The sequence below is a fragment of the Pseudomonas sp. W2Aug9 genome (assembly GCF_023127755.1).
Taxonomy (GTDB): Bacteria; Pseudomonadota; Gammaproteobacteria; order Pseudomonadales; family Pseudomonadaceae; genus Aquipseudomonas; species Aquipseudomonas synxantha_A.
Genome location: NZ_SPKL01000039.1, coordinates 1 through 57,671, shown reverse-complemented (window position 1 = coordinate 57,671; position 57,671 = coordinate 1). Strand labels below are relative to the sequence as shown.

The window sequence follows — 57,671 nt, the reverse complement described above, 5'->3', positions numbered from 1 at the left end:
ATCCTGTATCAGGTGCTGCTCGGCAGTTGGCCGCTGGAGCACAACCCGGACTTTGAGGCTTACCAGCAACGGCTCTGGCAATGGCAACAGAAAGCCCTGCGCGAAGCCAAGTTACAAAGCAGCTGGAGCGCGCCCAACGAAGCCTATGAGCAGGGTGTCGAGCGCTTCCTCAAGCGTCTACTGCTCAGCGAAGCCGGCCAAGCGCTGCGCGATGCGCTCGACAGCGCCGCTCAAGCCATCGCCCCCTCCGGCGCTCTGAACAGCCTGGCGCAAACTTTGCTTCACCTCACCGTGCCGGGTGTACCGGATGTGTACCAGGGCGACGAGTTCTGGGACTTCAGCCTTGTGGATCCGGACAACCGACGCCCGGTGGATTTCGATGCGCGCCAGCGTGCCCTGGATACCCCACCCGACATCGGTGAGCTGTTGTTCAACTGGCGCGATGGGCGTATCAAACAAGCGTTGATCGCCCAGGTGCTGAACGCGCGCAGAGCCTGTCCCGAGCTGTTTCGCAAAGGCAGCTATACGCCGCTCGAAGTGGTGGGTCGGCACGCGGAGCGCGTGGTTGCGTTTTACCGTGAGCACCAGGGCCAACAGCTGTTGGTGGTGGTGCCGCGCTGGCCTTATCCGTTGCTGGAAAACGGTGTATTTCCCCACATCAATGCGCAGGTGTGGGGCGATACCCGGGTGAAATTACCGTTCGCCACCACAACACAAAACTGGAAGGGACTTTTTCAAACAGGCGCAGTCACACCCAACAAGGAGCTGTTGATCAGCGCTGCCCTGGGGGATCTCCCGGTCAATGTCTTTATCAATCCTGATAATCAAGAAAGCTGAACATTTTCTGTGAGGAGTTTGTGATGAGTAAAGAAGACAAACGTATTCGCGAACTGGCGCATCAGATCTGGGAGTCTGAAGGCAAGCCGGACGGTGCGCACGATCGCCACTGGGAGATGGCGCGCAAACTGGCCGAAGCCGAGGCGCTGACGCCCAGCAAGCCCAAGCCTGCCGCCAAGCCGAAAACCGCGCCCAAGGCGGCCGCCAAACCCAATCCGGTAGCCGCCAAGCCCGCGGCGAAAAAACCGACCGCCCCGAAGAAGCCAAAACCACCCGCCCCATGATTTCTCGGGCCTGCAGCCGTTATCCCAGGCTGCAGGCCCTTTTTCGTCCATGTCCTTTGCTGAAACACCGTCAGCACGGCCGCGTTCGGCCCGAGAAAAGACCCCTTGCAGGAGCAACACCATGAGCAGACCCGAGAACACCACAGCGACGCCGGATCATGAACCGTCGCGGATTCGTGAAGGTTTGCCCTTCCCGCTCGGCGCCACCTGGGATGGCCTGGGCGTCAACTTTGCACTGTTTTCGGCCAACGCCACCAAAGTGGAGTTGTGCCTGTTCGATGACACCGGCGAAGTCGAGCTGGAGCGCATCGAACTGCCCGAATACACCGACGAGATCTTCCACGGTTACCTGCCCGACGCCCACCCCGGGCTGATCTACGGCTACCGCGTGTACGGCGCGTACGACCCGGCCAATGGTCATCGCTTCAACCACAACAAGCTGCTGATCGACCCCTACGCCAAGCAACTGGTGGGCGAACTCAAATGGTCGGAGGCGCTGTTCGGCTACACCATCGGCCACCCGGATGACGACCTCAGCTTCGATGAGCGCGACAGCGCACCCTTCGTGCCCAAGTGCAAGGTTATCGACCCGGCACACACCTGGGGCAACGATCAACCCGTACGGGTGCCTTGGGACCGCACGATCATCTATGAAACCCATCTGCGCGGCATCAGCATGCGCCACCCTTCGGTGGGCGAGTCCGTGCGCGGCACCTGCGCCGGCTTGATGGAAGACGACGTGCTCAAACATATCCGCCAGTTGGGCGTCTCTTCGGTCGAGCTGCTGCCGGTGCACGCCTTCGTCAACGACCAGCACTTGCTGGAAAAAGGCATGACCAACTACTGGGGCTACAACAGCATTGCCTTCTTCGCCCCCGACCCGCGCTACCTGGCCAGCGGCAAGATCGCCGAGTTCAAGGAAATGGTCGCGCACCTGCATGAGCAGAAGCTGGAAGTGATTCTGGACGTGGTCTACAACCACACCGCCGAAGGCAACGAGCGCGGCCCGACCCTGTCCATGCGCGGCATCGACAACGCCTCTTACTACCGCCTGATGCCCGACGACAAGCGCTTCTACATCAACGACTCCGGTACCGGCAACACCCTGGACCTGAGCCACCCTTGCGTGCTGCAAATGGTCACCGACTCCCTGCGTTACTGGGCCACCGAGATGCATGTGGACGGTTTCCGCTTCGACTTGGCAACCATTCTGGGCCGCTACCGCGACGGGTTCGACGAACGCCACAGCTTCCTGGTCGCCTGCCGCCAGGATCCAGTGCTGCGCCAGTTGAAAATGATTGCCGAACCCTGGGACTGCGGCCCCGGCGGCTACCAGGTGGGCAACTTCCCGCCAGGCTGGGTGGAATGGAACGACCGCTTCCGCGACACCGTGCGTGCGTTCTGGAAAGGCGACGACGGCCAACTGGCGGATTTTGCCGGGCGCATGACCGCCTCGGGCGAGATGTTCAACCATCGTGGGCGCCGGCCTTACAGCTCGGTGAACTTCATCACCGCTCACGACGGTTTTACCTTGCACGACCTGGTCTCGTACAACGACAAGCACAACGAGGCCAACGACGAAAACAACCAGGACGGCAGCAATAACAACCTGTCGTGGAACCACGGTGTCGAAGGCCCGACCGACGACCCTGAGATCAACGCACTGCGCCTGCGCCAGATGCGCAACTTCTTCGCCACCCTGCTGCTGGCCCAGGGCACTCCGATGATCGTCGCCGGTGACGAGTTCGCCCGCACCCAGCACGGCAACAACAATGCCTACTGCCAGGACAGCGAAATCGGTTGGGTCAACTGGGACCTGGACGATGACGGCAAGGCCCTGCTCAAGTTCGTCAAGCGCTTGATCAAGCTGCGCCTGGCCTACCCGATTCTGCGTCGTGGACGCTTCCTGGTCGGCGACTACAACGAAGACATCGGCGTAAAAGACGTCACCTGGCTGGCGCCCGATGGCAACGAAATGAACACCGAGCAATGGGAAGACAGCCAGGGTCGCTGCCTGGGCATGTTGATGGATGGCCGCGCCCAGGAAACCGGGATCCGCCGGGCGGGTGCCGATGCTACGCTGTTGCTGGTGGTCAATGCCCACCATGACATGGTCAATTTCCGCCTGCCGCCGGTACCGGAGGGTGAGTTCTGGACGTGCATGCTCGATACCAATGAGCCGGCGATACGCGGCCAGGAGCGTTTTGACTTTGAGCATGAGTACGCCGTGACCGGCCGCTCACTGCTGTTGTTTGAACTGCAGCGTGAAGACGAGGTGTGAAATGGCGTTGCACAGTTTCCTTCAGGGCTACCGGGGCTACGCGGATACGTACGCCCTGGGTACGGCACTGAAGGCACTTCAGGAAGAAGGCCTCGATCAACTGCCGCTGCCGGGCAGCGGCGAAACCCTTGCCCGCTTCAGTCGGCTGGCCCAGGTGGCCGGCCATGACTTGCGCCTGTGCAAGTTGTTCGAAGGTCATACCGACGCGCTGGCGATCATGGCCGAACTCGACAGCCCCGCGCCGCCGCTTGGCAGTACGTGGGGCATGTGGGCGGCCGAACCACCCGCAGCCAAGGTGCGCGTACGGCGCGACGGTCAGTGGCTGATCGTCGATGGACGCAAAGCCTGGTGTTCCGGCGCGGCGGTGGTCAGCCACGGCTTGCTGACTGCCTGGGACGAGGATGATCGGCAGCAGCTGGTGGCCGTGGCGATGGATCAACCCGGCGTCACGGTGTCGGACGAGGGTTGGAATGCGGTAGGCATGGCTGCCACCGGCAGCGTTGACGTTCTGTTCAACGCGGCCAGGGGTATCGCGGTGGGCGGGCCGGGTGATTACCTGTCGCGCCCCGGTTTCTGGCAGGGCGGAGTCGGTATCGCCGCGTGCTGGTATGGCGGCGCGCAACGCCTGGGCGAAGCGCTGCGCACCCACTGTGCGCAACGCTCGGAGCCTCACGCGCTGGCCCATTTGGGGGCAGTTGACAGCGCACTGAACAGCGCCGCTTGCGTACTACGCGCCAGCGCCGAGCAGATAGATCGCGAGCCTCGCGCCGATGCCAGGCAACTGGCCCAACAGGCACGCGCATGTATTGAAGACACCGTCGAGCAGGTCATGCGTCATGTCGGCCATGCGGTAGGCGCCGGCCCCTACTGCAAAGACCCGCACTTTGCCCGGTTGATGGCAGATTTGCCGGTGTATGTGCGGCAAAGTCATGCCGAACGCGACCTGGCTGCCCTCGGCGAACTGGTCACCGGCGACGACTCGGGACGGTGGCAGTTATGAAACCCAATCCGATTGTCGGCCAGGGCACCCCACTCAATCATTGGCAAACCTCGGCACGGCTGGCCGAGTTGCCGCACATCAGCGCCGCGCAGTTGGTACCGCAGGGGCACCGCGCGGTGATCATCGCACCGCACCCGGACGATGAAGTGCTCGGCAGCGGTGGCCTGCTGCAAGGTCTGGCCGTATTGGAGCGCCCAATCCTGTTGATCTCCGTCACTGACGGCAGCGCCAGCCATCCCGGTTCCAAACGCTGGCCGGTGGCACGCCTGGGCGTGGTGCGGCCGCAGGAGTCGGCCCAGGCCCTGCACCGCCTGGGCCTGCCGTTGCACAGCTTGAAGTGGCTGCGCGGCGGCTTTACCGACAGCAAGGTGGCCGAGCGCGAAGCCCAACTGTGCGAGTTCATCCAGCGTCACCTCAAACCCACCGACATCGTGTTCGCCACCTGGCGCGAGGATGGCCATTGCGACCACGAAGCGGTGGGCCGTGCCAGCGCCAAAGCGGCCCAGGCTGTCGGCGCCACCCTGTGCGAACTGCCGGTGTGGACCTGGCACTGGGCGACTGCCGAAGACCACCGGGTGCCCTGGCATCGGGCGCGCAAGATTGCATTGACGCCCGAGCAAGTGGCACGCAAACGCCACGCGATCCACGCGTTCGCCAGCCAGTTGGAGGGCGACCCGCAGGTCGGCCTGCCGCCGGTGCTGGCACCCTACGTAGTGGAACGCTTGCTGCAACCTTTTGAAGTGGTATTTGTATGAGTGTGGCCACCCCGTACTTTGATCAACTGTTTGCTGGTAACGACGACCCCTGGGCGTTTCGTCAGCGTTGGTACGAACAACGCAAGCGCGCACTGACCCTGGCCGTGCTGACCCGACCGCGCTATGCCTCGATCTTCGAGCCTGGTTGTGCCAACGGCGAGCTGAGCGCCGAACTGGCGACCCGTTGTGAGCGCCTGCTGTGCTGCGACACCGCTAGCGCCGCCGTGCAACTGGCACAGGCGCGCCTGACCGCGTTTGCTCATGCTCATGTAGAACAGCGCCGGCTGCCCCAGGAATGGCCTGCCGGTCAATTCGAACTGATCGTGTTGAGCGAGCTTTGTTACTACCTTGATGCGAATGATCTGAATCGTCTGATCGATCACGCCCTGGCGGCCTTGACCGATAACGGCCAACTCCTGGCCTGCCACTGGCGCCCGCCCATTGAAGGTTGCCCGCAAACCGCCGAACAGGTGCACGCCCTGCTCCAGCACCGACTGGGTATGCCACCGCTGGTACAGCACCACGACAAGGATTTTCTGCTCGATTTGTGGAGCCGCGATGGCACCTCGGTCGCGCGCCATGAGGGGTTGCGATGATCGGCATCTTGATTCCGGTGCACAACGAAGAAGCGCTGCTGGATGACTGCCTGAGGGCTGCGCAGATCGCCGCCAACCATCCGGGGTTGCACGGGGAAACGGTGCAGATCCTGGTAGTGCTCGACAGTTGCAGCGATGCCAGTGCAGCGATCGCCCAGGCGCATGATGTGCAAAGTGTCCAGGTGCAGGCACGCAACGTAGGGCGAGCCCGAGGCGTCGGCGCACGGCACTTGTTGAACCAGGGTGCGCGCTGGATTTCCTGTACCGACGCCGACAGCCGCGTGGCCCCCGACTGGCTGGTGGCTCAACTGGCCCTGGGCTGTGATGCGGTGTGTGGCACCGTGACCGTGGACGCCTGGAGTGAGGGGTTTGACCCCGCGGCGCAGATTCGTTATCACCAGGCTTACCAGGCGCGTGATGGCCATCGGCACATCCATGGCGCCAACCTGGGCGTGAGTGCCAGTGCCTATGTGCAGGCCGGCGGCTTTGAACCGCTGGCGTGCCACGAGGATGTGCAATTGGTGCGCGAACTGGAACGTTGCGGTGCTTCCATTGCCTGGAGCCATGCGCCGCAAGTGGTCACCAGCGCACGCCTGGATTGCCGCGCCCAAGGAGGTTTCGGCGATTACCTGAAAAGCCTGATGATGGTTTCGTAAAAAAACGACAAACCTGTGACACATCCTTGTCTATGCTGAGAGTGCCTTGCATAGCATCCCAGGATTGGAATGCCGTGCACTCACCGCAGCGGAGCCTGCGCTGAAGTCAAGAGCATTACCCACCGACAAGGACGTGACACCCCATGAAGCCTGCCTCCTCAAGCGAAGGCCGTCGCGGCCCCGCGCAAATCTGGAACAGCGCGCCGCAGTTGGCGCAAATCCCCTGCATCGCACTGGCTACCCTGGTGCCGCCCGGTGCCCGGGTTGTGGTGATAGCGCCCCACCCTGGCGATGAAGTCCTGGCGTGCGGCGGTTTGCTGCAACTGCTCAGCACCCGCGAGCATCCGCTGAAATTGATCTCCATTACCGATGGCAGCGCCAGCCATCCAGGCTCCCAGGTGTGGCCGGCCAGGCGCTTGAGCGTGGTGCGCCCCCAGGAAAGCGCCGAGGCCTTGCGCCGCCTCGGTATGCCGTTGCACAGCCTCAAATGGATTCGCGGTGGTTTTTGCGACGACGCGCTAGCTGCCCACGAGCAGCCGATGAGCCAGTTCATTGCGCGCTACCTGCAACCTGGAGACGTGGTGTTTACCACCTGGCGCAATGACGGCAATGACGACCACGATGCAGTCGGTCGCGCGAGTGCAAAAGCCTGTAGCCTGGTGGGCGCGCGCCTGTATGAATTGGCGATCTGGGCCTGGCATTGGCCGGCACGCGAGGGTGCGGTGATTCCCTGGCAACGCGCACGCAAGGTGCGCCTGGACACCTGGAGCGTGGCGCGCAAACTGCACGCCGCCCATGCCTATGCCAGCCAATTGGTCGGCGACCCACAGATCGGCTTACCGCCCATGCTCGCCCAAGTGTTGCTTGAGCGTATGCGCGAACCCTACGAGATCGTGTTCACCTAGGCATTGGCTCGTCTATACCTGTCAGGTTTTACAGTGGCGGCCTTTTCGATCTGCAACTAAGGTGCGACAAGTGCTGCGCCAGTTGAGGTGCAGTCGAGAAAGCCATGCCAACCCATTGCATTGCCCGGTGTTTTCAGATGCAGGTAACTCGTAGTCCCTGATCCGTATCGCGTTCGTTGTTGCCATGGTTTTGAACCGCGCCCGCTGTACCGGGCGACGGGACATCATTGTGCTCAAGCGAGGACGGATCATGCGCACACGGATAACTTCTTTGTTGTACTCAGCGATTATTCTGACGGCATCGCCGTTTGCCTCGTATGCAGCGTGCACGGTCAACAACACGCCAGGCAACGACACCTCCAGTTGTGACAGCGCCACCGCGCCGGGCTTTACCGATACCGGCGGCGACAACACCCTCGAACTCACCGCCACGGGTCGAGTAAGCGGGAATGTGATCTTTGGAAGCGGCAATGATCACGTGGTTGTCAACGGCCCGAGCGCGGGCATCGATGGCAACCTCAACCAGGGTGATGGCAATAACATTTTCCAGCTCAACCAGGGCAGTATCACCGGATCCATCAGCCAAGGCGCGGGCGCTGATGGGGTGGAGATTTCCGGGGGCCAGGCAGGCGCTGTCAACCAGGGCTCGGGGATCGACCGTTTTGACATGCGCGGCGGCACCATTGCCTCGCTGGAGCAGGGCGACGGCCTGGACGTCTTCAACATGAGCGACGGCATCATCACCGGCGGCTTCGACGACGGCGACGATGCGACGATGACCGGCGGCACCATCGGCCGGGTCAACATGAAACTCGATGACAACCGGTTCGATATGTCTGGTGGCAGGATCATCGGCAACCTGGTGACCGGCTTCGGCAAAGACACCATCCTGATTTCAAACAACGCGTTCGTGGGCGGCAATATCAGCGTCAGCGGCGGTGACGATCAGGTGATCATTTCCGGTGGTGAGGTTAACGGGCAAGTGTTGCTCAGCTTCGGTAACGATGAATTTATCTGGTCCGGCGGCAACCTGCATTCCTCCGTGTTAATGGGGGCCGGCGACGATACGGCGCTGCTTCAGGGGCTGGTGGCTGAGCAAGTGGCGGCGGCGCAACTGATAGATGGTGGCGTGGGGATTGACGCCTTGACCCTGGACAACACCAAAACCGCTGATCCCGGCCTGTTTGCCAACTGGGAAAGCATTCGCCTGGACAACGGCTCACAAATGAACCTGGGCGGGACGTTGACTCTGGGGGACAGCGAGACTGGCACCGGCGCCCTGCTCATTGATAGCACCAGTTCGCTGCTGGTCAACACGGGCGGGATCAATCCGTTTACCGCCGGCCAGTTGGTCAACGTGACCAACAGCGGCACCCTCGACATGGTCACTGGCAGCACCACCGCCCGTGACACCTTGACCATCAACGGCAACTACACCGGCAACGGCGGGCGTCTGGCGCTGCAAACCGTGTTGGGAGCAGACGACTCGGCCAGCGACAAACTGGTGGTCAGCAACGGCACACTGCAGGGCAACACCACCCTGTTGATTACCAACCTTGGGGGCGCCGGCGCGGCGACGTTACAAGACGGCATCCAGGTAGTGCAGGCGCTCAATGGCGCCAGCGGGCCTGGCACTGCCTTTACCTTGGGCAATACGGTAACGGCCGGGGCGTTTGACTACTACCTGTTCAAAGGCGCGGGCACGGCTGGAACCGAGCAGAGTTATTACCTGCGCTCCACGATTCCGGTCACACCGCTGCCCGAACCTGAAGGGCCGGTCACGCCAGTGCCTGAGCCGGTGGTTGGAACCCCGCCCCTGCCGTCTAACCCCACTGACAAGGAGGTCCCGATCTATCGCCCCGAAGTACCGCTGTACTCTGTGTTGTTTCCTGCCGCGCAGCAAATCGTGCAGGGCATGCTCGGCACGTATCACGAGCGCATGGGCGATCAGAGCCGGCAACAGCAAACCGGCGTCATGCCGGCAGGTTGGGGCCGGGTCTACGGCAGCAGCAGCCGCCAGAGTCTCGCCGGTGCGGTCAACCCTACGTTGGACGGTTCGCTGACAGGGTTCCAGGTCGGCACCGATGTGTTCGCCAGCCTGCTGGACAACGGCCTGTTGCAGCGCCTTGGGTTCTTTGTCGGTCACAGTCGCCTCAAAGGCAATGTAAAAGGCTTCAACGGCGGCTGGGAGAACAAGGACGCCGGCAAAACCACCTTGCGCGGCGATAGCCTGGGGGTCTACTGGACACTGATCGGCGCCAACCAGGCTTATCTTGACCTGGTGTTGATGGGCACCCGCTTTGATGGCAACAACGAGTCAGCGCGTGGCGTCAAGATGAAAACCCGCGGGCATAACGTTACCGCCTCCGCCGAAGTGGGCTGGCCGTTCGCGCTGAGTGCTCGCTGGATTCTGGAGCCCCAGGCGCAGTTGATCGTCGGCAAAACCAAGCTCGATAGCCAGAACGACGGTATTTCCCACGTTTCCTATGACGCCGATACCAACGTCACTACGCGCCTGGGTGTGCGCTTGCGCGGCGATTACACCGTTAATGGCCTGCCGCTGCAGCCTTATGTGCGTGCGAATGTCTGGCATTCCAGCGCTGGGGACAACAGTGTGATATTCAACGATGTGACGCGTATAGACACCGAACAGAAATCCACCACGATGGATGCCAGCCTCGGGGCAACCCTGCAAGTTGCCCAGGGCATCAGCCTGTACGGTGAAGTCGGTTATGACCGCAACCTGGACAGCAATAGCTTCAACGGTCGCCATGGGACGCTCGGCGTAAGAATGGATTTCTGACCCAGAAACCGCTGTAGGAGCGAGCTTGCTCGCTCCTACACGGCCATGTAAGACTTTTTCCCAGAGCTTGGATCTGCCACACTGATGCGAATAATTATCAACAGATTTTTTATTTGCCACGGATGGCCTTTGGGAGCTCTCTATCCATGTTCGTGCAACAACGCGCCAGCAACGTTTTTTCACCCAGCCTGATGGCGATGGCTATCTGCCTGACAACCTCGCACGCGGCCCTGGCCGCCGACGCCGAAGCCCCGGCCACCATTGAGCTGGGCGCCACCCAGGTGTCGGGCCAGCAGCTTGGCGCAACCACTGAAGGCAGCGAGTCATACACCACCGGCTCGATGAAGACTGCAACCAAACTGCCGCTGACCCTGCGTGAAACCCCACAAGCTGTCACCGTGATTACGCGCCAGCGCATGGATGACCAGGCCATGACCAGCATCAACGACGTGGTCAACGCAACGCCCGGATTGTTCCTGAACTACTCCAACGGCCCCGGCCGGCAGGCTTACACCGCACGCGGCTTCAATGTCGACAACCTCATGTATGACGGTATCCCCAGCGGTTACAACGGCGCGTCGGTGGGCGCCCAGCCAAACCTGGCGATGTTCGACCGCGTCGAGGTGGTGCGCGGCGCTACCGGCCTGGTGACCGGCGCGGGCAACCCTTCGGCCGCCATCAACCTGATCCGCAAGCGGCCACTGGACGAACAAAAAGTCACCCTCACCGGCGCGGCCGGAAGCTGGGATGACTACCGTGGCGAGTTCGACGCCTCCAGCCCGCTCAACCCCAATGGTACCTGGCGCGGCCGCGTGGTGACCTCCTACCGCGACGCCAACAGCTTTATCGACAAGGCCGAGCAGGATCACGGCCTGTTCTACGCCGTCACCGAAGCCGACCTGAGCGAAGACACCACCCTCACCCTCGGCTACTCGAACCAGAAGGACAAGACCAACTACTTCTGGGGGGCTTCGATGGTCGGCCTGGATGGCCATCACCTGGACCTATCGCGCTCCTACAACCCCGGTACCGACTGGGAAAACAAAGACCAGGAAATCAATACCGTGTTCGCCGAGTTGCGCCAGCGCCTGGCCAATGACTGGAGCCTGCAGGTCAACGCCAATTATTCCGAACAGGACGCATTGTTCTCAGGCTCCTACCAATCGCGCTGGACGAACAAGACCCTCGCCCGCACGGTGTATCAGGCCCGCTATGATGAAAACCAGGCCGGCGTCGACGCCTTTGCCAGCGGCCCGTTCGAGGCGTTCGGGCGCACTCATGAACTGGTGGTGGGCGCCAGCAAGCGCATCTACGACATGACCACTCATAACTACAGCCCGTATGAGATGAACTGGCCGATCAATGCCGGCAAACCGAACTTCACCCGCACCAATAACGCCCGCGAAGTCACCACCCAGGACGGTTTCTACCTGACCTCGCGCCTGAGCCTGGCCGACCCGTTGAAGCTGATCCTTGGCGGGCGCTTGGATTGGTATGACTATGACAACCGTGATGGCGACGGCGACTACAAGGTTACCCGCAACCTCACCCGCTACGCCGGCTTGATCTACGAACTGAACGACCAGCACTCGGTGTATGCAAGCTACAGCGACATCTTCACGCCACAGAAAGAGAAGAGCACTGCCGGCACCCCGCTCAAGCCCATCGTCGGCAAGAACTATGAAATCGGCCTCAAGGGCGAATACCTGGGGGGCGCGTTGAATGCGAGCGTGGCGCTGTTCCGCGTTGACCAGGAAAACCGCGCCGTGCAGATCGTTGTGCCGAACTGCCCACAGGCCTCTTGCAACCAGGCCTCGGGGGAAATCCGCAGCCAGGGCATCGACTTCGAACTGCAAGGTGCCTTGACCGAGAACTGGCAAGTCGGCGGTGGCTACACCTACGCGCGAACCCACACGATCAAGGACGACGCCAACCCGCAGAAGGTCAACAAGCAGTTCGACACCGACACCCCGGAACACCTGTTCAAAGTCACCACTCGCTATAACTTCCAGGGCCCGCTGGAAAAACTCCGGGTCGGCGGCAACATCTCCTGGCAGAGCCGCATGTACAACGACATCAAGCTGGCCGATGGCAGCACCTACCGGCTCAAGCAAGGCGGTTACGCCGTCACCGACCTGATGGCCGGCTACCGGGTCAACCAACACCTGGACCTGCAAGTCAATGCCAACAACATCTTCGATCGCCGGTACTACCAGTCCATTTCCAACGATGTGGACTATGGCGGCGACTCCTATGGCAGCCCACGCAACATGATGCTGACCGCCAAGTACAGCTTCTGATTCCAGCCTGTACCGTGGGAGGGCCTGCGCCCTTCCACTCAAGTCCCCTGCCCTCCTGCCGATAACCGATTGCCGGATCTGATCCGGTAAAAAACGCTGCACCTGACTTGCTATCGACCAGCGGCCATCGTGGCACGCCACATGCTTGGTTGCTGGCATCACTACATGGAGTAACCGTGAATGCCCCTTCGCACACGCTTCCAGGAGCACTATCGCAAGGCCGACCGCATCATGCTGGCATTGATCTGGCTGATGTTCCTGTTCTCCCTGGGGTTGGCGTTCTGGCATGACACCTTGCTCCAGGCGCTGATCGTCGGTGGCGGCACCGGCATGGTGCTGACGGCGCTCTACCGTGTCATCGGCGGCACCCGCGTGATGCGTTGCGCACTGGGCGCCGGGTTGATGGTGATGGCGGCGTTGCACATCAATCAGGCACACGGGGTGATCGAATCCCACTTCGGCATTTTCGCGCTGTTGGCGGTGTTGACCTTCTACCGTGACTGGCTGCCGATCCTGGTGGCGGCGCTGACCATCGCCGTGCACCACCTGGTGTTCCATGCGCTGCAGCACCAGGGTTTGCCGGTGTTTGTGATGGAGCATCACGGCGGCTGGACGATGATCTTCGTCCACGCCTTCTATGTGCTGATGGAAACCGTGGCCCTGTTGTACCTGGCGGTCCACAGCCAGGCGGAAGCTGTCGAAAGCCAGGAAATGCTTGAGAAGATGCTCGCTGTAACTTCACAGTTCACCGAGCAAAGCGCGCAGGGTGAAGACAAGGTGCGCGTGTCCCTGGCCAAGCGCTTCGATCACTTCCTGCAACAACTGACTCACCTGATCGACGGTGTCGCCCGCGACTCCCACGGCCTGGGGCAACTCGGCCAGGAACTGGCCACCGCTAGTGGCACCCTGGAAAAAGGTGCGCGGCATCAACTGGTGCAGATCGGCGAAATGAACGGTTCGATGCAGCGCATGGAAGACGCCATGGGCCACATTACGGTGCAAGTCGAACAAGCCGTGGAACACGCCGGCCAAGCCAGTCAGCAAATTGTTCGCGGCCAGGAGAGCGTCGGCCGCGCCCAGCTTGAAATCAGCCAGTTGGCCTCACGCATCAACGGCACTGAATCCACCGTGCAATCGTTGGCCGTGCAGGCCGAGCAAATCGGCTCGGTGCTGGAAGTGATCAGCAGCATCGCCAACCAGACCAACCTGCTGGCCCTCAACGCGGCCATCGAAGCCGCCCGCGCCGGCGAGCAAGGCCGCGGGTTTGCCGTGGTCGCCGACGAAGTGCGCAGCCTGGCACAGCGCACCGCCCTCTCCACCCAGGAAATCAAAACCATCATCGAGGGCCTGCAGCATGGCAGCCGCGAGGCCGTCGAAGCCATGCACGCCAGCCGCGAAGGCGTGGAGCGTTGCGTGCAAGACAGCCAATTGGCGGTGCAGATGCTCCGGGCGGTCGGCGAGGACATTGCGCATATCGATCAACTTAATGGCCGCATCGTCGCGACCACCCGCGAGCAGACCTCGGCCAACCTGGAGATCGTCGAGCGCTTGCAGTCGGTGCAGAGCATCGCCCAAAGCACTGCCGACGATGTGGAAACCCTGGCCCGCAGCAGCGAACGCCTGCCGCCGATTGCGGTGCGCCTGGATGCATTGGGGCGCAGGTTTCATCCTTGATCCGTCAACCCGAATATCAGCGTAAATGCCGCTCACGCATTGGCGACAGACGTGCTCATTGCAGTGATCAAGGTCGGTTAACCCACCTTGATCACTACCTTCCCAAACGCACCCTTCGCCAAATGCGCGTAAGCCTCACGTGCCTGCTCAAACGGATACACCTGGTCGATAACAGGGCGAATATCGTGTTGGTTGAGGAATTCATTCATCCGGTCGAACGATGACCGAGGTGCTACCGCAATACCGCGAAGGGTTGTCTGCCGAAAGATCAGCGGCATCAAATCAAGCGCCGCCGTCTGACCGGTCAAAAAGCCGATCTGCGCAATCCGCCCGGATGCCTTGGTGGCTGCCACTGACTGGTTGACGCCGCTGCCGCCAGCCACGTCGAGCAACAGGTCGACACCCTTGCCGTCGGTGAGTTTCAGTACCTCGCCAGCCCAGTCCGGAGTGGTTCGATAGTTGATGCCAGCGACCGCGCCCCGGCGTTTCACGGCCTGTAGATTGTCATCGCGGCTTGAGGTTGCAATCACTTTCGCACCCAACGCGGTGGCGATTTGCACGGCGAATATCGACACCCCGCCCGTACCTTGCACCAGCACGGTTTGCCCCGGTTGGATCTGGCCGAAGTCGACCAGCGAATACCAGGCAGTGAGCGCCGCGATAGGCAATGTCGCGGCCTCTTCATCGCTCATGTTGGCAGGTGCAGCCACAGCGCTGTCTTGGTGGATGATCATGTACTCAGCCAATCCGCCCGGTAGCGGCGAGCCAAAGCAGTAATCCGGTTCGTGCGGCCCAGGCGCGCCATCCAGCCAGCGTGAATAAAGATGGGAGTTGACCCGGTCGCCGACTTTGAAGCGAGTCACCCCATCCCCCAGCGCTACCACGGTGCCGGCCGCATCACTCACTGGAATCAATGGTTTGGGGACTTTATGCGGTTCATAAATGCCGTCGACGATGGCCTTGTCGCGATAGTTCAGCGAGACGGCCCCGACCTTGACCAACAACTCGCCAGCCTGCGGTTGTGGGGTGGCTACTTCGCCCAGTTGCAGGTTGTCGAGGCCGAAGTCTTTCAATAACCACGCTTTCATGATGAGTCTCCAAATGCAGGTAATACCCGCAAACCGCAATCGGTTTGCCAGGGGCTCATCATTGGCCAGCGGCGGCGCGCAATAAATACGCAGAAAAAGACAGCTTTGTTCTATCCTGAGACAACAATCACATTCAGGGCTGTCATGCAATTACTCGAATCAATGCGCCTATTCGCCAGGCTGGCGGAGCTCGGCAGTTTTACCAAGGCCGCGCAATCACTGAACATCGGTCGCCCCCAAGTCACCCGGTATATCCAGGAGCTGGAGGCATCATTGGGCGTACGCCTGTTCCAGCGCACCACCCGCAAAGTCGCCCTCACTGCCGAGGGCGAACGCTTTTACGCACGCGTGCAGGACATTCTCGCGGATATCAGCGCCGCCACCAGCATGTTCGACCGCACCGGGGCGACGCTCGCGGGACGTCTGAGGATCGATATCCCGACCGCCTTCGCACAAATGAAATTCATTGATAGTCTCAAGGGCTTCACCGACCGTTTCCCCGGCATCAACCTGGTGCTGGGCGTGACTGATCGGGCCGTGGATTTGGTTGGCGAAGGTATCGATTGTGCGTTGCGCATAGGTAACTTGCCTGACTCCAGCCTCATCGCTCGTCCCATCGCCCGGGCAACCATGGTGACCTGCGCGGCCCCCGACTACCTGCGTGCCCATGGCCACCCAGACACCCTTGAAGCGCTGGCCGGCCATCGAGGCGTCAACTTCCTGTCCGGCCAAAGCAACCGTATATTGCCGTGGCATTTCTCGGTCAAGGGTCATAATCGAACCCTGGTCAGTCAAGCGGGCATTACCGTCACCGAGTCAAACGCCTACGTGCAGTGCGGCGTGTCGGGCTTCGGCATTATCCAGGCGCCCGGCATCACCGTGGCAGAACATCTGCACAGCGGCGCGCTGGTGGAAATCCTGCACGCCTATCGGCCTGCCCCACGCCCGGTGTCGCTGCTGTACCCGAGCCGTACTCACTTGGCGCCGCAGGTGCAGGTATTCATTGAATGGTTGCAGGAGAACTTCGTGCAGCTACAGGCCGAGTGGCTGCACAAGTAAGCCGTAGCGCCACTGAAAACTGTAACAGGCTGCACGTCATCGCTTCCTACCGGCCCACTGCGAAACTCCGCAACCTTCCTTCGGTCGATGCTACAAGAAGAGGCCGTTAGCGCCTCAGATGTCTTGTGTGTAATGAATGCTGCGGAGACAAGCCATGAAAGAAGCCTTCAACGATTTGCCCGGCCCCATAAAGCGACAGGCTGACAGACTCCTTCGCGAGATCGAACTCGCGGGGTCGATGATTCTTGCAGTAAAAGGGGGGGCCAAAGCCCAGGGGTTTGTTCTGGGAATAACCTGCTGCAAGGGGCTGACATCCGAGCGCTGTGAGCAACTGGCAAGCCATTTTGACAGCATTGTAGAGCGCAAGCTGAGGTCGCTGACACTCGGGTTTTAGCGTCAGCGGGATGAACTCTGTCGGCACGCAGAGTGGATCAATGCTATCGCTACCCCCGGCCGCGCTTTTAAAGCTGCGAACAACCTCCTACACTGCCGGGAATTTCCCTGCATCTGCGCAGCCTCGCTCTTGTGCCCTACCCTTCAGGATTACAGACATGCGCCTGGCCGATTTCATCCTTGAGCACCTCGAACCGATTCTGCAAGCCTGGGAAGATTTCGCCAGAACCCTCGACACCCCGGGCGAGGATCTCGACAGCGTGGCGCTGCGCGACCATGCCGAGCAGATGTTGCGAGCCATCGTCAGCGACCTGCGAACCAAACAGACCCGCCAAGAGCAAATCGCCAAGGCCCAGGGCCTGGCCCCCGCGGAGGAGCAGGAGACCGCGGCAGAAATCCACGCCATCACGCGGTTGATGGCCGGCTTCACCATCGATCAGATGGTGTCGGAATACCGCGCCCTGCGCACCAGTGTGGTCAGCCAGTGGATGCGCCAGATCAAGGACGGCACGCCGATCAACGTTGACGACATGACCCGTTTCCACGAGGCCATTGACCAGGCGCTCGCCGAGTCCATCGCCAGCTATTCGCGCGCGGTCGAGGCATCGCGCAACGTGTTTCTGGGCATCCTCGGCCACGACCTGCGCACGCCGCTCGGCGCGATCCTGCTGGGTGCCGACGTGCTGCGGCGCTCCCAGGATGCAGGCCCCAAGGCGAACAAAGTGGCCAACCAGATCTACACCAGTGTGCGTCGAGCGAGCAAGATCGTCGGCGACTTGCTCGACCTGACCCGCTGCCAGATGGGGCCGGGCATTCCGGTCAGAACGGCCGATATAGATCTCTCACCGCTTTGCCAGCGTGTCGTAGAAGAAATCCGCACGTTTCATCCTGAAGCGATCATCCTGTTCGATTCGAAGACCCAGGCGTCGGGCCAGTTCGACGGCGCCCGAATGGAGCAGGTGTTCTCGAACATCGTCAGCAACGCCGTGCAGCACGGCGACACCACGCGGCCTATCCAGGTCGAGTTGGAGTTACAGGAAGATTTCGCGGTATTTTCCGTGCACAACAGTGGAGAGGCGATACCTGAGGATGTGCTGCCGTTCATCTTCAACCCGATGGGCCGCTTCTCTCAGCGTACTGCCGTCAATCACGGCCCCACAGAAGGCTTGGGCCTGGGCCTGTTCATCGCCTCGGAAATCGTCGCGTCCCATGGCGGATCGATTGAGGTCAGCTCTGATACCGAACACGGCACGGTGTTTCATGTGCGGCTTCCCCTCAATTCGATAGCCTAGGTATCAACACAGCTTCGGCGCGCCCCTGAACCGATGGGAAGGGGCAAGCCCTAATGCCAGTCAGTTAAGCGAACGAAATACTCAAAGCAGCGCAGATCAAATGTGGGAGCGGGCTTGCCCGCGAAGACGTCGGCCCAGCAAACATTGGTGTTGACTGACCCACCGCTTTCGCGAGCAAGCCCCCCTCCCACAGGAGATCTACGTTTAACTGACCGGCATGGTTATATTCTGAACCCGGTCAACAAGAACAAGTCGATTTGGTTGACGACGCAAGGGCTGGAGCGAGGCCGGCAACTGGCTGATCGGTTGTTTGGAACAAAAACTCAGGTAAAGGACAACCTGTACCGCACCTCCACCAGTGTGACGCCGCCCCTCTCAATCTTGAGTTCGCTGCCTGCGTCCTCGACACAACCGACCCTGCGATAAAAGCGCATGGCCCGTTCATTGCGGGCCAGGACCCAAAGCGTCAGGCAGTCATACCCCTGCTGAACCAACGCCTGCAAGCCCGCGTTCCACAGCGCCAGCCCGACGCCCGTTTGCCAATACCTGGTCAGAACATAGATGGCCATAACCTCCCCTGCATTTGCCCCGGCGGCCTCTTCGTCACGGCTGGCGCCAACGGCTATCCACCCCACAATCTGCTGGTCCACCTCTGCGACCCATACTTCCGGTTCGCCCGCGGCTATCGAGCGACGCCAATAGGCTTCGCGCTGAGCCAGGGTGGCTTGTAACCCGTTCAAGTAGTCGGTGGGCATCAGGTCGCGATACGCCTCTTGCCAACTGCTGATATGCACTTGGGCAATGGCGTTTGCGTCGGTGGGTAATGCTCTGCGAATCATGCGGGCTCCTTCCATCGTGCACTGAATCTTGTCTTCGCAGTGTGCCTACGGGCCTATGACAAAATCAGTTTCGCCGGGGACTAAATAAAGATCTTGCGCTCCGGCACGCAGATACACTGCCAGCCTCATTGCTGTCCCTGCCGACTGCCCCTATCCTCAACGCTCTCGTCCGACCAAACCCGGAGCCGCCATGGACCTCGCCACCCTCGCCCTCTTCTTGCCTGCCTGCTTCGCCCTGAACATGGCGCCTGGCCCCAACAACCTGCTGTCGGTAAGCAACGCCACCCGCTACGGCTACCGCACCTCCTGCCTCGCAGGTCTCGGTCGGTTGCTGGCCTTTGCCGGCATGATCGCCCTCGCCTCCGCCGGGTTGGCGGTAGTGCTGCAAACGTCGGAGTTGTTGTTTTACGGGATCAAGATACTTGGCGCGGCGTATCTGTTTTATCTGGCGTATCAGCTATGGCGTGCGCAACCACAGGCAGAGTCACCAACAGCCGCTCACCAGGTCGGCTTATGGGCTCTGGCACGGCAGGAGTTTCTGGTGGCGGCGGGCAACCCGAAAGCCATCCTGATCTTCACCGCTTTCCTGCCGCAGTTCGTGGTACCTGACCAACCCATCACCGCACAGTTCGCCCTGCTGGGCGCGATGTTCCTGGTCCTGGAATGGATCGCCATCAGCGCCTACGCCTACATGGGCCTGCATATGCGCCGCTGGTTTGCCGAGCCAAGGGGCAAGCGCATCTTCAATCGTTGCTGCGCGGGGCTGTTGTCAGCGGCGGCGGCAGTGTTGTTGACCGCTCGCCGGGCCTAACCCAACGACTGCAGGAGCGAGCTTGCTCGCGAAGGCCGCCAACGTTGGCACGGGGTGCCTGGATAAAAGGTGGCGCTCTTGGGTTTGCGTGAGCACGTTGACGCAGACAGGCATTGACGTAGAATCGCCACCCCAAAAATTCAGCGCGCACAGCGAGAAGGAGCTTAGATGCGACGGGTGATGATTGTGGGTCAACCTGGGTCAGGCAAAAGCACCTTGGCGCGCAAGCTTGGTCAGTGCACGGGTTTGCCGGTCGTTCATATCGACACTATCCACTGGCAGCCAGGGTGGATCGAACGCAGCCGCGACGCGAAGACGCAGCTTTGCCTTGAGGTCGAGGCCCGTGAACGCTGGATATTCGAAGGAGGCCATTCAACCACTTGGGACAACCGGCTGGCCCGCGCAGATCTGTTGATATGGATTGACCGTTCGGCGACGCTCCGATTCTGGCGCGTATTGCTCAGGACGCTGCTCAAACGCGGTCAGACTCGGCCTGACTTGCCGGAGAACTGCCCCGAACGACTGGCGAACCTGCCGGAGTTTTTTAGATTCATGTGGCAGACCAAAGAATCAGCGCGAGTAAAGATGCAACAACTCGTGGAGGCTGCCCCACCCGCCTGCCGTGTGGTTCATCTGCGGTCCAATCGGGATACCCGGATTTTTCTTGCAAGCATTGGACGTTCGATTGGCCAGACAACGCCAGATTGATCGTCGGCTGACGGCTTCACTCCGTCGTTAATGTTGCCGCACCCCGCATAAGCGTGGGTGCTCAACATCAATGACATCGCAATGATGCTCCAGGCGGCGTCATTCCTTGGTCAAATCAACCAACGGCGTCTGCCGCACCTCAGTCTCACGCCCATCCTGAATTTCGCTGACCTGCTTCAAAGCCTTATCCACAGCGGCCTTGTCCGCCAACAGGCTGTAGCTGATGCGGAACTGCTTGTGTTCCTTCGGCCTGATTGTCGGCACCAGATTCAGTGGCCGCTGATAACGACGGTTGTAGGAAAAACTCGTCCCCGGCTCCAGCCCCGTGACATAGCCCTGGCCTTGGGTGTCGGTGTTTTTCCAGAGGGAAAACACCGGCAGTGTCTGTGTATTGAAGCCAACCGAAACGCCCAGGCTGCCGGCCTTGTTATGCAGCACGGTCAAGGTATCGCCCTTGGCATCGGCATACGGCACCACGTTGTAGACTGTTTCGTCATAGTCTTTGGTCGGTGCGCGATAGGTTTGCCAGTCGGCCAATTCGCCCTTGGCCTTGTCATTGAACGGCGACACCTGCTTCACCGGCGCTACGAACCGCGCGCCCTGCTCCAGGAACGGGGTGCTGAAGTTACTGTGATACAGCGCCTGGTATTCCTTCGGATAGTCGCCGTTGTTGGTCAGGGTGTCATTGAGGGCAAACACCACACTGCCGGGTTGGGTGACCAGTTCGGTCGCGACAGAGAAGTCGACCTTCTTGAACGCCTGCTCTTTCAGCTCGCCGCGCAAGGTGATGGCATACGGTGGTTTTTCATCGATATGCAGCGTGACTTTATTCGCAGGAATATTGGCGGCCCGCCCGTGCAGGGTCAGCAGTTCGCCGTTGTCGATGCCGGGGTGGCCGACCCACTCGTAGCCGCAGCGGGTGACCAGCTCGTTGAAACCTTCCAGCCAGCCCAACCCACCGCGGCCATTGAGCTCGATGAACGACGGATTGACCACTTCCTTGACCGGCGAATCCCAACCCATGCGCACATCGCCGACCGAAGCCTGCAACACGTTCATACCGCGAGTCGGCACCACCGAAAGCTTCATCGTGCCGTTATCGATATCAACGATGCTCACCCCCTCCTGCCGACCACCGTGCAAGGTGCGCAGGGTAACGCTGAAGGGCTTGGCGGTTTGTACGCCGAGCTGCTGGCTGGTGATCTGCCAGTTCTGGGCGGCTTTGTCGGTGTCGAGCAGGACGTAATCCCAGGCCATGGCGTGGGAGGTGACGGAGAGTGTGCTTAGGGCAACGAGGAGTTTTAGCGGGGTCATAGCGGTGGCCTTTATTGGAGTTGTGGGGGTTTTATAAACTCGATGAAACGTTTCAGCAAGCTTAAAGAGCGAGATGGTGCGGGGAAATATCAAGAAGGGAATGAGGCTAGTCGGGAGCAGACTGCAGCGAAAAAGTGGAGTGAGCGGCGTTCGAGCCTCAGTCCATCCGTGCCGGTTACAACCTTTGCGTTGATCGTCGGCTGCAACGACACTTATAGTTTCCCGGTCGCCCATGTGGCGATCAGGTTTAGCGACCTGATTATCGGTAAATCATTGCATTTATCGGAGTTTCAAAAATGGAAAGATATATCCCTCTTACTGGAATCGATCGGGTTCCAGCGTCCCTGCTCATTGACTCGCAAGCACCGCTCGATGTGCTGCAAGCGATGGCTGACTATCGCATTCGCACCGTGACTCAAGTATTGGAAAACATCGCTTTTCGGGGTGAAGTGGAGGCTGACTGCGTGGTGCTTTCGGATTTTGCTCAACTACTGGCGATACCGTTGCGGGATGGGTGTGATCTGATGGATGTTATCGCGCGTCGATTGCGGGAGCAGGCTTCGGAGGTAGAAGCGCACTCTACAACGGTTAGCTAGAAAGGGCTCCGTGCGCTGGAGCAAGGCAGGCCAGCGCGTGGAGGAGAAACTGGTTATTTCTCACGGGCCGTAAACGGCCAGTTCCGGTCTTTTGCGACCGGCTACAATCGACCCAGAGTTGCCTCTCAGAGAGCTAAAGCTGAGGTTGTCACTCGTCAAACAGAGTCCAGCCATGGCAAATGCCGTCAAAGTCTTTTGCCGTAAAAAATAATACAAGTTCCTCGGGGTCAAATTTTGTGTACAGCCAGTGCCCAGGAACAGGGCCTCTCGTTATCACGTATTCCAAGCGGTACTTTTGAACGGCTGCAGAACTGAGAGAAGCTGAATTCAACTCAAATCTGTCACCTTGATTGAGCGCCCATAGCTTTCCAACAAGGCTGTCATCAAGTACCACCTCTTCAGCTGTCTCCATCAGATGCCGTGTATGCAGTTTTTTTTGAAGCCTAACGCTTCTGGCCATGGATCAACCTACCAATAAACAGTCCGAAGATCGGCATGATAATACTGGAACGCGGAGATGACCGCTCTGGGGCTATTTCAGCCGGTTCCGACAGGCAGCTATTGGCCGAAATCCGCCGATCCCCCCCTCCCAACAAATCCAGACCTAAACCCGCACCTCCTCAACCCCCATGCCTCTCCACCAAAAAATCCACAAACGCCCTAACCCGCGCCGGCATCGCCCCTCCCCCCACAAACACCGCATGAATCGGCTCCACATCCCCCGGGTTAAAGTCCTCCAGCAACACCAGCAACTCCCCCCGCTTCACCTCCTCCACCACACTAAACGCCCCAATCCGCGCAATCCCTGCCCCCAGCTTTGCCAACTGTGCCAATGCCTCGCCACTGTTGCCCTCAATCGTCCCCGCCACCTTCAACGAAAACTCCCGCCCATCCGCCCTGAACGGCCAATCCGGCGCCGCTCGGCGAAAGTTGAAGCGTAGGCAGTTGTGCCGGAGTAGATCCTGCGGCAACACCGGGGTGCCATGTTTTGCCAGGTAGTCCGGTGAGGCGACGATCACCTGCCCGGTGGAGCCGATATGACGAGCAGTCAGGGGGCTGTCGGCGAGGGGGCCGAAGCGGATGGCGACGTCGGCCTGGCCGCCGAGGATGTCCACCACTTCATCGCCGAGCATCAGGTCGACGACGATGGCCGGATAGCGGGCGCTGAAGGCGGCGATCAGCGGGACGATAGTCATGCGGCCATGGGCCAGGGCGGCGCTGACTCGCAGGCGGCCGCGTGGGGTGCCCTGGTCGGTGATGGCGTCTTCGACTTCGGCCATGTCTGCGAGGATGCGCCGGGCGCCGCGCAGGTAGGCTTCGCCTTCGGCGGTGAGGGTGATGGCGCGAGTGGTGCGCAGCAGCAGTCGGGTGCCGATGCGCTTTTCGGTGCGGGTGATGATGCGGCTGATGGACGATGGCGTCAGCCCCAGGGCTCGCGCCGCGCCCGACAGGCTGCCCTGCTCGGCGACCATGGCGAACACTTCCATCTCTCCTGACCGACCGCCGATGTCCATTTGTGCCTCCTGCGCAAAGCTGTAGTTCCCGAGCAAGGGCTACTGCTTGAAAAGGCTGGATTGTAGCATTCGGCACACAGATGAGGAGTCAACCATGCGTATCAATCCACCCCTTGTAGCCTTGTCCATCGGTGCCTTCGGCATCGGGGTCACGGAGTTTGCGCCCATGGGCATGTTGCCCGGTATTGCCGCCGATCTTGGCGTATCCATTCCAGCCGCCGGGCTGCTGGTGAGTGCTTATGCCATGGGCGTGCTGATCGGCGCGCCGATCATGACCCTCGCCACGGCGAGAGTGCCGCGTCGTTATTTGCTGATCGGGCTGATGGCGATTTTTACCCTGGGCAATTTGTTGTCGGCGCTGGCCACCAACTACCAGACCTTGATGGTCGCAAGGCTGGTGACGTCGCTGAACCACGGGGCGTTTTTTGGCATTGGTTCGATTGTGGCAGCCAGCGTGGTAGCGCCGGAGAAACGCGCGGGGGCGGTCGCGGCGATGTTTCTCGGGCTGACCTTGGCGACCATCGGCGGCGTGCCGCTGGCGACCTGGTTTGGCGAGAACTTTGGTTGGCGCACGGCGTTCTGGGGGATCAGCGGCCTCGGTGCGGTGGTGATGGCGGCGCTGTGGTGGGCGTTGCCGAATGCACCCGCGCCTAAAGGTGGCAGCCTGATGGCGGAAATCCGCGTATTGGGCCGCGGGCCGGTGCTGGCCGCGTTGGCGCTGACCGTGGTGGGCTCCAGTGCGATGTTCACGGTGTTCACTTACATCGCGCCGATTCTGCGCAACGTCACCCACGCCTCGACCAACTTCGTCACCGGGATGCTTGTGCTGTTCGGGATCGGGCTGACCCTGGGCAACGTGTGGGGCGGCAAGTCGGCCGACCGCTCGGTGGACCGTACCTTGATCACCTCGCTGGTGGTGTTGATTGCCGTGCTGCTGGCCTTCTCGGTACTGATGCAATGGCCGCTGCCTGCCGCCGTGTCGATCCTGCTATGGGGTGCCGCCAGTTTTGCGCTGGTACCGCCGTTGCAGATGCGTGTGATGGAGGCCGCCAAGGATGCGCCTAACCTGGCGTCGGCGATGAACATCGGCGCGTTCAATTTTGGCAATGCGATTGGTGCGGCGCTGGGTGGCGCAGTGATCAACGCCGGGTTGGGCTACCCGGCTATTTCCCTGGCCGGTGCAATCATGGCGGGCCTGGGCTTGCTGATGGTGCTGGGTTTGGCCTGGCGCTCGCGGCGTGCGGGTTTACGCACTTGCCGGGAAGCCGTGCAAGCCTGAACAGCAGGCTGGAAAGCCCCACCCAACTGCCTTATAACTACGCCCTTCAGTCAAGGAGACGCGTAATGAAAACCATGGTAGTGGGCGCCAGCAAAGGCCTGGGCAAGGCGCTGATCGAGGGGTTGGGCGAACCCGGGGATACGCTGATCGGTGTATCCCGCAGCCGTCCAGAACAGCTCAACCACAAGGCTGATGTGCAGGTGCGTTGGATCGAAGCCAACCTGGCCGAACCCGCCAAAGCTGCCCAGGCCATTGAAGCCTCGGTGGCCGAGAGTGGGCTGGATACCTTGATCTACAACCTGGGTATCTGGGAAGAATTTGCCTTCGACCCGGCGTACAACTTTTTGGCCGACAGTGATGAGCAGCTCGAAGCCATTGTCACGTGCAACATCACCGCTACCTTGTTGCTGATCAAACGCCTGCTGCCGGTGCTGCTCGACAGTGCCAACCCGCGGATCATCCTGACGGGCTCGACCTCCGGCCTGCCGCAAAGTGGCCGCCCGGAGGTGGCCTTCGGTGCCTCCAAGTTTGCGTTGCGCGGGATTGCCGATGCCTTGCGTGAAGGCTATCGGCATCAGCGCCTGGGCGTGACCTGCCTCAACCTGGGCTACCTGAACACCGAAGACCCGTTGAGCACACCGCTCGCAGTGGCGGCGCAACGCGGTGAAGGCCAGTCGATTCCGGTGCATGACGTGGTGCAAGTGGTGCGCATGACGCTGAACTTGTCGCCGGCCAGTTTCGTCAAGGACATCACCTTGCCGGCGATCCTGGATGAGCGGTTCTAAACGGGGTAGAACGCCCGCGGTTATCGTCTAGACTTCACGCACCGTCCAACCCGAGGAGCCTTGCGATGAACAACAAAAATACGATCTGCCTCTGGTACAACAACGATGCCCTGGAGGCCGCGACTTTCTACGCCAAGACCTTCCCCGACAGCGAAGTGAAGGCCGTGCACCATGCGCCTGGCGACTACCCGGCGGGTAAACAGGGCGATGAGCTGACCGTGGAATTCACCTTGCTGGGTATCCCCTGCGTCGGCCTCAATGGCGGGCCGATGTTCAAGCATAGCGAAGCGTTTTCCTTTCAGGTGTCTACGGATGACCAGGAAGAAACCGATCGCTTGTGGAATGCCATCATCAATAATGGTGGGCGGGCAAGCGCCTGCGGCTGGTGCAAGGACAGGTGGGGGGTGTCGTGGCAGATCTCGCCACGGGTGTTGGTCGATGCGGTTACCAGCAAAGATCCTGCCATCGCCAAGCGTGCGTTTGAGGCGATGATGAAAATGACCAAGATTGATATTGCAACTATAGAAGACGCTGTGGCCGGACGTTGATGTGCATGATGTCGATCCGAACTTGAAGGCCTCCACCTTTCATACAGATCACAAACATCCTTATTCGCAAAGGAGATTAAAATAATAAATTCAAAAACTATTTAATATAAAATACTGTGAACTCTTACAGTTATCGCAGGCTTACCGACCGTGTAGTTTTCAAGTAGTGCATATCTCCCCCACGAAGGGGGCCTACTACGACATAAGGAAATGAACATGGCCCACAATCCAATGGGTACGGACCCTAGCGATTCCGAGAACGATCCGATTTTTAACGCCACCACTCAAAAACGCAACGTGGTCGATCCACGCACAGGCCTGTTCGAGGCCTTTATTCCCCTCCCCTCAATCGTCGGTAACGACGGCAGCGGCCCTGTGTTTGAAATGGGGCTTCACTGTGCCCCCACCTTCAATAACCTGTTTGCATTGGGGGATGGCTGTTTTTTTGGGCTAACCACTTATAGCACTGCGCATAACCGTTTAACATTGCACTCCGGCGAAGTACTAAATATAAAAAAAGGTATCGATCCTGACCCACAAAACGATGCCGTTAATGTCTCCTGGTTCAACAACCAACTGACCGTGATGCGCAAGGACACAAGACATGAAGTATTGGAATTGCTGGACAACACAGGCATCTATGTACCAAAAATATTGACAACCTATAATCCCGACCTCAAGGAGTCGAAAAACTTATATTTCACATGGACATCAACGCCCCACGTTATAGAGGGCAAAACGTATTATCAACTTCAATTAACAGGCATCACGGACAGCACCAAGCGAAACTTGCTCAAGATTGAATACACGCCCCCCGCGCCCGATACATCGCCGGCCATTGGGACAGTCAAGATTATGTTCTGGCCTGATGATGCAACTCAAACCCTCACCTACACGTTGGCACTTAAAGATTACGCCCTGCAGTCCGTTACCCTCGGGAATACTCACAAAACCACCTTGGAGTATTTGGACCATCCGGTGTGTGGTTGGCTGTTGAACAAGATCACCAATGTCGACGGACTCCAAGAGGCGGTCGAATATAAAGACAACGGACTGACATTTCCGGACAACCCACAGTTGTCAGCGTTGCCTTGCGTCAGTACTCACACGCTCACCCCAACGGGTGGCGGCACGCCTGTTATTACAACCTATGCGTATGAGCGTCAAGATGAAAAAAAATACCGGACGATCATGGCTGAGGGCGTACCGGCCATTCGCACCACGGTTTATCAATACGACGATGAACATGACGTCAAGACTGAGACGCTCTCCCAAGGTTCTGCCAAAACCCTGACAGCGTATAACATGAGTAAGGATGATGACCTTGATAGTCGTGAAACCCGAGTAACTTACCAACAAGCGAACAGAAGCCGGACAACGACGAACAAGAATACTTTTAACGATAGTTCTGGCCTTATCAAAAACCAACAACAGACCATTACTACCGAGATGGACTATCTACGCTCATTTACAGACCCGATTTACAATTTTTTGAAACATAGCAACGGTACGCTAAAAGCCCGCGAATTACTAAGCGCAATCGCACGCGCTTCCAAGGAAGAACAAAATGACAAACCGGGCACTCAGTGGGAAACCGCAGACTATACATATGAGAGCCTGTTCCCATCTGCCGCGCTGGATACCAAGTTTGTCGAAACACCCGGTTTACTGGCAATCATCCCTGGGCTGTCCGACTTGATCCCCGGCTTGCGTAATGTTGCCGAGTTCGAACTTCACCGATATGAAATGACCCCCTCGCTGGAGGCCAGACTTTACAGTACGTTGCAATGCAGTTTAGCGACGGATAAATTTGCCGATGCCGCGCTGGTAGGCCAACAGTACGAATACTTCGAGGCTAACGTTACAGAGGAAGGCAATGTCATCGAAGACTTTCGCACCGGACGTGTGAAGAGCATCCGCCGGTCGACATTGGGCAATAAACATTTGGCGCCCCTGGTGAGTGACCCTCTACGTTCGTTCGCCTATGCCTTGGGGGGCGTGGGTAATATCGAACTTACCACCACAACGACCGAAACCGATGAACAAGGTAACAGCCGCACCTCTTCGGAAACCAAGAGCACTCTTGACGGACGCCTCATTCGCCAAGTCGACGTTGATGGCAACCGCACCGAGTACAGCTACAACAATAACGGCCAACTGAGCACTTTGACAGTGTGCGCGCAGAGCACTACCTATCGCCAAGTCACCACCTACACTTACCCGGCCCCCGGGCAGATACAAATGACCACCCCCAATGGGCAAACCCGCTTGAGTCAATACGATGGCCAAGACCGACTGGTCAGTGAATACTTGATCGAAGATGGCCAAAAAAAGCTGATCAAAGCCGTCAGCTACGACCGTATTGGGCGTGAACTACGTACCACCCAGTATGATTACCAGAATATGCCACTCCAACTCCTTGAATGGCAGGAGTTGAAATATGATGACTGGAATCGGGTCAGCGGACGACGCTACAGCAACGGCAGGGAAGATTTCGACCTCAAAGACCCCATCGCACTGACGCTTACACAATGGACCGGCAAGGCAACCGACAAGCACAGAACAATTACCACCTATAACTTGGATGAGACCATCAAGAAGATTGAATGGAGAGGCAAGGAGGGCAACATTTATCAGACCCAGACTGCCACCTATACCCGCGCCAGGCAGATCAAGCAACTGCACACGGATGGTGAACTGGGCGATACAACCATTGATTACGCTTACGATGGCAGTGGCCGTCTGTTGAGCGAAAAACATAGCGAAAAGAACAACGGAATACTGGCCCCCAGCCTGGTCTACACCTATTACTACACTTACCCTAAACACTGGCTGATGACCGAAGCCACCCAGATCGATATCGAATTCTCGAATAACCGCCACATACTGGGCAAACGCACCATCGACAGTTGGGGCCGAGTCACCTCACTCACCCGCGGCAAGTGCACTGAAACCTATACCTATATAGGCGCCAGCTCAGTCCCTGCGTCAACCCAAACCGCCGATGGCACTCTACTCCAACATGAATACATCAAGGAACTTGGCAACCGCTTGGCAAACACCGGCACGACCAACCGCACCGAGCAGCAATCTTACACCTACGCGTATGGGGCACAGAAGATCTCGTCAGCGAGCGAGGGCGAAAAGTTTCTCGAGTACAATCATGACGCCAACCTGTATATAACTAATCAGCATATACAAACTCAGCCCGGTCAAACCAAAGAGACATTTTCCGAGTATTCACACGGTGGACGCCTGCTCACCAATACAGACCCTACAGGTAATAAGACACTGTTCCTTTACAGCGGAGATCAACGCTATGCAGCCAACAATTTCCACTTTACGTGTAGCCATAATTATGACAGTCAGGGACTTTTGAGTAAGGAGCTGATTATTGGTCCTATTAACTCAACCGATCCGAAGGTCACTTTCGATGTGACATATACCTACGACGCAGAACGGCGTGAAACCAGTCGCCGATTTACACTCAGTGGCAAAGTTGATCTCAAAATAGAGAGTGCGTATTACGGCGACGGCAAACTGAAATCGGTGTTCTTGAAACAGGACAACATCGTGCTGGGGTCACGCATCATGGCTTACACGCCGGGCGGGCGACTCAAGTCCTATACCACCACGGGCGTATGGCGACCCAAGACCCCAAAAAACCAGGACATCGACAAGCAATAGTTCACTTACGATGCATTGGGAAATGTCACCACTTGCGTCACAAGCTTTGGTGGGTTCAAGAACACCACAACCAACAGCAACGATAGCCTGAATGGTTTTCGGTTGGCGACAGTCTACAACAGCCATTCGGACTACCCCGAAGCCGCCACATTGAGGTACGACGCAGCCGGGCGGGTGACACAGGACGCTTCGGGAAAAAAATACACGTATGACTGGCTCGGTCGATTGATCCAGGCCGGGAGTATCCGTTATAGCTATGATCCCTCCGACCGCCTGATGATCCGGGACAACAACGGCGTGCAAACTCAACTCATCTATGACGGGCTAACGGTGTGTGGAGAATATTCGACTGCCAATAACGACAGCAGCCGGGAGCTGAATCCCGGGAGCGAGGGCTGTACGGTTCTACAGATCAAACGCTCGGGCGTGAAAAGAACCCTGTTTGAACTCAGAGACGCCCATGGCACGGTATGGGCCAGCTATGACCTTCAGGCCCAAACTCTCAGGCATCACGCCTATACGGCATACGGCGAGCAATCCCCGGCCGAGACCGATTCCATGCTGGGTTTCAAGGGCGAATTCCTTGATGCCGATACGGGTCAATACGTTTTGGGGGCGGGCGGACAAGGACGCTATTACTCAGCTTCCAGCATGTGTTTCTACACTCCGGACAGCCTCAGCCCTTTCGGGCCAGGTGGCCCTAATCTGTATGCCTACTGCGCCGAGGGTGATCCAGTCAATTTCAGCGACCCCAGCGGACATTTTTCAGTGAATGACGCTTTGTGGAATCAATGGCAGGGCCAAGGGCGCGAGCCTGGACCCATCTCGCTCGGGCCCGATAATCCATTGGGCACCTGGATTTTCGGTGCGATTGGCATATTGGCCGCCATCGTGAGTGGGGGCACATCTTTACTGCTTACGGCTGCGCTGGTCGGGCTCGCGGTCGTGTCATTAGCGGCAAATATCGCGTCGGTGCTTACCCAAGATACCAATCCTGAACTCTCGAGTATTCTCGCCTGGGTATCCTTGGGCACAGGAGTATTGGGCGGCGGGGCCATGCTCGTTAAAAAAGTCGCCTCTCTTGCCCTGTACCTGGGGCGCTCTGGAATCGCGATGGCCAGAAACCTTCTTTCTAGAACCGTCCCGAACTTGATCCCAAGACTTAGACGACTCGGACAATTCAAAGACTATCGTCGCTTGTACGGGGATTTTGCAAATGGCAAGCCCCCATACATGGTCGGGCGGATACCAGGCAAGGCTGTGAAGGCATTGGAAGAAGGAAAGCGGGCCAAAAACTTCTTTACTGCGGCTGAAGCCAACACGGTCGCATTCTTTACCACTGGGACGCTTGGAAATACTGAAGCCTTTGACTCTGATGTGGCTAACCAAATCAATAACACCATTGGCGACTTAACATGGTTACCTTGGGGCTCTTTTATGAAACTTTGGCTGAAGGTTCGATAGCTCGTCCGATAGAGCCATAAAAGCGTCCGGCTATGCCTAGAAATGGCCATAGCCGAACGCCGATGTGGGAGCGCTCGAGCTTTAGCGAGGCCGCGATGGCGGTGGGTCAGGCAACATAAATGCCGACAGTGCCGCCGCCTTCGCAGCCTCGCCAAAGCTCGACAGCTACCATATTTGATCTCCACCATCTCCCCTCCTGCGCATCACCCATGCGCCAAAAAAAGTCATGCATCGGACCGCCCGGTTGCGACCCGGGCGATACCGGCCTATGTTTCAAGCCATGCTGTGATTTGCTGTCCCCCACCCTGTGCCCATCCCGTAACCAGGTGACGACATGCCCACCCTATCCCGCCCTGCCGTACTTGAACTGATCGGTAACACGCCGCTGGTCAAGGTCAGCCGCTTCGATACCGGCCCTTGCACGCTGTTTCTAAAGCTTGAATCGCAAAACCCTGGCGGTTCCATCAAGGATCGCATCGGCTTGGCCATGATCGACGCCGCCGAGCGTGATGGGCGCTTGCGTCCTGGGGGTACCATCATCGAAGCCACCGCAGGCAATACCGGCCTGGGCTTGGCGCTGGTAGGCCGGGCCAAGGGGTATCGGGTGGTGCTGGTAGTGCCCGACAAGATGTCCACGGAGAAAGTGCTGCACCTGAAGGCCATGGGCGCCGAAGTACATATCACCCGCTCCGATGTGGGCAAGGGCCACCCGGAGTATTACCAGGACGTGGCGGCACGGCTGGCCAAGGATATTCCGGGCTCGTTCTTTGCTGATCAGTTCAACAACCCGGCCAACCCACTGGCCCACGAAACCAGCACCGCGCCGGAGATCTGGGCGCAGACCCAACATGACGTCGACGCGATTGTGGTCGGCGTCGGCTCGGCCGGCACCCTCACCGGCTTGACGCGTTTTTTCAAGCGTGTGCAGCCCGATCTCACGATGGTACTGGCCGACCCGGTGGGTTCAGTCATGGCCGAATACAGCCGCAGCCGGCAACTTGAAACGCCTGGCTCCTGGGCCGTGGAAGGCATCGGCGAAGACTTCATCCCGTCGATTGCCGATCTGTCCAGCGTGCGCCACGCCTACTCCATCAGCGATGAAGAGAGCTTCGACCACGCCCGCCAATTGCTCAAGGCCGAAGGCATTCTCGGCGGCTCGTCCACCGGCGCCCTGCTCGCCGCTGCCCTGCGCTACTGCCGCGAGCAAACCGAGCCCAAGCGCGTGGTGACCTTTGTGTGCGACACCGGCACGCGTTATTTATCGAAGGTTTACAACGACCAATGGATGAACGACGCCGGCCTGCTGCAGTACAAACATTACGGCGACCTGCGCGACCTGATCGCCCGCCGCTTCGAAGACGGCCGTGTGATCAGCGTGAGCCCCGACGACACCCTGCTCACTGCGTTCCAACGCATGCGGCTGGCGGATGTGTCGCAACTGCCGGTGCTGGTAGACGGCCAACAATTGGCGGGCGTGATCGACGAATCGGACATTCTGCTGGGCCTGCACCATGACGCGGCGGACTTTTCCATGACCGTCGCCAGCGCCATGACCGACACCTTGCACACCCTGCCCCCCAGCGCCAGCCTGGCCGAACTGCAGGCAGAACTGGATCGCGGCCTGGTCGCCATTATTGCCGACGCCTCGGGCTTCCATGGCCTGATCACCCGCGTCGACCTGCTTAATCACCTACGGAGATCCCTTGCATGAGTCAGCCCGATAAAAGCGCGTTTGCCACCCGTGTGATCCACGCCGGGCAGTCACCCGACCCGACCACGGGCGCGCTGATGCCGCCGATCTACGCCAACTCCACTTACCTGCAAGACAGCCCCGGTGTGCACAAGGGCTTCGACTACGGCCGCTCCCACAACCCCACGCGTTTTGCCCTGGAGCGCTGCGTGGCCGACCTTGAAGGCGGCAGCCAGGCCTTTGCATTTGCGTCGGGGCTGGCGGCGATTTCCACCGTGCTCGAATTGCTCGATGCCGGTGCGCATATCGTTTCGGGCAATGACCTGTATGGCGGCACCTTCCGGCTGTTCGACAAGGTGCGCCAACGCAGCGCTGGGCACCGTTTCAGCTATATCGACCTGAGCGACTTGTCGGCCTTTGAAGCGTCGTTGCAGGACGACACGCGCATGGTCTGGGTCGAGACCCCGAGCAACCCGCTGCTGAGCCTCACCGACCTGCGCGCCGTCGCACGCATCTGCCGTGCCCGCGGAATTATCTGCGTGGCCGACAACACCTTCGCCAGCCCGTGGATCCAGCGGCCGCTGGAACTGGGTTTCGATATCGTGGTGCACTCCACTACCAAGTATCTGAACGGGCATTCCGATGTGATCGGCGGTATCGCCATTGTCGGTGACAATCCGGACCTGGCCGAACGCCTGGGCTTCCTGCAAAACTCGGTCGGTGCCATTGCCGGGCCGTTCGATGCGTTCCTGACCCTGCGCGGCGTGAAAACCCTGGCGCTGCGCATGGAGCGCCATTGCAGCAATGCCCTGGAGCTGGCCACCTGGCTGGAACAGCAACCGCAAGTGGCGCGAGTGTATTACCCCGGCCTGAAATCCCATCCACAGCACGCGCTGGCCAAGCAGCAAATGCGCGGTTTTGGCGGGATGATTTCGGTGGATTTGAACAGTGACCTGGCCGGTGCCAGGCGCTTTCTGGAGAACGTCAGCATCTTCGCCCTGGCCGAGAGCCTGGGTGGTGTGGAAAGCCTGATCGAACACCCCGCGATCATGACGCACGCGAGCATCCCGGCGGCCACGCGGGCGCAGTTGGGGATTGGTGATGGGCTGGTGCGGTTGTCGGTGGGGGTTGAGGATGTGGAGGATTTGCGAGCGGATTTAGCCCAAGCCTTGGCACACATCTAACGTCAAATATCGAGCAAAATGTGGGAGGGGGCTTGCTCCCGATAGCAGGGTGTCAGTCACTGTATTTGTTGACTGATACACCGCTATCGGGAGCAAGCCCCCTCCCACATTAAATCAACTGCGTAATCAGCCTTGGGTGATGTTGGCTCGTGCACTGTGCAGCTTCTTGTAGCTGTCGATCAAGCGCAGATGCCGGTCCAGCCCTTCGAGCTTCATGCTGGTCGGCGTCAACCCGTAGAACCGAACACTGCCGTCGACCGAACCAATCACCGCGTCCATGCGCTCATTGCCGAACATGCGCCGGAAGTTGGCCTCGTAGTCGGCCAGCTCCAGGTCGTCATCCAGCTCCATCTCCAGCACCGCGTTCATCGCCTGGTAAAACAGGCCGCGCTCGACGGTGTTGTCGTTGTACTGCAGGAACATCTCCACGCATTCCTTGGCTTCTTCATACTGCTTGAGGGCCAGGAATATCAGCAGCTTCAGCTCAAGGATGGTCAACTGGCCCCACGCGGTGTTGTCGTCGAACTCGATGCCGATCAGGGTGGTGATGTCGGTGTAGTCGTCCAGCTCGCTTTCAATCAGGCGTTCGACCAAGGCTTGCAGCTCGTCCTCGTTGAGGCGATGCAGGTTGAGGATGTCTTCGCGAAAGAACAGCGCCTTGTTGGTGTTATCCCAGATCAGGTCGTCCACCGGGTAGATTTCCGAATAGTCCGGCACCAGGATGCGGCAGGCGGTGGCGCCCAGGTGTTCGTACACCGCCATGTAGCACTCCTTGCCCATGCCTTCAAGAATGCCGAACAGCGTCGCGGCTTCTTGGGCGTTAGAGTCTTCACCGTGGCCCGAGAAGTCCCACTCGACGAACTCGTAATCCGACTGGGCGCTGAAGAAGCGCCACGACACTACGCCGCTGGAGTCGATAAAGTGCTCGACGAAATTGTTCGGCTCGGTCACCGCCTGGCCTTCGAAGGTCGGCTGCGGCAGGTCGTTCAAACCTTCGAAGCTGCGGCCTTGCAGCAGCTCGGTGAGGCTGCGCTCCAGTGCCACTTCCAGGCTCGGGTGCGCACCGAAGGAGGCAAACACGCCACCGGTGCGCGGGTTCATCAAGGTCACGCACATCACCGGAAATTCACCGCCCAGGGATGCATCCTTGACCAGCACCGGGAAACCCTGGGCCTCCAGCCCCTCAATACCGGCGAGGATGCCAGGGTATTTGGCCAACACCTCGGCAGGTACATCCGGCAGGGCGAATTCGCCTTCGATGATTTCGCGCTTCACCGCCCGCTCGAAAATCTCCGACAGGCACTGCACCTGAGCTTCGGCCAGGGTGTTGCCGGCACTCATGCCGTTGCTCAGGTAGAGGTTTTCGATCAGGTTGGACGGGAAATACACCACTTCACCATCGGACTGGCGCACGAACGGCAGCGAGACAATGCCTCGGGCTTCATTGCCCGAGTTGGTGTCGAACAGGTGCGAACCGCGCAACTCGCCCTCGCGGTTGTAGATCTTCAGGCAGTAGGCATCGAGGATTTCACTCGGTAGCTCATCGTCCGGGCCCGGCTGAAACCAGCGCTCATCCGGATAATGCACGAACGGCGCATTGGCCAGCTCTTCGCCCCAGAACTGGTCGTTGTAGAAGAAATTGCAGTTGAGCCGCTCGATAAACTCGCCCAGCGCCGACGCCAGTGCGCCCTCCTTCGTCGCGCCCTTGCCGTTGGTAAAGCACATCGGCGAATGCGCATCGCGCACATGCAGCGACCAGACATTGGGCACGATATTGCGCCACGAGGCGATCTCGATCTTCATGCCCAGCCCGGCGAGGATGCCGGACATGTTGGCGATGGTCTGCTCCAGCGGTAGGTCCTTGCCAGCAATGTAGGTGCCCGCCTCGGACGTGGAATTGGGCATCAACAACGCCTGGGCGTCGGCGTCGAGATTTTCCACCTGCTCAATCACGAACTCCGGCCCGGCCTGCACCACTTTCTTCACGGTGCAACGGTCGATGGAACGCAGGATGCCCTGGCGGTCCTTGTCCGAGATGTCCGCCGGCAGCTCGACCTGGATCTTGAAAATCTGGTTGTAGCGGTTTTCCGGGTCGACGATGTTGTTCTGCGACAGGCGAATATTCTCCGTGGGAATATTGCGCGTCTGGCAGTACAACTTCACAAAGTACGCCGCACACAACGCCGACGAAGCCAGGAAGTAATCGAATGGCCCCGGTGCCGACCCATCGCCCTTGTAGCGGATGGGCTGGTCGGCAATGACCGTGAAGTCATCGAACTTGGCTTCAAGCCGAAGGTTGTCGAGAAAGTTGACCTTAATTTCCATGCGGGCACACCAGAATAACGAGCTAAACAAATTGGCGGCCATTATGAAGCGTTTCGCCGGGAAGTCTCAGGGTTTTGCGTATGGGTTGCCGATCGGTGGTAACGTCCAACCGACCTGTAGGAGCGAGCAAGCCCGCTCCCACACTTGAATCGCGATACTCATCCCTACAAGGACAGGCCATGGAACCGATAGCGACGAACGCTGCACTGGTGATCATTGATATGCAGAGAGGCATGGCCGATCCCGCCCTGGGCCGCCGCAACAACCCAGACGCCGAACTGCGCATACAACAGTTGCTCAATGCCTGGCGACAGGCGCAACGCTCGATCGTCCATGTGCGGCATATCTCCCGCTCTCCCGGCTCGGTGTTCTGGCCAGGCCAACCAGGCTGTGAATTCCAAGACACGCTGCAACCCCTGGGCCACGAGCATGTGGTGGAAAAAAATGTACCGGATGCCTTCATCGCCACGGGCCTGGAACGCTGGCTGCACATGCGCTCGATCAAACAACTGGTGATCGTAGGCGTCATCACTAATAACTCAGTAGAGGCCACCGCACGCTCTGGGGGCAACTTGGGGTTCGACGTAATCGTGGCGGCGGATGCCTGTTTTACTTTCGATCAAACCGACTTGTCGGGACGCCTGTGGCTCGCCGAAGACGTGCACGCGTTATCGCTCAGTAACCTCGCGATGGACTATGCCAGGGTGCTCCAAAGCGGTGAAATCCTCACCCATTGTTAACAGAGAGAGCGGACATGAATCAGGGCAAGCGCATTGTGGTCATTGGCGCCGGTATCGTCGGGGCTTCACTGGCCTATCACCTGGCCGGCAAGGGTGCGAAGGTGACGGTGGTCGATGCCGGTGACGTTGCTTGCGGGGTCACGGCTACTTCGTTTGCCTGGATAAACACTACCTGCGACGCACCCGACCCCATCGCCTCATTGCGCAGTGCTGCGATTGACGCGTATCACCGCCTGGAACATGAGTTGCCCGACGTGAAGATACGCTGGACGGGCGCCCTGTGTTACGGCCCAAACATTCAACCCAGGGCGAACTCACGGATCACTCGTGAGCGTATCCAGGCACTTGAGCCGCAGTTGAAAAACCCGCCTGAATACGCTCAGTTCAAAGCCGAAGAAGGCGCACTGGACGCTGTACAAACCACCCATGCGTTAATAGCCGCCGCCCAGGCCCTCGGTGCCAGGCTGCTGACACACAACCCAGTGCTGGGCTTCAGCAGGCAGGGTTCGCAGGTCACCGGCGTTGAAACCAGCCGGGGCGTCATCCATGCCGACAGGGTGGTGCTCGCAGCCGGAACGGGCACGGCAGCACTGACAAGCCTGCTGGGTTTGCCCTTGCCGATAGACGCCTCGCCAGCGATTTTCATCCGCTACAGCGCCCCGCCCGGGATTGTGCACACGCTCATTTCCAACCCTGAAATGGAAGTACGCGAAAGTGCAGAGGGTATTTGGCTGGCAGCCGAAGACTACCTTGGCAACGCCCCGGAACATCAGCCCGCCGCCATCGCCCGCCGCACCGCCCTGGCCATTGCCGGTGAGCTTGAGGGCGTCACTTCCATCCAGCCACAACTGGCGTGCGTCGGGCTCAGGCCCATCCCCGTCGATGGCCTGCCGATCATTGGCGAGTTGCCGAGTGCCAACGGTGTGTATGTCTGCGTGATGCATCCAGGCGTGACACTTGCGGCCATCGTGGGGCAGTTGGTCAGTGAAGAGATCATGGAGAGCATAACGTCCCCTGCCCTGGCGCCTTGCCGACCCGAGCGCTTTTTCAATCCTGAAAAGAGTTAGACGATTGCGGGCGCTCACGCATTCGATTGATTCCTTTCTCCAGCCGCTGAAACCATCCAACTTAAAAATGCGCGCAATCGCGTGCTGAACGTCTCGCACTCGGCGCTTGGGTTGCGTGCTTCAAACAGGAAATAGGCAATGTGTACGCGCATCGAGGGGTAATGCTCAACGAATAGCGCGACGTATTCTTCCAGCGTATGCGGCCACATCCGTGCTTCTTTCGGGCGCAGGGTATGGGTGGCGCGGATCAAGGCCCGCGAAGCTTCCCGCTGCAAGCGATGGCGTATGTGTTCAGTGCTGGCCTGTTCGATGCGCACCAGGTAGTCCGTGAGCGCCTGCTCGAAATCACCATTGATCGCCAACGCGATAGCCCGGGACGGGCGAGACGCTTCGAAGTGCAGTGACAAGTCTTCGCCCCAGATACAGCGGCAATGATGTTTGAGCCAGAAGCCCCAACTGTTTCGGTTTTCGGGCGCCAACACTTGAGCGCAATGACCGATGTCGAAATCGATCTTGGTGACTTGCCGATGCCGTTGCTCCAAGGCGATTCGAGCCGCCTCCAATTGCTCAAGCACGGGCGCATCCGGTGGTTCGATCAGTATCAGCGTGAGATCCAAGTCGCAAATCCCGACCTCGGCCTGGCCCCGTGCGACGCTGCCATACAGGTAAATCCCGTGCAGCCCCAACGCGGGCTGGGACAGGGTGGCGCAGATATCCACCAGCACGGGCTTGAATTCGGGTTGTATAGGCGCATCGGCGACGGTGAGGATAAAGCCGTCGGCATCGATACCCGCAGGTTGTTGGGTGCTCATGGCCGATGCACCTTGATCACCAGCCCTTCTTCTTCACTCGGCACGCAGAAGTGGCGAGTGATCAGGTCGAACTCGGCGTCGGTCGCGGCAAAGTCATGCTCACCCCGGACGTTACGCTCATGCAGGCGGGCGCGGCAGCAGTGGTCTTCGCTGAGCACAATGGCCGCGTGCTCGGCAGCCAGGGTTTTGGCGAGCGTGGACTCGCCGAAGGCGATCTTGCCGCACAACAGATGCAGAGTTGGCATAAAACGATTCCTTGTTGGGGCCAAGCAGGATGAGTCATGGCGCTGGCGTCGTAAACACATCCAGGTACATCTGCCAGGAAACATCTTCACCTCTCAATGAACTTTCTGACAAATGACAGGCTCCTTTCCTATGCGAAGTCAGCGCGCCCTGAGTCCAGGGTGCAGAACGATAAGGAGCCGCCACCGACATGACTACCCTACCCACCTACCCCGTCGTCAGACCTGGCCCGCTACATGGGACCTTACTGGCCGGCACCGTGCCGTTGTTTCTCGGCGCCTTGCTCAGTGATATCGCCTACGGCCAGAGTTACCAGATCCAATGGGCCAACTTCGCCTCCTGGCTGATCGCCGGGGCGCTGGTGTTCTGTGGTTTTGCCCTGTTGTTTGCGCTGGTCAACCTGGTGCGTGCCGAACACAAGGGCGGGCGCCCCGTGGCGTATTTCCTGCTGTTGCTGGCTACTTGGGTACTCGGGCTGATCAATGCCTTCCAACACGCCAAGGACGCGTACGCCATGATGCCCACCGGCCTGGTGCTGTCGGCGATTGTCACCGCCCTGGCGATCATCGCCACCTGGATCGGCTTGACCAACCTGCGCTCAGGAGCTGCCCGATGAAACCACTCAACACATTGACCGTGCTCAGCGCTGCCCTGTTGCTGAGTGCCTGTGGCGGCGAAGGTGACAAGACCCAGGCCCGCGGCCCCGATCCCAAGCTGCCCGAACAACAAAGCAGCCTGCTGCCGAGCATGAAGATCGCCGAGCCCACGCCTTGGGGCGAACAAAAGCCCAAGGTGCCCGAAGGCTACAGCGTGACCGCCATCGCCACCGACCTGGCAATCCCCCGCCAAACTCTGGTGTTGCCCAACGGCGACATCCTCGTAGCCGAAGGCCGTGGCGGCAGTGCGGCCAAGCTCAAGCCCAAGGACGTGATTGCCAGCGTGATCAAGGCTCAGGGCAACACCAAGGTCAAAGGCGGCAACCGCATTACCCTGCTGCGCGATGCCGACGGCGACGGCACCTATGAACTCAAGACTGTGTTCGCCGACAACCTCAACGCCCCCTATGGCCTGGCATACGCCGACGGCAAACTCTATGTGGCCAACCAGGACGCGCTGGTGCGTTTCGATTACGCCGACGGCCAGACCAAGGCCAGTGCGCCGCCGGTCAAAGTCACCGACCTGCCGGCGCAGATCAATCACCACTGGACCAAGTCCTTGGCGGTCAGTGATGACGGGCGCCAGCTGTATGTGGGCATCGGCTCCAACAGCAACATCACCGAGCGCGGCATGGAAGTGGAGATTGACCGCGCCATGGTCTGGCAGATCGACGCGGCCACTGGCGCGCACAAACCCTACGCTACCGGGCTACGCAACCCCACGGCACTGACCATCCAACCGGGCTCCGGGCAACTGTGGACGGTGGTCAACGAACGCGATGAACTCGGCCCCGACCTGGTGCCGGACTACCTGACGTCAGTGCGCGAAGGTGCCTTCTACGGTTGGCCCTACAGCTACTGGGGCCAGAACGTCGACCCACGCGCACAACCGCAGAACCCAGCCAAAGTAGCCTCGGCGATCAAGCCCGATTACAGCCTGGGTTCCCATGTGGCCGCGCTGGGGGTGGACTTTTCCATCCCGGCCATGGGTGAAAAATTCGCCGAGGGTGTGTTCGTCGGCGAGCACGGCAGTTGGAACCGCGACGCGCCGGTGGGCTACAAGGTGATCTTTGTGCCGTTCAGCAATGGCAAGCCGGCGGGCGAGCCTATCGACTTCGCCACCGGCTTTCGTGGTGACGACGGCAAGACCCGTGGGCGCCCGGTGGGCGTGACGGTGGACCCCAAAGGTGCGTTGATCATTGCCGACGACCTGGCCAATACCCTTTGGCGCGTCACCCGTAATAAATAACCGGGTGTGACAGGGGCGGCGACGCCCCTGTCAGTCGTCCTTGTGCAATTGCGCTTCAAGCCAGGCCAGCAACGCAGCCACCTCCCCCCGACTGCTTGCCCCATGCTGCCTGTACACCGAAATAGCCTCCGGCAGAAACACGCTTTCAGCACAGGGGCGCACCAGTGCCCCACTGTCAATCAGCCTGCTGGCGGTGCGACGCCAGCCCATCGCAACACCGTGCCCTTCCACCGCCGCCTGCAACATCAGCGGGTAGCTGTCAAAGGTGGCACTGCGCGCATCTTTGGCCAACGCCCGCCCGAACACCTGCAGCCACTCATCCCACTCCATCAAGTGCGGAGGTTCAGAGCTATGGTGCAAAAAGGTGCACGGCTGTAACTCAGAGAGCGGTAACGGCTGCTGCGGGCACAGGTAGGCGGGACTGCACACCGGAAACACTTCATCAGAAGCGGTAAACATCAGCGTATGGGCACCACTGGCGCGCCGGGTACTTTGCAGGGCGACATCGAAGTGGCCCTCGAATTGCGTGATGGGCCGCGTACAGGTCACCACCTGGATCTCGACCTGCGGGTATTGCTGGTGGAAGGTCGACAGGCGCGGCATCAACCAATAAAACGCCTCGCACAACTGGCACAACAGCACCACCCGATTGCGTTGCGGCGCCGTGCGCAGCTGAGCCGCGCCATCACTGATGCTTTGCAACGCGGCACTGACCACCCGCCCCAATTCACGCCCCTCTTGCGTCAGGAACACCGCACGGTTGCGCCGACTAAAGAGTTTCACCCCCAGGTTATCTTCCAGCCCGCGAATCTGCCGGCTGACAGCCGCCTGGGTGATGTGCAGCTCATCGGCCGCCTTGGAAAAACTTTCCAGGCGCGCAGCGGCTTCAAACGGCAACAGGCTGGCGAGGGGCGGTAAGGTTTTGCCAAGTAGATTCATAATCTGAGGTAATGCATCAAGGGCCGAGAACTCGTTTGTAGCACAGCCGTGCGGCTGGGCACCATGGATCCATTACTTCATGGATCAGCCTGATGAGCACTTCCCAAGCTTCAGTCTTTACCGGCGTGATATGCGCGGTGGTCGCCACCCTTGGCTGGGCACTGAACTTCATTGCGCCCTACGTCACCGGGGCCTACAGCCTCTACGATCTGATGGCTGTGCGCTTTCTGATAGCCGGCGGGCTGGGCATCGTCTGGATGATTGTGTGTCGAGCGCAACTGCGGATGCTCAGCCATGGCCAGTGCCTGCTCGCGGCACTGCTGGGCGCACTGGGTTGCCTGGGCTACGGCGTTTGCATTGCAGGCGGCGTGATCGTCGGTGGCCCGGTGCTGACGCCAGCGTTTGTCGGGATGGTCCCGGTGCTGCTGGCGCTGATAGGCAACGCCAGCGATAAAACCCTGCAGTGGCGTCAACTGGTTATGCCGTTGCTCTGTCTCTCGGTGGGGCTGTTACTGGTCAATATCAGCAGTCTGCACCAGCCCTCTTCGGGCAGCGGCTCCTGGTTGGCCGGTCTGTTTTTTTCTTTGGGCGCCGTCGCCTTATGGATGGCGTTCAGCGTGCTCAACCAACAGCAACTGGCGCACCTGCCGGCCAAGGTGACAGGTGTGTGGACCGCCCTGATGCTAGTGGGGGCCGGTGCCGCTGCGCTGATCATCCTCCCGTGGCTATACGTGTTGGGCGTGTTGCGGTTGCCCACCCTTGGCGCTGGCTGGAGCCAGGCATGGCCGCTGTATGCCTGGAGCCTGGTGATCGCCATGATGTCCACCGTCGTCGGCGCCTGGGCCTGGAACGCCGCGACGCGGCGCCTGCCCATGGTATTGAGCGGCCAGTTGATTGCCCTGGAATCACTCTTCGCCAGCCTGCTGGGCTTGTGGTTTCACCAGCGCTGGCCAACGCCCATGGAAACAGCGGGCCTGGCCGCGGTATTGATCGGCGTAGTAATGGCAGTTCGTATCATCTTGGCGGACGTAAAGACCGTCACAACCCACGATGCTTTAGGGGAGATTCAATCATGACCCACGCGAGTGATGCCTTGGCACTGCGCGAAACTTTCGACTTTCACGGGCAGGCGGTGCGCTGGGGCCAACTCGGCACTCAGGGCCCGGCCTTGGTGATGGTGCATGGCTCGCCCTTCTCTGCCCATGTGTGGCGACGCATCGCGCCATTGTTCGCCCAGCACTGTCGAGTGTTCTATTACGACCTGCTCGGCTACGGCCAGTCGCAAAAGGCACCGGGGCAGGACGTCTCCCTCGGCGTGCAAAACACCTTGCTGGCCGCACTGCTTGAACATTGGGGCCTGGAACGTCCTCATCTACTCGCCCATGATTTCGGCGGTGCCACGGCACTGCGCACGCATCTGCTGGATGGCTGCGACTACGCCAGCCTCACCTTGATCGATCCCGTTGCCCTGGCGCCCTGGGGTTCGCCGCTGATTCAGCATGTGCGTCAACATGAACGGGGCTTCAGCGATGCGCCGGCATACATCCATGAAGCGATCGTGCGTGCCTATCTTCAGGGCGCCGCTTTCAAGTCGCTGCCTGCCGAGGTATTGCAAGCTTATGTCACGCCATGGACGGGCGAGATTGGCCAGGCCGCCTTTTACCGACAGATCGTGCAAATGGATCAGCGTTATACCGATGCGATAGAAGATCAACTCGCCAGCGTCCGCTGCCCGGTGCTGCTGCTGTGGGGTGAAAAAGACCGGTGGATCCCGCTGGCGCAAGGCGATGCACTCGCTGGCAGATTGGCCGGGGCACGCTACCTGCGTATCCCCCACGCCGGGCATCTGGTGCAAGAAGATGCACCAGAAGCCATCGTTGCCGCGCTGATGGCGTTTCTACGGTTGCCTGAAGCGGCCCCTAAAGATCAGTAATTTCCTTGTGACGGGGCACCAATGCCTTCATCACGCTCCAGGCCACCAGGTAAGCCAAGGCGCAGATGGCAAACATGATCATGTAGCCGGTGTGGATGTCGTTGATGGACTTGTAGTAGTCGAACACCCAACCGCCGATCTTGGTCATGACCACACCGCCCAGGCCCCCTGCCATGCCACCAATGCCGACCACCGAGGCCACGGTTTTCTGCGGGAACATATCGGACACGGTGGTGAAGATATTGCACGACCACGCCTGGTGCGCCGAGGCGCCCACGCCAATCAGCAGCACCGGTACCCAGAAGCTCAGGTAACCCAGGGGCTGTGCCAGCAACACCACCAGCGGGAACAGCGCAATCACCAGCATGGCTTTCATACGCCCGTCATAGGGTGCATCGCCGCGCGCCATGAAGTAGCTCGGGAACCAGCCGCCACCGATGCTGCCGACCATGGTCATGCTGTACAGCACCGCCAGCGGCATGACGATATCGGGGCCTTTCATGCCGTACTGCGCCGACAGGTAGGTGGGCAACCAGAACAGGAAAAACCACCACACACCGTCAGTCATGAACTTGCCAAAGGCGAACGCCCACGTCTGGCGGTAAGTCAGCAGTTTGAACCAGGAGACTTTCTTTGCGTTGGCGCCCGTAGGCTCAGGAGTGAAAGGCTGTACGGTCTCATCGCTGCGGATATAGGCCAGTTCTTCAGCGGACAGTCGTTTTTGCTGTTCCGGTTTTTCGTACACGGCGGCCCAGACTGCCACCCACACAAAGCCCAACATGCCAATGACTATAAATGCCGCTTCCCAACCCCACCAGCCTGCGATCAACGGCACGCAGATCGGCGCCAGGATCGCGCCGACGTTGGCACCGGAGTTGAAGATGCCGGTGGCCAGTGAGCGTTCCTTCTTGGGAAAATATTCAGCGGTGGCCTTGATCGCGATAGGGAAATTACCCGCTTCGCCGATCGCCAACACGGCACGCGACAGCATGAACCCGGCAATCGACACCGGAATCACCACCAGGCCGACAGCGCTGCTGACCGCCGCAATGCCCTCGCCCATCGGCACCGAAAACGCATGCATGATCGCCCCAGTGGACCAAATGCCGATCGCCACCACATACGCGGCCTTGGTACCGATCTTGTCGACAAACCGCCCGGCAAACAGCATGGAAATCGCGTAGACGAACTGGAACACCGCGGCGATGTTGGCGTAATCGGTGTTGCTCCAGCCAAATTGTGTCGAGAGTTGCGGCGCCAACAGGCTCAGCACCTGACGGTCGAGGTAGTTGACCGTGGTCGCGAAAAACAGCATCGCGCAGATCGTCCAGCGATAGCTGCCGACCGCCTGGCCGACACGATAGGCACTGATGGGCTCGTTCAGATTCATGGCATCACTTTTTTATTTTTGTTAGGTAGGACACATGTAACGTCATATGTCGTCGTACAACTGTGACTTTTATATCGGGACGCCTGCGCAGTGTCAATCTGAACAAGCACCGTTTATCGAGGAATTACATAAGTACGAAAAACGTCAGGTGCCAGCAGTTGTAGGATGACAAACCCGCAACACCAAGCTGGGAGCTTGGCCAGGTACGTCGTCCAGCAGGCCGAAGGGCTGCATGCCAATCTTCTCCAGTACGCGGATCGACGCAGCATGATCGGGTCGTACCAGACCGAAAACCTCGGGCAAACCCAAGGTTACAAAAGCCAGCTCCAACGCGTCACGGCCCACCTCGGTGGCGTAGCCCTGCCCCCAGGCTTCGACGGCAAAGCGATAACCGAGGTTGATGCGTCGTTGGGTCAGATAGTTAAGCGGTGCAATGCCGCCAAACCCGATGATGTGTTCGGGCGCTTCTTTACGGGCAATCGCCCACCAGCCGTAGCCGTGAGTGGCCCATTGCGCCATCCAGTGAGCCAACAAGCGTTGAGCCGTCGCAAGATCGGGCATGGGCCCGGCCGGGTTGAACAGATTGGTCTGCGGATCACCGAAGATCGCAAACAACCGCTGGACATCGGCCATTCGTGGTTGGCGGTAGATGAGGCGTGAATAGCGGTTTGGCATACAAATGACGTCTCCATTTGCGGCATGAGCCTGCGAGCGGAGTTTAGCCAATATCGCTATCGTCGCCGCAGTCAGTTAAGCGAATGAAATGCTTAAAGCAGCGACGACCCAATGTGGGAGAGGGCCTGCCCCCGATGGCGGTGAGTCAGTTAATAAATAAGCGTCTGGCAGCACTGCTATCGGGGGCAAGCCCCCTCCCACATTTAAATTTGGTTGAGGCGTGGATTTGCACGCCGCCGCGAGGGCACTCACACGATATTTTCGCTAATGCGAGAAAAAACACCCGATGCGGTGAATTTTTTCGTGTCCACTTGTATCTGAACTGACAGAGCGGTGCCATCGTAGCGATGGCACCTCCCCGTTCAGCTTTAGAGTGGCCCGCATGAAACTACGGAAAAAACGCGTCAAACCCATCGGCTTGAAAGACATCACCATTGTCGACGACAACAAGATGCGCAAGGCGATCACCGCCGCCGCCCTTGGCAATGCCATGGAATGGTTCGACTTCGGCGTGTATGGCTTTGTCGCCTATGTGCTGGGCAAGGTGTTCTTCCCCGATGCGTCCCCCAGCGTACAAATGATCGCCGCATTGGGTACCTTCTCGGTGCCCTTCCTGATTCGCCCATTGGGCGGTCTGTTCTTCGGTGCCTTGGGAGATAAGTACGGGCGGCAAAAAGTCCTCGCTGCCACCATCGTGATCATGTCCCTGAGCACCTTCGCCATCGGCTTGATCCCCGGCTATGCCTCCATTGGCATTTGGGCGCCAATCCTGCTGCTGCTGTGCAAAATGGCCCAGGGCTTCTCGGTAGGCGGCGAATACACCGGTGCGTCAATCTTCGTGGCCGAATACGCCCCGGACCGCAAGCGCGGCTTCCTCGGCAGTTGGCTGGACTTTGGCTCGATTGCCGGTTTCGTCCTCGGCGCGGGTGTGGTGGTACTGATCTCCACCGTGCTCGGCGAAGCGGAATTCGAATCCTGGGGCTGGCGCCTGCCGTTCTTCCTTGCCCTGCCCCTGGGCATCATCGGCCTGTACCTGCGCCACGCACTGGAAGAGACCCCAGCGTTCCAGCAGCACGTCGACAAGCTTGAACAGGGCGACCGCGAAGGCCTGAGCCATGGCCCTAAAGTCTCGTTCAAGGAAATCGCCACCAAACACTGGCGCAGCCTGTTGACCTGCATCGGTATTGTCGCGGCCACCAACGTGACCTACTACATGTTGCTCACGTACATGCCCAGCTACCTGTCGCATAACTTGCACTACGCCGAAAACAGCGGCGTGTTGATCATCATCGCGATCATGGTCGGCATGTTGTTCGTGCAGCCATTCATTGGCTTTGTCAGCGACAAGATCGGCCGCAAGCCGTTCATCATCGCCGGCAGCATCGGCCTGCTGTTTCTGTCGATCCCGGCGTTCATGCTGATCACCAGCGGCAAGACCGGCTTGATCTTCAGCGGCCTGCTGATCCTGGCGATCGTGCTGAACTTCTTTATCGGCGTGATGGCCTCGACCTTGCCAGCAATGTTTCCAACGCACTTGCGCTACAGCGCCCTGGCCAGTGCATTCAACGTCTCGGTGCTGATCGCCGGCGTCACGCCAACCGTCGTCGCCTGGCTGGTGGAAAGCACCAACGACCTGTACATGCCCGCCTACTACCTGATGGTGTTTGCCGTGGTTGGCCTGGTCACCGGCCTGACCATGAAAGAAACCGCCAACAAGCCACTGCGCGGCGCGGCCCCGGCGGCTTCCGACATGGAAGAAGCCAAAGAACTGCTGCAGGAGCATCACGACAACATCGAGCAGAAGATCGAAGACATCGACGCCGAGATTGCCGCGCTGCAAGCCAAGCGTGAAAACCTGGTGCAGCAGCATCCACGGATTAACTAAGACCTGACTGTGCGTGGTCGCGCCAAGCGACCACGCCACTGGAGTGCCCAGCATGGTTTCAAGCGTCACCGCACAATCGTTACTCAGCGCAGACGAACGCGCCGCTATTGCAGAAATCGAAGCGACTACCAACATCCTCAAGCTGGTCACGCGCCTGACCGGGATGAGATTTGCCGGCATTGCCAAATTCACCGACCTGGAATGGGTGGTGTGTTCGGCCTACGACCCTCTGCAAATGGGCATCAATGTCGACGACGTACTCGACCTGGAAACCACCCTGTGCAGTGAGTTCTGCATCGACCCTCAAGCCCTGTTCATCCCGCAGATCAGCCATAACGGCCGCTTTGCCTCGCGCCCGGTGGTCAAGCAATACGCCATCGAAAGCTATGCCGGTGCACCGATCTTTTTACCCGATGGGCGCCTGTTCGGCGCGCTGTGCGCGCTGGACTCACGGGCAATGCTGTTCGATGACCCCAACCTGCCCGAAACCCTGAGCCTGTTTGCGCGGCTGATCGGCTGCATTTTCTACGCTAACCTGGCCCCGGATCAGTAACCCCCGCCCTGCCCCGCAGGGCGACCATGTCGCGCCTCGTTCAAACGCAGCGATTTCGGTTATTGCAACTGGATCCCCGAATTCAGTTGCCGGGCATTATTCGTGCAAGGGTAGGATGCTTGCCCTCTGTTTGAACCCTAATAAAAAAGCGGCGACAACTGTCGTTCAAACGCATTAACCAACACCCTCAACTGCACAATCATCGACCAATCCAAAGTGCACCTCAACACTGTCCCCCGGCACGTAAGGGATATAGTCCAATAAAACAGCAGTTTCACCAATATTTTTTATTGAAACGAGAACAACAGCCGTCTTTAAATTAGCATTAGAAGGTTGCACACTCAGCACGCCTGCCAACCTTAGGGTAGTGCCCCAACGGGTCTCCTTGTGCAGCGCTTTAAGCATATAAATATCTTGCCCCTCGGACTGATAGTTCAAAATAATATCGTCAGGTTCGATCAACGTAAATTCCAGACTCACAGGTTTCATGATCAGCACTCCCACACTTAGACGTTAATGAATAACAAGAACAAACAATGATTTAACCTCAATTAAAATAATTGGTGTTAATGTGTTTGTCGACTGTCAATCTCGGCAGTTCTTTAGACGAATTCGCGACAATAACGACTGAAGCTCATAACTCTCAAATGATTCCAGCTAGAAAAACTCGCTCTTGAGCGTGCCGAAAAAGCTTTCCATGGCGGCATTGTCCAAACAATGACCCTTTGATGCTCTTTTCGGCCAGCATGTGTCGGTAGATCAGCCCTCACCGCAATCGACCGGCACTACTTAGCCAGCCGAACCAATAATGCCCGCCTTGGCTCACAAATATCTACACCTAATACCCTTTTACATTATTGACAAATGTATAATCGCTATAGAATTCAGAAGAAAATTCCAATTCATAACTCATCCCTGGCGCCACCTTTACTAGTCTCCCGTACGGAGCCAGATTATGTAATATCCAAATAGGCTGACTGCCCGATTTTTTAGCGGAAACCTTTACATCGTAGGGTATATGGTCACCCACTACATTATCGTCACCGGACTCTATAACAACCGGTATCGTCTCTAACGTACTGCCATAGGGCACAAAGGCATTATATTGCACTTTCGACGGGTCCAATTAGTCAAAAGTCGTTAACGTTGTGATAACGCCATCACCTTCGTCAGTTCCAGTGTAAAAATACCGGGCGTTTCCAGCTTAAGACTCAAAAATACATCACTCATCTCTATCACTCCTGATCATGATTTAAATAAAGTCCAAAAAAATCGATCAGGCATTAAGCTCAGCATCGATATGAGAAATGTACGTTTTTTCATCTGCCTGTCTACTGTCAACATTAACAGCTACTTAGAGGCGTTACTAATAACCGTTAGCAGAAATAGCTATATATGCCCTGTAAAAAACTCGGCAGGTTCGACTTCCCCAACCTGTCCAGCCCCTACGCCTGTTTGCATGACTGATGTTCTGTATTTTCCGCGCTGACTTGAGCCATGCTTCTGCCTCGCAACGTGGCAATATCACGCTTGGGCGGCCCCCCAAACAGCCGGCTGTACTCACGGCTGAATTGAGACGGGCTCTCATACCCAACTTTGAACGCGGCACTGGAGACATCCTGGTGCTCGTTCAACATCAATCGTCGCGCTTCATTCAAACGCAGCCATTTCTGGTACTGCAGCGGGCTCATCGCAGTCAGTTGCCGGAAGTGATGGTGGAAGGTCGCCGCGCTCATTTGCACCCGCGCAGCCAGTTCTTCCACACGCAGGGCGGCATCGAAATTCAACTTCAGCCAGTCGATGGCCTTGGCAATCCGATAACCCTGCCCGTCCACCGAACAGATCTGGCGCAGGCGGCCGGCCTGGTCGCTTTTCAATAACCGGTAATGAATCTCGCGCTGGATTAACGGCGCGAGTACCGGGATTGCTTCGGGTTCATCCAGCAACGCCACCAGGCGCGCGAATGCGGTCAGCATGCCGTCGGTGACCGTGCCGATCCCCACGCCTTTCATGACTGCACGCTCACGAGCCGGCGGCAAACCACCCTGGGCGATCAGCTCGGCCAACATGCGCAAGTCCAGTTTGAACGTCAGCCCCAGGCAAGGTTGCTCGGGGCTGGCGACCAGCACCTCGGAATTGGCCGGAATGTCCAGCGATGTCACCAGGAACCGGGAAGTGTCGTAGGGGTAGCCCTCGCCGCCGACCCATAGCTGCTTCTCGCCCTGGGCCACCAGCACGATGCACGGCTCAACCATGCACACCACTGGCGCAGCGGGTTGCTCACGCCGATAAAACCCCAGCCCGGGAATCGGCATGGGGTAATCGCCGGGCGACGGGGTGCGCGACTCGATGGAGTGCGCGAGGGTTTGCAGGGACGCAGGGTGGATGCTCATAGCGGACTCGTTTGCCTCTTTGCGCAACTTTACTCCCGCACGCCTCGCGAGTCCCAGGTATACCGCGAGACTCAGAGGATCAGGCAAGTAATCTGGCGAATCGAACTATGGAACCTGGGGTTTGATCCGGAAAATGCGCAGGCCATTGACGCATTAACGGGTTTACGCCATGTCTGATACACCTACCAAAAGCAGTTGGGGCGCAGTGCTGGCGATGTCGCTCGCCGCGTTCGCCCTGGTCGCCTCCGAATTCATGCCCGTCAGCCTGCTGACACCGTTGGCCGCCGACCTGCACATCACCGAAGGCCAGGCTGGCCAGGGCATTTCCGTATCCGGGGTGTTTGCCCTGCTCACCAGCCTGGTGATCGCCTCGATCGCTACACGGGTGGACCGCAAGCGCCTGTTGATGGCGTTGACGCTGCTGATGATTATCTCCGGCACCGTGGTAGCGTTCGCGCCCAATTACCTGGTGTTCATGCTCGGTCGAGCCTTGATTGGCGTGGCGATTGGTGGTTTCTGGTCATTGTCGGCGGCCACGGCGATGCGCCTGGTGCCGCAAGCGCAGATACCGCGGGCCCTTGCCATCGTCAACGGCGGCAACGCGCTGGCAACGGTGATCGCTGCGCCGCTGGGCAGCTTTCTGGGCGGGATCATCGGCTGGCGCGGTGCGTTCTTCTGCGTGGTGCCGGTCGCGGTGGTTGCACTGGTATGGCTGCTCGCCAGCCTGCCTGCGCTGAAAAACCAGGGTGAGGCGAAAACCGCCAATGCCTTGCGCCTGATGAAAAACCCCAAGGTGGCCTTGGGCATGTTCGCCGTCAGCGTGTTCTTCATGGGCCAGTTCATGTTGTTCACCTACCTGCGCCCGTTTCTGGAAAGCGTCACGCGGGTTGAGGTTTCTACGCTGTCGTTGATGCTGTTGGTGCTTGGCCTGGCAGGCCTGGCCGGTACGTTTTTGATTGAACGTTTCCTCAAGCACAACCTGTACCCGACACTGATTGCCATCCCGCTGATCATGGCAGGCCTCGCACTTGCGCTGGTGGAATGGGGCCATTCAACGATCATAACCACGCTATTGCTCGGCAGTTGGGGCCTGGTGGCAACCGCCGCACCTGTGGGCTGGTGGACGTGGCTGGCGCAAACCCTGCCCGATGACGCCGAAGCCGGCGGCGGATTGATGGTGGCTATCATCCAATTGGCGATTGCTGCCGGCGCCACCGTCGGCGGCGTGGCGTTCGACCTGAGCGGCTACCAGGCCACCTTTGAACTCAGTGCCGGCTTGCTGGTAGTCGCCACCCTGCTCGCCTGCCTGACGTCACGCCGTGCTGTGCAAGCTCGTGTTATCAGCGGTGCTACCTGAAAAAATGACTCGGCGTCTTGCCAAACTGTTTCTTGAACATGCTGGTAAAGGCGCTGGGGCTTTCGTAACCCAGTTCAAATGCCACGTCGATAATCTTCTGCCCTACCGCTATGCGCTCCAGCGCCAGCAGCAGCCGCGCCTGCTGGCGCCATTGGCCGAAGGTCATGCCGGTTTCCTTGCGAAACAGGCGCTGAATGGTGGTTTGATCCAGCCCAAGGCGCGCGCTCCAATCGGCGACGGTGGAGGCATCCCCCGGTTCGTCCTGCAACGCCAGGCAAATCTGGCTGAGGCGCGGGTCGGCAGGCTGCGGCAGGGACAGCGGCAAGTCCGGCAGGATCGCCAGTTCGTCGAGGATCAGGTGCATGATCCTGGTATCGCGTGAGTCCTCGGCATACGGCGGCTTCAGGCTGACCGAGGCCTTGATCAGTTCACTCAACAGCGGCGAAACCGTCACCGTCTTCGGCTCGGCTGGCAGGTTCGGGAAGCTGTCCGGGCGCACGAACACGCTGCGCATCTTCAACGTGCCCACGCATCGTAGCGAATGGACTTGCCCGCACGGCATCCAGAAGCCACGGTTGGGTGGCACCGTCCATTGATTCAGCGCCGAATACACCACCATCACCCCGCCAATGGCATAGAGCAGTTGATGCTTGTTGTGGCTGTGTTCCGGGATCACCCAGTTTTCCGGATAATCGGTGGCCGAGCTGATGACGGCCCAATCGCCTTCATCGATCTCTTGGAGAAATTTGTCTAGGGATTTGATTGTTTCGCCCTTTTTGCGATGGTTTATGCCCGAATTTCGCGAGACAGGCATTTTCTTCGAATTTAGCATAGCTTTCGAAACAATTAGAAATGGCTGCCAGCTAAAGTACTGTCTGCCCCTGTTCGCTGCCTTGTATGGAATGCCCGCATGTCGAGCCTCACCGCGACACCCGCCGCTGCCACCACGACACCCCAGGTAAGCCCTCTGGTCATGCGCGTCCTCGGCGCCTGCGCCCTGGCGCATATGATCAATGACCTGATCCAGGCCGTGCTGCCGTCGATCTACCCGATGCTCAAGGCCAACTACGGCCTGAGCTTCACCCAGGTCGGCCTGATCACCCTGACCTTCCAGTTGACCGCCTCCCTGCTGCAACCGTGGATCGGCTATCACACCGACCGCCACCCCAAGCCTTGGCTGTTGCCGGCGGGCATGGTGTGCACCTTGATCGGTATTTTGATGCTGGCGTTTGTCGGCAACTTCCCGGCGATTCTGCTCGCGGCGGGGCTGGTGGGTGTCGGCTCGTCGACCTTCCACCCGGAAACCTCGCGGGTCGCACGCCTGGCGTCCGGTGGGCGCTATGGCCTGGCGCAGTCGACCTTCCAGGTCGGCGGCAACACCGGCAGCGCGTTCGGCCCTTTGCTGGCGGCAGCGATCATCATTCCCTACGGCCAGACCCATATCGCCTGGTTCGGCCTGTTTGCGGTGTTCGCGATCCTGGTGCTGTATGGCTTGAGCCGCTGGTACCGTCACCACCTCAACCTGTTCAAGCTCAAGCAGGGCAGCCAGGCGACCCATGGCTTGTCCAAAGGCCGCGTGACTTTCGCCCTGGTGGTTCTGGCCGTGCTGGTGTTCTCCAAGTATTGGTACATGACCAGCCTGACCAGCTACTTCACCTTCTACCTGATTGAAAAATTCCAGCTGTCGGTGGCCAGCTCGCAGATGTACCTGTTCCTGTTCCTTGGCGCGGTGGCGGTCGGCACCTTCGCCGGGGGCCCGATCGGCGACAAGATCGGCCGCAAGAAAGTCATCTGGTTCTCGATCCTCGGCGCCGCGCCGTTCACCCTCGCCCTGCCCTACGTCGACCTGTTCTGGACCGCCGTACTCAGCGTGGTCATCGGTTTCATCATCGCCTCGGCGTTCTCGGCCATTGTGGTGTTTGCCCAGGAACTGGTGCCGGGCAACGTGGGCATGATCGCTGGGATATTCTTCGGCCTGATGTTCGGTTTCAGCGGGATTGGCGCGGCGTTGCTGGGGTTGCTTGCCGATAACCACGGGATCGAATACGTCTACAAACTGTGCTCGTTCTTGCCGTTGGTGGGCATCTTGACGGTACTGCTGCCTTCGACCAAAGGCGTTTGAACGAAGGCAGGTGAGTATTTACCTGATCAAACTGTGGGAGGGACTTGCGCCCGGTAAGCATAGGTATCTTCACAACTTTGGTGCGACGCCGAAACTGTGGGAGGGGGCTTGCTCCCGATGGCGGCCTCAGGGCCGATCAGGATGCTGGGTCAGACCGAGTACATATCCGTTATTTGGGTAACGGCCACTATTGGTCCCGCTCTTACAGCGGCTCACTTTTGAAAAGCGCAAAATTAAGCAAAACGCTCTTGCCCCACCACTCGGCACCTCGCTTAGGCTCGGTGTGCCCGTAATCCGACAGGTATTTGGGGGGCCGCCGCCACGCGCCATCCATGGCGCGGGGCGGCTAAACCGGCATCCCTGCCGGTTTACCCCCCAAATCCCTGTCGAATTACGGCCAGCGTGGTTTGACGGGGCGCCTAAGATCAAAAGCAGATCAAGATCAAGAGCGGCTCGCTTCGCATCGTGGTTACTGTCGTTGGCATCTACCGTCAGGTGCGTCGCGAGAACCCATTAACGACGATATACAGCAGCGGCCCTACCGACACGAACACCGCCGTCAACAGGAAATACGGGATCAACGACGCCACGGAGCGCCCTCGTCCGCGCGCGTCCCGGTACATCCACACACACGCCAGCACCGCCATCAAATACAGGTCAATCACCACCTGTGCGGTATCAGGCCGCGACATCAGCTCGCGTCCAAATGCCAGCAGTGATTGCTCGGCCGTGAGCATCGTCGCCGCCGTGTAGAGGGTAAATCCCAGCAGGGCAACCAGAGCAATATAGGGTCTGTGCATGGTCTCTTCCTTGAAGCGCAATGGTAGTCATCGCGGCCACCTTAGCTGGTTTTGTGAAATATCTGTACGTAGACTGCCGCCATCCCCCCACGTGAAGGCGGCGAAAAAACGTGATGCAAGTTACTGAAGTCTCCATTGCCCAATTGCGCGCTGCGCTTGAAGCCGGGCAGACCACGGCCGTTGAACTGGTCCAGGCATACCTGGCACGGATCGATGCCTACGATGGCCCGCAGACAGCTACGGCGCTGAACGCCGTGGTGGTGCGCAACCCTGACGCCCTGAAAGAAGCCGAGGCGTCGGATGCGCGCCGCGCCAAGGGCCAGACCCTGGGACCGCTGGAGGGTATTCCCTACACGGCCAAGGACAGTTACCTGGTCAAAGGTCTGACGGCCGCATCCGGCAGCCCGGCGTTTGCCAAACTGGTGGCCCAGCGCGATGCCTTCACCATTGAGCGTCTGCGTGCCGGTGGCGCGATCTGCCTGGGCAAGACCAACATGCCGCCGATGGCCAATGGCGGTATGCAGCGTGGCGTGTATGGCCGCGCCGAAAGCCCTTACAACGCCGACTACCTGACCGCGCCATTTGCGTCCGGTTCTTCCAACGGCGCGGGCACTGCCACCGCCGCCAGCTTTGCAGCGTTTGGCCTGGCTGAAGAAACCTGGTCGAGTGGCCGCGGCCCGGCCTCCAACAATGGTTTGTGTGCCTACACGCCTTCCCGTGGGGTGATTTCGGTACGCGGCAATTGGCCATTGACCCCGACGATGGACGTCGTGGTGCCATATGCGCGCACCATGGCCGACCTGTTGGAAGTGCTCGACGTCGTGGTGGCCGAAGACCCCGACAAGCGCGGCGACCTGTGGCGCCTGCAACCCTGGGTGCCGATCCCCAGCGTCACCTCGGTGCGCCCGACCTCATACGCCGCACTGGCCACCAGCAGCGAAAGCCTGGCCGGCAAGCGCTTTGGCGTGCCGCGCATGTACATCAATGCCGACCCCGACGCCGGCACCAGCGAAAAACCCGGTATCGGCGGGCCCACCGGGCAAAGGATCAATACCCGCGCCACGGTGATCGAGTTGTGGCAAGCCGCCCGCCAGGCGCTGGAGGCCGCCGGCGCCGAAGTGATCGAGGTGGATTTCCCGCTGGTATCCAACTGCGAAGGCGACCGCCCCGGCGCGCCAACGGTGTTTACCCGTGGCCTGGTGTCCAAGGAGTTCCTCCACGACGAACTGTGGGAGCTGTCTGCCTGGGCCTTCGATGACTTCCTGCGCGCCAACAACGATCCGGCGCTCAACCGCCTGGCGGATGTGGACGGACCAAAGATCTTCCCCCACGACCCCGGCACCCTGCCCAACCGTGAAGACGACCTCGCCGCCGGCATGGATGAATACGTGCGCATGGCCCAACGCGGCATCACACCGTGGGACCAGATCGGTACCGTGCCCGATGGCCTGCGTGGCCTGGAAACAACCCGGCGCCTGGATCTGGAAGACTGGATGGACAACCTCGGCCTCGACGCCGTGCTGTTTCCGACCGTAGCCGATGTAGGCCCGGCCGATGCCGACGTTAACGAAGCGTCTGCCGACATCGCCTGGAGCAACGGCGTGTGGGTGGCCAACGGTAACCTTGCGATTCGCCACCTGGGCGTGCCCACCGTCACCGTGCCGATGGGCGTGATGGCGGATATCGGTATGCCGGTGGGGCTGACGTTTGCCGGGCGTGCTTATGATGATTCGGCGCTGCTGCGCTTTGCCGCAGCGTTTGAAGCCACCGGCAGCAAACGCGTGATACCGCCACGCACACCACCGCTGCCCAGCGAATAAAAGCAATTCAAATATGGGAGGGTATCTACACAACTTTGCAGTCGCCAACAGTAACCACGATGCGAAGCGAGCCGCTCTTGATCTTGCTCTTGATCTGCTTTTGATCTGAGGCGCCCCGTTAAACCACGCTGGCCGGAATTCGACAGGGATTTGGGGGGTAAACCGGCAGGGATGCCGGTTTAGCCGCCACGCGCCATGGATGGCGCGTGGCGGCGGCCCCCCAAATCCATGTCGGATTACGGGCACACCGAGCCGAAGCGAGGTGCCGAGTGGTGGGGCAAGAGCGTTTGGGTTACTTTTGCGCTTTTTGTACGGACCGGACACATGGTTGACGGGTGTGCGGGGACATGGTGGACACTTTTCGGCGAGC

50 protein-coding genes (1 of these 50 running past the window's edge) are annotated in these 57,671 nt (G+C 59.4%); 35 read left to right on the top strand and 15 right to left on the bottom strand.

From position 1 onward, the window contains the following. The 11 genes from E3O56_RS26775 to E3O56_RS26725 form a co-directional block, all read left to right on the top strand. Positions 1-837, top strand: partial view of a malto-oligosyltrehalose synthase gene (locus E3O56_RS26775; RefSeq protein WP_248129223.1) — the 3' portion only. Its footprint begins 1,914 nt before the window's first position; the window shows 837 of its 2,751 coding nt (coding positions 1,915-2,751); its start codon lies off the left edge, out of view; the stop codon is at positions 835-837. Between the two features lie 23 nt (positions 838-860). Then, entirely contained in the window at positions 861-1,121 is a 261-nt protein-coding gene (locus E3O56_RS26770; RefSeq protein WP_005788027.1) for a DUF2934 domain-containing protein, read from the top strand. Positions 1,122-1,242: 121 nt separating this feature from the next. Continuing rightward, positions 1,243-3,402, top strand: a complete 2,160-nt coding sequence (glgX, locus tag E3O56_RS26765; protein ID WP_148853963.1) for a glycogen debranching protein GlgX — start codon at positions 1,243-1,245, stop codon at positions 3,400-3,402. A 1-nt stretch (position 3,403) separates the two neighbouring features. Beyond that, complete coding sequence (locus E3O56_RS26760) at positions 3,404-4,402, top strand: acyl-CoA dehydrogenase family protein (RefSeq protein ID WP_216091497.1); 999 nt, start codon at positions 3,404-3,406, stop codon at positions 4,400-4,402. Further along, positions 4,399-5,157: a PIG-L family deacetylase gene (locus E3O56_RS26755; RefSeq protein ID WP_032880935.1), complete on the top strand. Its 759-nt coding sequence runs from the start codon at positions 4,399-4,401 to the stop codon at positions 5,155-5,157. The genes E3O56_RS26760 and E3O56_RS26755 overlap by 4 nt, the downstream gene beginning before the upstream one ends. After that, on the top strand, positions 5,154-5,753 hold the full coding sequence (locus E3O56_RS26750) for an SAM-dependent methyltransferase (protein WP_148853961.1): 600 nt from the start codon (positions 5,154-5,156) through the stop codon (positions 5,751-5,753). The genes E3O56_RS26755 and E3O56_RS26750 overlap by 4 nt, the downstream gene beginning before the upstream one ends. After that, positions 5,750-6,409: a glycosyltransferase gene (locus E3O56_RS26745; RefSeq protein ID WP_032880931.1), complete on the top strand. Its 660-nt coding sequence runs from the start codon at positions 5,750-5,752 to the stop codon at positions 6,407-6,409. Before E3O56_RS26750 ends, E3O56_RS26745 begins: the two co-directional genes overlap by 4 nt. 143 nt (positions 6,410-6,552) lie before the next feature. After that, positions 6,553-7,314, top strand: a complete 762-nt coding sequence (locus E3O56_RS26740; protein WP_032880929.1) for a PIG-L family deacetylase — start codon at positions 6,553-6,555, stop codon at positions 7,312-7,314. A gap of 250 nt (positions 7,315-7,564) precedes the next feature. Continuing rightward, a complete protein-coding gene (locus E3O56_RS26735) occupies positions 7,565-10,117 on the top strand; it encodes an autotransporter outer membrane beta-barrel domain-containing protein (protein ID WP_248129222.1) in 2,553 nt (850 codons plus the stop codon). A gap of 146 nt (positions 10,118-10,263) precedes the next feature. Continuing rightward, complete coding sequence (locus tag E3O56_RS26730; protein ID WP_248129221.1) at positions 10,264-12,417, top strand: TonB-dependent siderophore receptor; 2,154 nt, start codon at positions 10,264-10,266, stop codon at positions 12,415-12,417. 180 nt (positions 12,418-12,597) lie between these two features. Beyond that, on the top strand, positions 12,598-14,091 hold the full coding sequence (locus tag E3O56_RS26725) for a methyl-accepting chemotaxis protein (protein ID WP_248129220.1): 1,494 nt from the start codon (positions 12,598-12,600) through the stop codon (positions 14,089-14,091). Positions 14,092-14,168: 77 nt separating this feature from the next. On the opposite strand, the gene E3O56_RS26720 is transcribed toward E3O56_RS26725, so the two are convergent. Beyond that, positions 14,169-15,179, bottom strand: a complete 1,011-nt coding sequence (locus E3O56_RS26720; RefSeq protein WP_148853957.1) for an NAD(P)-dependent alcohol dehydrogenase — start codon at positions 15,177-15,179, stop codon at positions 14,169-14,171. Positions 15,180-15,323: 144 nt separating this feature from the next. On the opposite strand from E3O56_RS26720, the gene E3O56_RS26715 reads away from it, so the two are divergent. From E3O56_RS26715 to E3O56_RS26705, 3 genes are all read left to right on the top strand, one after another. After that, positions 15,324-16,238: a LysR family transcriptional regulator gene (locus E3O56_RS26715; protein ID WP_103735035.1), complete on the top strand. Its 915-nt coding sequence runs from the start codon at positions 15,324-15,326 to the stop codon at positions 16,236-16,238. A 154-nt stretch (positions 16,239-16,392) separates the two neighbouring features. Further along, on the top strand, positions 16,393-16,632 hold the full coding sequence (locus tag E3O56_RS26710; RefSeq protein ID WP_032880922.1) for a hypothetical protein: 240 nt from the start codon (positions 16,393-16,395) through the stop codon (positions 16,630-16,632). Positions 16,633-16,789: 157 nt separating this feature from the next. After that, positions 16,790-17,923 (top strand): sensor histidine kinase, encoded by a 1,134-nt coding sequence (locus E3O56_RS26705; protein ID WP_032880919.1) that lies wholly within the window; start codon positions 16,790-16,792, stop codon positions 17,921-17,923. Between the two features lie 323 nt (positions 17,924-18,246). Here the strand turns inward: E3O56_RS26705 and E3O56_RS26700 are convergent, their stop codons facing one another. Next, complete coding sequence (locus E3O56_RS26700) at positions 18,247-18,762, bottom strand: GNAT family N-acetyltransferase (RefSeq protein ID WP_103735033.1); 516 nt, start codon at positions 18,760-18,762, stop codon at positions 18,247-18,249. Positions 18,763-18,952: 190 nt separating this feature from the next. On the opposite strand from E3O56_RS26700, the gene E3O56_RS26695 reads away from it, so the two are divergent. Both E3O56_RS26695 and E3O56_RS26690 read left to right on the top strand, forming a co-directional pair. Beyond that, positions 18,953-19,573: a LysE family translocator gene (locus tag E3O56_RS26695; RefSeq protein ID WP_148853956.1), complete on the top strand. Its 621-nt coding sequence runs from the start codon at positions 18,953-18,955 to the stop codon at positions 19,571-19,573. Positions 19,574-19,741: 168 nt separating this feature from the next. Continuing rightward, on the top strand, positions 19,742-20,281 hold the full coding sequence (locus E3O56_RS26690; RefSeq protein WP_103735031.1) for an AAA family ATPase: 540 nt from the start codon (positions 19,742-19,744) through the stop codon (positions 20,279-20,281). A gap of 99 nt (positions 20,282-20,380) precedes the next feature. Here the strand turns inward: E3O56_RS26690 and E3O56_RS26685 are convergent, their stop codons facing one another. Next, on the bottom strand, positions 20,381-21,595 hold the full coding sequence (locus E3O56_RS26685; protein ID WP_248129219.1) for an aldose 1-epimerase family protein: 1,215 nt from the start codon (positions 21,593-21,595) through the stop codon (positions 20,381-20,383). 296 nt (positions 21,596-21,891) lie between these two features. Here E3O56_RS26685 and E3O56_RS26680 point away from each other — a divergent pair, with 296 nt between their 5' ends. Beyond that, complete coding sequence (locus tag E3O56_RS26680) at positions 21,892-22,191, top strand: hypothetical protein (RefSeq protein ID WP_078821265.1); 300 nt, start codon at positions 21,892-21,894, stop codon at positions 22,189-22,191. Between the two features lie 148 nt (positions 22,192-22,339). Here the strand turns inward: E3O56_RS26680 and E3O56_RS26675 are convergent, their stop codons facing one another. After that, positions 22,340-22,651, bottom strand: a complete 312-nt coding sequence (locus tag E3O56_RS26675) for a hypothetical protein (protein ID WP_103735028.1) — start codon at positions 22,649-22,651, stop codon at positions 22,340-22,342. 160 nt (positions 22,652-22,811) lie between these two features. Next, a complete protein-coding gene (locus E3O56_RS26670) occupies positions 22,812-23,705 on the bottom strand; it encodes a LysR family transcriptional regulator (RefSeq protein WP_248129218.1) in 894 nt (297 codons plus the stop codon). 94 nt (positions 23,706-23,799) lie between these two features. Between E3O56_RS26670 and E3O56_RS26665 the strand changes: the two genes are divergently transcribed. The 7 genes from E3O56_RS26665 (at position 23,800) to E3O56_RS26635 (ending at position 34,342) form a co-directional block, all read left to right on the top strand. Continuing rightward, complete coding sequence (locus tag E3O56_RS26665; protein ID WP_103735026.1) at positions 23,800-24,984, top strand: MFS transporter; 1,185 nt, start codon at positions 23,800-23,802, stop codon at positions 24,982-24,984. Between the two features lie 65 nt (positions 24,985-25,049). Beyond that, on the top strand, positions 25,050-25,769 hold the full coding sequence (locus E3O56_RS26660) for an SDR family oxidoreductase (RefSeq protein ID WP_032880906.1): 720 nt from the start codon (positions 25,050-25,052) through the stop codon (positions 25,767-25,769). Positions 25,770-25,834: 65 nt separating this feature from the next. Beyond that, the gene (locus E3O56_RS26655) at positions 25,835-26,317 is read left to right on the top strand and encodes a VOC family protein (protein WP_103735024.1); all 483 of its coding nucleotides are present in this window, start codon (positions 25,835-25,837) and stop codon (positions 26,315-26,317) included. A gap of 216 nt (positions 26,318-26,533) precedes the next feature. Beyond that, positions 26,534-30,004, top strand: coding sequence for an RHS repeat domain-containing protein (locus E3O56_RS26650; protein WP_248129217.1), 3,471 nt, complete (start codon positions 26,534-26,536; stop codon positions 30,002-30,004). A 102-nt stretch (positions 30,005-30,106) separates the two neighbouring features. Then, a complete protein-coding gene (locus E3O56_RS26645; protein ID WP_248129216.1) occupies positions 30,107-31,468 on the top strand; it encodes an RHS repeat-associated core domain-containing protein in 1,362 nt (453 codons plus the stop codon). Between the two features lie 334 nt (positions 31,469-31,802). Further along, positions 31,803-33,179 carry a cystathionine beta-synthase gene (locus tag E3O56_RS26640; protein ID WP_248129215.1) on the top strand — a complete coding sequence of 459 codons (1,377 nt, stop codon included), beginning with the start codon at positions 31,803-31,805 and terminating at the stop codon, positions 33,177-33,179. Beyond that, positions 33,176-34,342 carry a cystathionine gamma-synthase gene (locus tag E3O56_RS26635; protein WP_248129214.1) on the top strand — a complete coding sequence of 389 codons (1,167 nt, stop codon included), beginning with the start codon at positions 33,176-33,178 and terminating at the stop codon, positions 34,340-34,342. Before E3O56_RS26640 ends, E3O56_RS26635 begins: the two co-directional genes overlap by 4 nt. A gap of 126 nt (positions 34,343-34,468) precedes the next feature. Here the strand turns inward: E3O56_RS26635 and E3O56_RS26630 are convergent, their stop codons facing one another. Beyond that, positions 34,469-36,667, bottom strand: a complete 2,199-nt coding sequence (locus tag E3O56_RS26630) for an OsmC domain/YcaO domain-containing protein (RefSeq protein WP_032880895.1) — start codon at positions 36,665-36,667, stop codon at positions 34,469-34,471. Between the two features lie 179 nt (positions 36,668-36,846). On the opposite strand from E3O56_RS26630, the gene E3O56_RS26625 reads away from it, so the two are divergent. Both E3O56_RS26625 and E3O56_RS26620 read left to right on the top strand, forming a co-directional pair. Beyond that, on the top strand, positions 36,847-37,407 hold the full coding sequence (locus E3O56_RS26625) for a cysteine hydrolase family protein (protein ID WP_248129213.1): 561 nt from the start codon (positions 36,847-36,849) through the stop codon (positions 37,405-37,407). 14 nt (positions 37,408-37,421) lie between these two features. After that, positions 37,422-38,474 (top strand): FAD-binding oxidoreductase, encoded by a 1,053-nt coding sequence (locus E3O56_RS26620; RefSeq protein WP_078821255.1) that lies wholly within the window; start codon positions 37,422-37,424, stop codon positions 38,472-38,474. Between the two features lie 14 nt (positions 38,475-38,488). Here E3O56_RS26620 and E3O56_RS26615 read toward each other — a convergent pair whose 3' ends face one another. Both E3O56_RS26615 and E3O56_RS26610 read right to left on the bottom strand, forming a co-directional pair. Then, positions 38,489-39,286, bottom strand: coding sequence for a DNA polymerase III subunit beta (locus E3O56_RS26615; RefSeq protein ID WP_103735019.1), 798 nt, complete (start codon positions 39,284-39,286; stop codon positions 38,489-38,491). Next, positions 39,283-39,531 (bottom strand): ATP-binding protein, encoded by a 249-nt coding sequence (locus E3O56_RS26610; RefSeq protein WP_248129212.1) that lies wholly within the window; start codon positions 39,529-39,531, stop codon positions 39,283-39,285. Before E3O56_RS26610 ends, E3O56_RS26615 begins: the two co-directional genes overlap by 4 nt. A 188-nt stretch (positions 39,532-39,719) precedes the next feature. On the opposite strand from E3O56_RS26610, the gene E3O56_RS26605 reads away from it, so the two are divergent. Then, complete coding sequence (locus tag E3O56_RS26605) at positions 39,720-40,145, top strand: DUF2231 domain-containing protein (protein WP_005787957.1); 426 nt, start codon at positions 39,720-39,722, stop codon at positions 40,143-40,145. Beyond that, positions 40,142-41,434, top strand: a complete 1,293-nt coding sequence (locus E3O56_RS26600) for a sorbosone dehydrogenase family protein (protein ID WP_032880887.1) — start codon at positions 40,142-40,144, stop codon at positions 41,432-41,434. The genes E3O56_RS26605 and E3O56_RS26600 overlap by 4 nt, the downstream gene beginning before the upstream one ends. Before the next feature lie 30 nt (positions 41,435-41,464). Here the strand turns inward: E3O56_RS26600 and E3O56_RS26595 are convergent, their stop codons facing one another. Then, the gene (locus E3O56_RS26595; RefSeq protein ID WP_248129211.1) at positions 41,465-42,373 is read right to left on the bottom strand and encodes a LysR substrate-binding domain-containing protein; all 909 of its coding nucleotides are present in this window, start codon (positions 42,371-42,373) and stop codon (positions 41,465-41,467) included. A gap of 92 nt (positions 42,374-42,465) precedes the next feature. On the opposite strand from E3O56_RS26595, the gene E3O56_RS26590 reads away from it, so the two are divergent. Together E3O56_RS26590 and E3O56_RS26585 are read left to right on the top strand one after the other, a co-directional pair. Next, on the top strand, positions 42,466-43,449 hold the full coding sequence (locus E3O56_RS26590) for a DMT family transporter (protein WP_248129210.1): 984 nt from the start codon (positions 42,466-42,468) through the stop codon (positions 43,447-43,449). Further along, on the top strand, positions 43,446-44,306 hold the full coding sequence (locus E3O56_RS26585; protein ID WP_248129209.1) for an alpha/beta hydrolase: 861 nt from the start codon (positions 43,446-43,448) through the stop codon (positions 44,304-44,306). The genes E3O56_RS26590 and E3O56_RS26585 overlap by 4 nt, the downstream gene beginning before the upstream one ends. Here the strand turns inward: E3O56_RS26585 and E3O56_RS26580 are convergent. Together E3O56_RS26580 and E3O56_RS26575 are read right to left on the bottom strand one after the other, a co-directional pair. After that, the gene (locus E3O56_RS26580) at positions 44,293-45,696 is read right to left on the bottom strand and encodes an MFS transporter (protein ID WP_248129208.1); all 1,404 of its coding nucleotides are present in this window, start codon (positions 45,694-45,696) and stop codon (positions 44,293-44,295) included. The two genes, E3O56_RS26585 and E3O56_RS26580, sit on opposite strands and share 14 nt — an antisense overlap. Before the next feature lie 144 nt (positions 45,697-45,840). After that, a complete protein-coding gene (locus tag E3O56_RS26575) occupies positions 45,841-46,371 on the bottom strand; it encodes a GNAT family N-acetyltransferase (RefSeq protein WP_216091284.1) in 531 nt (176 codons plus the stop codon). 382 nt (positions 46,372-46,753) lie between these two features. On the opposite strand from E3O56_RS26575, the gene proP reads away from it, so the two are divergent. Both proP and E3O56_RS26565 read left to right on the top strand, forming a co-directional pair. Continuing rightward, a complete protein-coding gene (gene proP, locus E3O56_RS26570) occupies positions 46,754-48,256 on the top strand; it encodes a glycine betaine/L-proline transporter ProP (protein ID WP_005787944.1) in 1,503 nt (500 codons plus the stop codon). A 52-nt stretch (positions 48,257-48,308) separates the two neighbouring features. Further along, a complete protein-coding gene (locus E3O56_RS26565; protein ID WP_032880879.1) occupies positions 48,309-48,809 on the top strand; it encodes a GAF domain-containing protein in 501 nt (166 codons plus the stop codon). A gap of 174 nt (positions 48,810-48,983) precedes the next feature. Here E3O56_RS26565 and E3O56_RS26560 read toward each other — a convergent pair whose 3' ends face one another. After that, complete coding sequence (locus tag E3O56_RS26560; protein ID WP_248129207.1) at positions 48,984-49,298, bottom strand: hypothetical protein; 315 nt, start codon at positions 49,296-49,298, stop codon at positions 48,984-48,986. Between the two features lie 956 nt (positions 49,299-50,254). Further along, positions 50,255-51,202, bottom strand: coding sequence for an AraC family transcriptional regulator (locus tag E3O56_RS26555; RefSeq protein WP_032880877.1), 948 nt, complete (start codon positions 51,200-51,202; stop codon positions 50,255-50,257). A 169-nt stretch (positions 51,203-51,371) separates the two neighbouring features. Between E3O56_RS26555 and E3O56_RS26550 the strand changes: the two genes are divergently transcribed. Next, entirely contained in the window at positions 51,372-52,559 is a 1,188-nt protein-coding gene (locus E3O56_RS26550) for an MFS transporter (RefSeq protein WP_148853942.1), read from the top strand. On the opposite strand, the gene E3O56_RS26545 is transcribed toward E3O56_RS26550, so the two are convergent. Further along, a complete protein-coding gene (locus E3O56_RS26545; protein ID WP_032880875.1) occupies positions 52,552-53,373 on the bottom strand; it encodes a helix-turn-helix transcriptional regulator in 822 nt (273 codons plus the stop codon). The two genes, E3O56_RS26550 and E3O56_RS26545, sit on opposite strands and share 8 nt — an antisense overlap. A 96-nt stretch (positions 53,374-53,469) precedes the next feature. Here E3O56_RS26545 and E3O56_RS26540 point away from each other — a divergent pair, with 96 nt between their 5' ends. After that, positions 53,470-54,681 (top strand): MFS transporter, encoded by a 1,212-nt coding sequence (locus E3O56_RS26540; protein ID WP_078821240.1) that lies wholly within the window; start codon positions 53,470-53,472, stop codon positions 54,679-54,681. Positions 54,682-55,172: 491 nt separating this feature from the next. Here E3O56_RS26540 and E3O56_RS26535 read toward each other — a convergent pair whose 3' ends face one another. Continuing rightward, the gene (locus E3O56_RS26535; protein ID WP_103735010.1) at positions 55,173-55,481 is read right to left on the bottom strand and encodes a DUF2834 domain-containing protein; all 309 of its coding nucleotides are present in this window, start codon (positions 55,479-55,481) and stop codon (positions 55,173-55,175) included. A gap of 110 nt (positions 55,482-55,591) precedes the next feature. Between E3O56_RS26535 and E3O56_RS26530 the strand changes: the two genes are divergently transcribed. Further along, positions 55,592-57,301: an amidase gene (locus E3O56_RS26530; protein ID WP_248091664.1), complete on the top strand. Its 1,710-nt coding sequence runs from the start codon at positions 55,592-55,594 to the stop codon at positions 57,299-57,301. The last annotated feature ends 370 nt before the right edge of the window (positions 57,302-57,671 follow it).

What these genes read in the sequence shown, in the direction of transcription:
- E3O56_RS26595 (WP_248129211.1), bottom strand. Translation starts at nt 42,373, where the DNA reads ATGAATCTACTTGGCAAAACCTTACCGCCCCTCGCCAGCCTGTTGCCG.
- E3O56_RS26725 (WP_248129220.1), top strand. Translation starts at nt 12,598, where the DNA reads ATGCCCCTTCGCACACGCTTCCAGGAGCACTATCGCAAGGCCGACCGC.
- E3O56_RS26710 (WP_032880922.1), top strand. Translation starts at nt 16,393, where the DNA reads ATGAAAGAAGCCTTCAACGATTTGCCCGGCCCCATAAAGCGACAGGCT.
- glgX (WP_148853963.1), top strand. Translation starts at nt 1,243, where the DNA reads ATGAGCAGACCCGAGAACACCACAGCGACGCCGGATCATGAACCGTCG.
- E3O56_RS26760 (WP_216091497.1), top strand. Translation starts at nt 3,404, where the DNA reads ATGGCGTTGCACAGTTTCCTTCAGGGCTACCGGGGCTACGCGGATACG.
- E3O56_RS26575 (WP_216091284.1), bottom strand. Translation starts at nt 46,371, where the DNA reads ATGCCAAACCGCTATTCACGCCTCATCTACCGCCAACCACGAATGGCC.
- E3O56_RS26620 (WP_078821255.1), top strand. Translation starts at nt 37,422, where the DNA reads ATGAATCAGGGCAAGCGCATTGTGGTCATTGGCGCCGGTATCGTCGGG.
- E3O56_RS26580 (WP_248129208.1), bottom strand. Translation starts at nt 45,696, where the DNA reads ATGAATCTGAACGAGCCCATCAGTGCCTATCGTGTCGGCCAGGCGGTC.
- E3O56_RS26755 (WP_032880935.1), top strand. Translation starts at nt 4,399, where the DNA reads ATGAAACCCAATCCGATTGTCGGCCAGGGCACCCCACTCAATCATTGG.
- E3O56_RS26665 (WP_103735026.1), top strand. Translation starts at nt 23,800, where the DNA reads ATGCGTATCAATCCACCCCTTGTAGCCTTGTCCATCGGTGCCTTCGGC.
- E3O56_RS26740 (WP_032880929.1), top strand. Translation starts at nt 6,553, where the DNA reads ATGAAGCCTGCCTCCTCAAGCGAAGGCCGTCGCGGCCCCGCGCAAATC.
- proP (WP_005787944.1), top strand. Translation starts at nt 46,754, where the DNA reads ATGAAACTACGGAAAAAACGCGTCAAACCCATCGGCTTGAAAGACATC.
- E3O56_RS26670 (WP_248129218.1), bottom strand. Translation starts at nt 23,705, where the DNA reads ATGGACATCGGCGGTCGGTCAGGAGAGATGGAAGTGTTCGCCATGGTC.
- E3O56_RS26735 (WP_248129222.1), top strand. Translation starts at nt 7,565, where the DNA reads ATGCGCACACGGATAACTTCTTTGTTGTACTCAGCGATTATTCTGACG.
- E3O56_RS26545 (WP_032880875.1), bottom strand. Translation starts at nt 53,373, where the DNA reads ATGCCTGTCTCGCGAAATTCGGGCATAAACCATCGCAAAAAGGGCGAA.
- E3O56_RS26655 (WP_103735024.1), top strand. Translation starts at nt 25,835, where the DNA reads ATGAACAACAAAAATACGATCTGCCTCTGGTACAACAACGATGCCCTG.
- E3O56_RS26550 (WP_148853942.1), top strand. Translation starts at nt 51,372, where the DNA reads ATGTCTGATACACCTACCAAAAGCAGTTGGGGCGCAGTGCTGGCGATG.
- E3O56_RS26540 (WP_078821240.1), top strand. Translation starts at nt 53,470, where the DNA reads ATGTCGAGCCTCACCGCGACACCCGCCGCTGCCACCACGACACCCCAG.
- E3O56_RS26560 (WP_248129207.1), bottom strand. Translation starts at nt 49,298, where the DNA reads ATGAAACCTGTGAGTCTGGAATTTACGTTGATCGAACCTGACGATATT.
- E3O56_RS26690 (WP_103735031.1), top strand. Translation starts at nt 19,742, where the DNA reads ATGCGACGGGTGATGATTGTGGGTCAACCTGGGTCAGGCAAAAGCACC.
- E3O56_RS26685 (WP_248129219.1), bottom strand. Translation starts at nt 21,595, where the DNA reads ATGACCCCGCTAAAACTCCTCGTTGCCCTAAGCACACTCTCCGTCACC.
- E3O56_RS26585 (WP_248129209.1), top strand. Translation starts at nt 43,446, where the DNA reads ATGACCCACGCGAGTGATGCCTTGGCACTGCGCGAAACTTTCGACTTT.
- E3O56_RS26555 (WP_032880877.1), bottom strand. Translation starts at nt 51,202, where the DNA reads ATGAGCATCCACCCTGCGTCCCTGCAAACCCTCGCGCACTCCATCGAG.
- E3O56_RS26745 (WP_032880931.1), top strand. Translation starts at nt 5,750, where the DNA reads ATGATCGGCATCTTGATTCCGGTGCACAACGAAGAAGCGCTGCTGGAT.
- E3O56_RS26640 (WP_248129215.1), top strand. Translation starts at nt 31,803, where the DNA reads ATGCCCACCCTATCCCGCCCTGCCGTACTTGAACTGATCGGTAACACG.
- E3O56_RS26730 (WP_248129221.1), top strand. Translation starts at nt 10,264, where the DNA reads ATGTTCGTGCAACAACGCGCCAGCAACGTTTTTTCACCCAGCCTGATG.
- E3O56_RS26605 (WP_005787957.1), top strand. Translation starts at nt 39,720, where the DNA reads ATGACTACCCTACCCACCTACCCCGTCGTCAGACCTGGCCCGCTACAT.
- E3O56_RS26770 (WP_005788027.1), top strand. Translation starts at nt 861, where the DNA reads ATGAGTAAAGAAGACAAACGTATTCGCGAACTGGCGCATCAGATCTGG.
- E3O56_RS26700 (WP_103735033.1), bottom strand. Translation starts at nt 18,762, where the DNA reads ATGATTCGCAGAGCATTACCCACCGACGCAAACGCCATTGCCCAAGTG.
- E3O56_RS26695 (WP_148853956.1), top strand. Translation starts at nt 18,953, where the DNA reads ATGGACCTCGCCACCCTCGCCCTCTTCTTGCCTGCCTGCTTCGCCCTG.
- E3O56_RS26750 (WP_148853961.1), top strand. Translation starts at nt 5,154, where the DNA reads ATGAGTGTGGCCACCCCGTACTTTGATCAACTGTTTGCTGGTAACGAC.
- E3O56_RS26610 (WP_248129212.1), bottom strand. Translation starts at nt 39,531, where the DNA reads ATGCCAACTCTGCATCTGTTGTGCGGCAAGATCGCCTTCGGCGAGTCC.
- E3O56_RS26660 (WP_032880906.1), top strand. Translation starts at nt 25,050, where the DNA reads ATGAAAACCATGGTAGTGGGCGCCAGCAAAGGCCTGGGCAAGGCGCTG.
- E3O56_RS26675 (WP_103735028.1), bottom strand. Translation starts at nt 22,651, where the DNA reads ATGGCCAGAAGCGTTAGGCTTCAAAAAAAACTGCATACACGGCATCTG.
- E3O56_RS26705 (WP_032880919.1), top strand. Translation starts at nt 16,790, where the DNA reads ATGCGCCTGGCCGATTTCATCCTTGAGCACCTCGAACCGATTCTGCAA.
- E3O56_RS26650 (WP_248129217.1), top strand. Translation starts at nt 26,534, where the DNA reads ATGGCCCACAATCCAATGGGTACGGACCCTAGCGATTCCGAGAACGAT.
- E3O56_RS26590 (WP_248129210.1), top strand. Translation starts at nt 42,466, where the DNA reads ATGAGCACTTCCCAAGCTTCAGTCTTTACCGGCGTGATATGCGCGGTG.
- E3O56_RS26680 (WP_078821265.1), top strand. Translation starts at nt 21,892, where the DNA reads ATGGAAAGATATATCCCTCTTACTGGAATCGATCGGGTTCCAGCGTCC.
- E3O56_RS26720 (WP_148853957.1), bottom strand. Translation starts at nt 15,179, where the DNA reads ATGAAAGCGTGGTTATTGAAAGACTTCGGCCTCGACAACCTGCAACTG.
- E3O56_RS26565 (WP_032880879.1), top strand. Translation starts at nt 48,309, where the DNA reads ATGGTTTCAAGCGTCACCGCACAATCGTTACTCAGCGCAGACGAACGC.
- E3O56_RS26535 (WP_103735010.1), bottom strand. Translation starts at nt 55,481, where the DNA reads ATGCACAGACCCTATATTGCTCTGGTTGCCCTGCTGGGATTTACCCTC.
- E3O56_RS26635 (WP_248129214.1), top strand. Translation starts at nt 33,176, where the DNA reads ATGAGTCAGCCCGATAAAAGCGCGTTTGCCACCCGTGTGATCCACGCC.
- E3O56_RS26630 (WP_032880895.1), bottom strand. Translation starts at nt 36,667, where the DNA reads ATGGAAATTAAGGTCAACTTTCTCGACAACCTTCGGCTTGAAGCCAAG.
- E3O56_RS26600 (WP_032880887.1), top strand. Translation starts at nt 40,142, where the DNA reads ATGAAACCACTCAACACATTGACCGTGCTCAGCGCTGCCCTGTTGCTG.
- E3O56_RS26625 (WP_248129213.1), top strand. Translation starts at nt 36,847, where the DNA reads ATGGAACCGATAGCGACGAACGCTGCACTGGTGATCATTGATATGCAG.
- E3O56_RS26615 (WP_103735019.1), bottom strand. Translation starts at nt 39,286, where the DNA reads ATGAGCACCCAACAACCTGCGGGTATCGATGCCGACGGCTTTATCCTC.
- E3O56_RS26715 (WP_103735035.1), top strand. Translation starts at nt 15,324, where the DNA reads ATGCAATTACTCGAATCAATGCGCCTATTCGCCAGGCTGGCGGAGCTC.